This window comes from Mesorhizobium sp. WSM4833, assembly GCF_055811095.1.
In genome coordinates, this window is the sequence record NZ_JBVVQG010000009.1 from 279,975 (window position 1) to 335,685 (window position 55,711).

Below are 55,711 nucleotides of genomic sequence, written 5' to 3' on the forward strand. Positions count from 1 at the left end.
CAATGCCTTCGATGCGGCGCAGACGGGAGGTGCCGGTTCGGTCGACATCAACATCGCCGCAAGTGTCTCTGCGGCAACAGGCGAAGGCATCACCGTCCGCGACGTAGCGACCAGCACCGGCGTTTCGGTCAAGACCAACAATGTCAGCGCGCTGGCGTTTGGCAAGGACGCGATCGATGCGCAGAGCCAGTCGCTGACCGGCAACATCGCGGTGACCGCCAATGGCGACCTTCAGGCGGGTAACGCCGGTTTGGTGGCGGTGATCGTTCCAGGTGCGGCAACCGGCAATATCGAGGTGACCACCAATGGGTCGATTGACGCCCGGTTCGGCATCGACGCCGAGAATCTCGGCACGGGCAGGACGACGGTGGTCGCAGGGGGTCCAATTGCCGCGACCACCGGCAACGGCATCTTTGCCGCATCGGTCGGCAGCCATGTAATAGTGGCAGCGCGCGATGTCACCGCCACCGGCAACACGGCGATCGTAGCCTGGCACGCCGGAGCTGGCGCGGGCGCGGTTGACATGAGCGCGAACAATGTCTCCGGCACGACGGGCATCGTGGCCACCAACAATGGCACAGGCACGGTTGGCGTCACTGCCACCGGCACGATCACCGGCACCCTCGCCGAGGGTATTGTGGCGACCGGTAACAATGCAGTGAGCGTAAGCGTCCTCGAGGCAGTGACCGGGGCGACCAACGGCCTGACCCTGATCGGCGGGACCGGCGGCGGCGGCGACATCTCGGTGACCGGCGTCGGCGGCTTCGTCGGCGGGACCGGCGACGCGGCGAACATCCTCAACAACGGCGCCGGCACCCTCACGGTCGACATTGCGGGCGCGAGCAACTCCACCGGCGGCCATGGCATCTACGTTCGCGATACAGCCCTTGGCGGCGACATTGGCGTCACCACAGGTGCCGTGAGCGCGCTGGCCGGAACCGCAATCGACGTGCAGACCCGGTCGGAGACCAGCAATCTCGACGTGACGGCCAACGGCGCAATCGATGGCCGCAGCGGGATTTCCGCCGTAAACTTGGGCGGGGGCACGCTCACGGTGACGGCGGCTGGTCCGGTCACCGCGACTGGCGGCGGCAGTGGCGGCATCTTTGCGCAGGGCAGTGGCGGCAATATCAAGGTGACTGCGGGCGACGTCACCGCCACCGGGTTTGCAGGCATCACCGCCCAAATGGTCTTCGCAGCGACTGCGGCCACGGTCGATGTGACCACAGGCAATGTCTCTGGCACGAGGGGCATCGCCGCGACCACTGGCGGCACGGGCGCGATCACCGTCACCACGGCCGGCATGATCACCGGCACCCTCTCCGAGGGCATTCTGGCGGCCGGCGGCGGCGCAGTGACAGTGAATGCCGCCAACACGGTGACCGGCGCGACCGATGGCCTGGAGCTGATCGCCGGCACCGGCGGCGCTGGCGATATCTTGGTCACCGGCGCCGGCGGTTTCGCCGGCGGCAGCGGCGATGCAGCCAACATCCTCAACAATGGTTCCGGCACGGTCAGCGTCAACATCTCAGGCGCCAGCAGCTCGATGGCAGGCAAAGGCATTGTGGTGCGCGATACCGCCGCAGGCGGCGCCATCACTGTCACCACCGGCGCGGTAACGGCGCTGGCCGGCAGCAAGGACGCCATCGATATCCAGGCGCAGTCGACGACCGGCAATGTCACGGCGCTGGCGAACGGCGACATTAAGTCGGGCAATGCCGGCATCGTCACCGCGATCTTCCCAGCTGCCGCAACTGGCAACATCAACGTGACGGCCAATGGTGCCATCGGCGCACGATTCGGCGTCGACGCGGAGAACTTAGGCTCCGGCTCGACGACGGTGAAGACGGTCGGTCCGGTAACCGCGACGTCGGGCAATGGTGTCTACGCGCGCACCACCGGCGGCAGTGTGTTGGTGAACGCCGGCGCGGTGTCCTCAACGGGCAATACGGCGATCATCGCGCGTCAGACCAACGCGGCGGGCGCCGGCACAGTTGGTGTGACGACCACCGGCGCGGTGTCGGGCCTGACCGGCATCGAAGCGACTAATAGCGGCACCGGCACGGTCACGGTGACTGCCAACAGCGCGGTCACCGGCACTGCCGCCGAAGGCATCAAGGCAACCGGCGCCGGCGTGGTGAACGTCAATGTTGCCGGCACGGCCAGCGGCGTAGCGCGCGGTGTGACGGTGACGGGTTCCAGCGGCACCATCACCAATACGTCGGTTGGTACGATCCGCAACAGCTCCGGGCTGCTGACCGACTCAGCGCTCGTGGCCACCGGCGGGCCGTTCGTCCTTGCCAACGCAGGTTTCATCACCGGTACGGTGACCTTTGGCGCTGCTGCTGACACATTCAACAACAACGGCACTTGGCGCACGGCGGGCGGCACCAGCGATTTCGGCGGCGGCGGCGGCGGCGACACGATGACCAATGGTCCCGGGAGCATCGTCGATGCTGCCGGAGTGGGCGGTATCGCGACAACCAACTTCACCAACCTGGCGATGTTCGTGAATCAAGGCCGCACGACGGTGGTCAACGGCTTCGCCGGCGATGTGCTCAACACGAGCGGCAATGCGCAGTTCGATGGAAGCTCGATCTATGCGGTCGATATCGGGGGCCTCAATCAATCGGACAAGTTTGTCTCGACTGGCACGACGACGCTGGCTGCCGGTTCCACTCTTGAAGTCCATATGGTGGGCAACCTGCAAGTCGGCGCGCAATACAAGGTGCTCACCGCCGACGGCGGCTTGACCGGCGAATTCGGTTCGGTGACCGGCGTCACCAATACCGCATTCCTGTCGGTGACCGACACCTACGACGCCAACAACGCCTATCTCGACGTGGCCAAGGTGCGTGACTTCGCCGATGCCGGGCTGACGCCGAACCAGATCGCCACGGGCGAAGGGCTGGACAGGCTGACTAGCGGGGCTGTGTTCGGCGCCGTCGCCGGGTTGGCCACCGATGCCGAGGCACGCACTGTCTTCGACCAGCTGTCTGGCGAAATCCATGCCTCGGCCAAGGGCATGCTGGTCGAGGACAGCCGCTTCGTCCGCGATGCCGCGACCAGCCGTGTCCGCGCCGCCTTCGGCGATGTTGGCACCGCAGCACTTCCCGTCATGGCCTATGGCGAGGGTGGCCCCGAGATGGTCGCCGCCGACACCGATCGCTTTGCCGTCTGGGGCCAGGCTTTCGGGTCCTGGGGCAACACCGACAGCGACGGCAACGCCGCCGCTTTCGATCGTTCGACGGGGGGCCTGCTGGCGGGCGCCGACACGCTGGTGGGCGGCTGGCGTGTCGGTCTGCTTGGCGGTTACAGCCATGCGAACTTCGATGCCGATGATCGCAGCTCCAGGGGCGACGCCGACAACTCCCATCTCGGTCTCTATGGCGGCACCAACTGGGGCGCCATCGCTTTCCGAACCGGTGCGGCCTACAGCTGGAGCAGCCTGTCGACAAAACGCTCGGTCGCCTTCAACGGATTTGCCGATCAACTTTCGGCCGACTATGACGCCGGCACCGCGCAGATCTTCGGCGAACTTGCCTACAAGGTCGGTAGCAGCGGGCCCGATGCCGAGGGCTTCAAGTTCGAGCCCTTCGTCAATCTCGCCTATGTCAGCGTGCACACCGACGGCTTTACCGAAAAGGGCGGCGCGGCAGCGTTGACCAGCGCGGGTTCCACCACCGACGCCACCTTCACCACGCTCGGCCTGCGCGGCTCGACCGGTTTTGCGCTCGGCAACATCAATGCGACAGCGCGCGGCATGCTCGGCTGGCGGCACGCTTTCGGCGATACCACGCCGCTGTCGACGGTCGCCTTTGCCGGCAGCGATGCCTTCACCATCGCCGGCGTGCCGATCGCCACGGACAGCGCCGTGATCGAGGCCGGCATCGACCTCAAAATGTCGGCCAATGCGACGCTCGCCCTGTCCTATTCGGGACAGTTCGGCGGTGGCGCTGTCGACAATGGCGCTAAGCTCGATCTCGCGGTGAAATTCTGACGGCGAGAGGTGGCGATCATCAGGAAGCGCCGTCACCTTGGTTGCAAGATTAGCCAGAGACTGATGGAGGCAGCATGGTCAAGTCGATGGGCGATTTCCACACGAAGCATGAAAGCGGCTTTACGCCAACAGAGGGGTGTAAACTGCCGTTCGACGCGGACATTCTGGAAGGTGAGGCCAAGGCGCGAAAGCAATTGCTTGGCCATCAGAACGCTTTCCTTTCCAAGCCCAAACGGTCCGCCAAAGACGTCGACGATCTGATCGAACAGATGGTCGCGTTCGACAAGATCCGGTCCGGGCACTATTGGCGAGAATATCGAACGGATCTGATCGCGCGGAACGTGCGTTCGGCGGTTGGCGAAGCAGGATCCATGCTTGATCTGGGCAAGTTGTCGCCACGACCGGCGACCAGCACAGTCATGATACCGCGCCTCAAATTGCCGGACTTCGACCCCGTTCCTTTTGGTCCGGTCGAACGGGGGGAGCGACAGATCATCGACCTGAGCTCGGTGGCTCGAGGAACCTACTTCGACAAGTGGTTCAACTACAATGGGCGCTGGACGCTCACCCAACTCTTCGATCACGCCGTGACTGATCCGGTACCCCTGTCAATGGATTTCGTCAGCGCCAACAATTTGGACCCATACGATGCGGATGGCCTGTGGGCTGCGAGCGAAACCGGCGTCTGGTTCACCTATGTGCCTGATATCGACGGCTACGTAACGCTTTTCTGGCTATCGGACCCACTTACCTATCGCCTGTTCACACAATACTCTCCGCGCGACGCGGACGGTTGGGCGAATGGTTGGCTCTCGGTGGAAGGGGTTGTCGGCATCTGGACACAAAATTCATTCGCAGGGCGCGACTATGTCGAGATAGCGAGCAGCAACGGCAATGCGCATGACACGCTGCAGGCAACCGGCGTCCTTTTCATTCACAACAGCACATACCCCGTCCAAGCCGGGAAACCGGTCAATGTGCTGATCGGAACGCGGTCGAACATATTTGGTGTCTGCGACGGAACTGGGATTAATTTCGGAGCGGGCGTTGTCGCGCGGATTGACCAGCCCATCTCCGTCTTCACACGAGCGGACCGGGAGCCATATTCGCCGTTCTATTAAACCGCGCAGGCGAGCCGATCTTCGGGGACTGGAGATCGTCGGGAGTGCGTCGCTAATCGCCGATGGCGCGAGTGCGGCCCGGTCGTCGCTTGCCGTCCTAGCAAATTGCAGTGAGCGCGACCCTGTCCAGTCCAGACACCGCTACATGTTTTAGCCCTTCAACGACCCAAGCGCGGCGAAGCCGAGCGCCACCAGGGCACCTCCCAGGACGATATCCGCATGCTTTCGGAAACGTCTGTAGAACCGCTGTGTTACAGGTTGGGAAATGCAAAGGCCAAGAAGACCAAACCAGGCGATCGCAATGGCAAACACCAATGCGACCACGGTTAGGTAAGTCGCCCCGCGGAGATTTAAGTTCAGCGTTGAAGAGGCGAAAAATATTGCAGTTGCGGGATTTGCCACCGCAGTGACAAAACCCAGCCGGAAGTGCCGAACGTTTGCGACCGGTTTCGGCTCATCCGGTCCCGTCTTGATCGACCAAGCTCGCCGCATCGAGTTCCATCCAATGAGGACCAGCAGTGCGCCGTAGAGGCTGGCGGCTATCTGATGCGCGATGCCCTCGTGCGGCAATGAACCGACCCCCGTCGCGACGACGGCCGCCAGCGAACTTGCGCCAAGGGCGATACCGGCGGCAGCGGAAAGCGCCGTAGCACGCGACGCGGTCAGCCCGGCCTGCGCAACGACGGCAAAATTGGCACCCGGCAGCATTGCCACGAGCGTATAGGAAACGGCAAACGGAAATAATCCGGCCGCGACAACGTATCCGGTTTCCATCATTGATTGGCCCCGCATCATCAACGACCTGCCCTACTTCATGGCTGGCCACTGCAAACCTAGCCAAAATCTGGCCGAAAGACGCGGCCCCGAACAATCGGCAAATGCCGACTGTTAGATTTTTTGTTCGGGAATTACCGGCCACGGCCGCTGAGCGGCTCGGTACTTTTGAGCAGCGCGACCAGTTCGCTCTGCTGCCGGGTCCGGGTCTTGGAGAAAATCCGTTCGAGATAGGTGCGGCAGGTCTTCACGGTAATGTGGGAAAGGGCCGCGGCTTCCTTTAGAGACCGCCCCGATGCCAATGCCGTTGCAAGCCTCGCTTCGGCGGGTGTCAGGTCAAACAGGCTGCGAACATGTAGCTCGAAGCCATCGGGAGTGCGCCGGGCGACCTCCGTCACCATGATCACCGCGCAGCGCTCCGACGCCAGGCCATAGGCGCGGGCATCGACGAACGGTGCGACTGACAACACCAGCCGCGTCAGATCAGATCGCTTGTGATCCGATGGCACGATCAGCGTTCCTCCGGTGCCTGGCATGGCGCCGTTCCGCAACGAGCAGGCATCGGCAACCAGCCGTTGAAGCTCCTGCGCATCTCCGGCATTGGAGGCGACTACCACACCGTGCTTCAGCGCCAGCGGACTGTCGGGCCGCGCCAGCATCGCCTCGGCGGCCTCGTTCATCTGCACGATCCGCTGATGGCCGTTGATCAGAAACACGCCGAAGGGCAGATGCGAAAAAGCCGATGCCAGCGCTGACGTATTCTCCAGCCGCCGGCCGATCTGCCCGGCGCGCAGCATGTGCGGCACGATCTTTTGCAACAGCTGGACGTCGTCGCCACCGAACGCTTCCTGCCTCAAACCGCGATGAATATCAAAAAACCAATAGGAGCCGTTGGCGGCCAGAAGATTACAGGCAAGCCCGTGATACATGTCACGCGGCCTGTACCAGTCTTGCCAGAGTTCACGGCGGCGGAAGCCGGCGCCCCCTTCCGTTACCAGCGTGCGGTCATAGACTTTGCCCACAGGCAGGGCGGCCGCGACTACGCTGATGGGATCGCGCATGTGCGCAGCGGTTACTTCGGACGAAACGAACTCGGGATCATAAACTGTTGAAACTGCGTTGCTCGTCGTTGGATCGAGCCGCACAATGCAGGAGCGCGAGCCGCCAAGGAGATCGCGCAGACCAGTCACTGCCTCGAGCCAGCGTTCCTGATCGTAGGCAGCCTCGTAGATCTGGCCGACCACGGCGGACACCGCTTCCAGGTTTGCGTCAGCCATTGGCCTCGAAATCCTTAGCACGCTCGCTGTGCATGAGCCGGCTACCCGCCGCGCCCGCTAAGCGGTTCGGTGCTCTTGAGCAGCGCAACCAGTTCGCTCTGCTGCCGGGTGCGGGTCTTGGAGAAGATACGTTCGAGATAGGTGCGGCAGGTCTTCACGGTGATGCTCGAGCTTGCCGCGGCTTCCTTCAGCGTCCGCCCGGATGCCAATGTTGCTGCGAGCCGGGCTTCGGCCGGCGTCAGGTCGAACAGGCTGCGGACATGCGTCTCGAAGCCATCGGGGATGCGCCGGGCGACCTCGGTGACCATGATCACCGCGCACCGTTCCGAGGCCAAACCGTAGGCGCGGGCGTCGACGAAGGGCGCAACCGACAGCACCAGCGGCGTCAGGTCGGAGCGCTTGTGATCCGACGGCACCATCAGCGTTCCGCCGGGTCCGGGCATGGCTCCGTCCGGCAGCGAGCAGGCATCCGCGACCAATTGTTGAAGCTCCTGCGCATCCCGGGGATTGGAGGCGACGATCGTGCCGCCATTCAGCCTCAGCGGGCTGTCAGGCCGCGCCAGCATTGCCTCGGCGGCCTCGTTCATCTGAACGATCCGCTGGTGGCCGTTGACCAGGAACACGCCGAAGGGCAGGTGGGAGAAAGCCGATGCCAACGCCGAGGTGTTCTCCAGCCGCCGGCCGATCTGCCCGGCGCGCAACATATGCGGCACGATCTTCTGCAACAGGTCGATGTCGTCGGCACCGAACGCGTCCTGCCTGGAGCCGCGGTGAATATCGAAAAACCAATAGGAGCCGTTGGATGCGAGAAGATTCGAGGCGAGCCCATGATGCATGTCGCGCGGCCTCATCCAGTCCTGCCAAAGCTCACGGCGGCGGAAGTCGGCGCCGTCTTCCGCTATCCGTGCACGGTCATAGATGTTGCCAACCGGCAGCGCAGCCACGACGGTGCTGATGGGATCCCGCATGTGTGCTGCCGCCGCCTCGGGAGTACACAGTCCCGGATCATCGACAGTCCCCACCGCGTTGAACGCCCGCTGATCAAGCCGCGCGATACAGCTTCGCGATGCCTTGAACAGGTCGCGCAGGCCGGTTACCGCACCGAGCCAGCGTTCCTGGTCGTAGGCCGCCTCATAAATCTGGCCGACCACGGCGGAGACCGCTTCGATGGTGACGTCAGCCATGGGAACTTTCCGATCCTTGGGACCATCAGGTTTCGTGAAGAAGCCTAACACACGGAAGCTCTCGCGCAAGTTGCATTGTCGCTGAAGGCGATGATGTCGCCACCGGGTCCCCTCATCGATAATTAGCAAAAATGAATATGTGACCATGCGGCAACAACCCGACCCAACAAGGAGGTAGCGGCCTCACAAAGCGAGGAACAGTCGGCATATGACGACTGTTCGCTTCATCGCCTTGTCTGCACTCTCCCGACACATCGGCAATTTGATCGGGGGTTTTTGGGCGTGGTGGCAAGAATGATCAAGCAGGCGGGCGCGCCGCGCCAACTAGAGACAGCCGCACCGTCGGATGGGAGGCGGTTCCGTCTCGCATCGAGAGACGCGAAAGCGACTGAGCAAGACAGCTCGCGCGGCGGTCCGGTCCTCGTCACCGCTTTGGCCGGCGCGATGGTTTTGGCCATCTCGGTATTTCCAGGGCATGCGTTGGCAGGTGAGTGCGCTGGCGGCCACGACACTGGCCATTCCAACAGCCTCGCCTGCGGCAATGATACCAGTATCCCTATAGGACAGGCACAGACATCTGCTGCCTTCGCCACAGCCGTCGGTCCGCACGCGTATGTGGGAGAACTCGAAGGCTCGGCCGTGGGTTATAATGCGGAGGCAGGGGCGCAGGGCACTGCCCTGGGCGCCTATTCAAAAGCGGGACTTGATATCGGCTTTCTGAGCAGCGGTGGCACGGCCATCGGCATGGGCGCCGAGGCGGGCGTAGCGGCTGATGGGCAGAACGAAGCCACTGCATTGGGTCACAACTCAACCGCCAATGCCTTGAACGCCACCGCGCTGGGCGCTGGGGCAACCGCCAATTTCTTGGCTTCCACCGCGATCGGCCAAGGCGCATCGACAACGCGCGACAACCAGGTCGCCATCGGCACGGGCGGAAACACCTACACGCTGGCCGGCGTCAATTCGCAGGCGAGCAAGGACGCGCAAGGCGCCACGACCTATCTGATGACAACGGACGGCGACGGCAATCTGGCGGCTTCAACATTCGATGTCGCGACCCTCGAAGGCCTGCCGGCACAGGTCGCCCAGAACAGCACCGACATCACCAATCTGAGCACCACGGTAAACAGTCATACAACGCAGATCACCGCTAACACCGCCGAGCTCGTCGATCATGAGACGCGCATCACCAACAACACGACGCAGATCGCGGCCAACACCACCGAACTCGCCGATCACGAGACGCGCATCACCAGCAACACCAACACGCTCACCACGCACACCACGCAGATCGCGGATCTCGACACCAGGGTAACGACCAATGCCACCAATATTGCTGCGCTCGACGGCCGCGTTGGCGCGCTTGAATCCGGCTTCCAGGATATTGGCAAGCAGATCAGCGCAAACCGCACGGAAGCCCGTGGCGGTACGGCGCTAGCCCTGGCGACGGCGGGACTGCGTTACGATGACAGGCCTGAGAAACTGTCGATCGCTGGCGGCTTTGGTCATTTCAAGGGGCAATCGGGCCTGGCGCTGGGACTTGGCTACAACACCAGTGAGGATTTTCGCCTCAACGCCGCCGTGTCGGCGACAACCAGCCGTGGCGATGTCGGCGTCAGCGTCGGAGCCTCATGGACACTGAACTGACGCGGCCGGCATGAACGGGGTTTTGGGGCTTCAGCAGATCGTGTCTTTTCAGTGGCGGGCGCCCGGTTGGCGGACCCCGGGCGCCCGCGGTTTTTTCGCTGCGTTGGCCGTCGCGCTGATGGTCGTCTCGGTGCCTGTGCAGCCCGCGCATGCGCAAAGCAGAGACAAGCGGGTGATGCAAAAGGCAGCCCATCCCGCCAGCATCGACCGCAACGGCGTGCTGATCCTCACCAGGACAACGCTGCTGGCGCTCGACCAGGCCAACAAGACCGGCAACTACACCGTGCTGCGCGATCTCGGCTCACCGAATTTTCAAGCCAACAGTGCCGCGGGGCTCGGCGACATCTTCGCCAGTCAGCGCAAGCAGGCGCTCGATTTCAGCGCCGTCGCGGTGCTCGATCCGCAACTGACCTTGCTGCCGCAGATCGAGCCGAACGGTATGCTGCACATAGCGGGGTTTTTCCCATCGGTACCGCTGCAGGTCAATTTCGAGCTGCTGTTCGAACCGGTGAACCGGCAGTGGAAAGTCTACGGTGTGTCGGTCAACCTCACGTCCGGCGGGCCGCAGGCGCCCGACACACCCGCCGCCGAGCCGCCGAAGAGGGCCGTTACAGGCCCGCCGCCGGATGGGCCCTCGATCGCCGTGCAAGCGAAGAAGGGAACCAAAGCGGTCAAGCCGTAGGAACGTGGATGCAGGCGGAGCGCTGTTCATCAATGAAGGCGCAACCGTTACCATCAGCAATGTCGACCTTTCCGGCAACGAGGCCAAGGGCGGCGTGGCCAGCAACATCCATCTTTCGTTTGGCGGCGGGTCCGGCGGCGCAGGCAAGCTTCGGGTGGCAATGACTCGGCAAGCCAGGGCGGCATTGGCGGCTCGCCCAATGGCGGCAACGGCGGGACGATGCTCGCAACGGTCGTCATAACCAATACGGCTCGATCGGCGGTGGCTTCCGCCTTATTGTAGTGGAGGTAGGGCACACCCAGCAGATGCCTTCCCAGATTTGCCCTGCGTAAATCGTCAGTGTCGGCAAGGACTAGGGGACCACCTGCTGTAACTGCCCCGGACTGCGCGAGTTGGTGAGCTAGAAGTCCGCCGATCTTTACGCGGCCGATAAGAAGTATGGCTTTGCCACCAAAATTGCCGCGCGATCCCGTGTTTCGACTATAGATGTACCCACGGGGCAAATGTTCCCACCCCTGTGTCTCACAGGCGTGCCGATTTTCGTCAAGGGCTGGTGGGGCAGGGGACGGGTTTTGGCGAACAAGGCTGTTCACGTGAAAAGGATGGATGGCGACTGTCTGCCAAAAATTGGCGGAACGCGGACTTCACTGCCCTAACCGGACCGTCGGCTTTGCGCCTCATGTCGGCCATAGATGCAGCAGCAATCAAGGTGGCCCCACCGAGCTGCCCTGATCGCGGGGTCGACCGCACCGCCGACCGGGCTGTAGCTTCTTTAGACCTCGGATAGGTTTTGGCGCTATCTATCGGAAAAAAGGAGCCGAAGTCATGATCGAGATCTGGCAGTCACTCCTCGCCAATCTTGCACTGGTCTCCATCCTCGTGGTCGCCTGGGACCTTGTGGCGGACTTCACCGGGCGCCTTTCGAAGCGGATGCAGTCGCTGCTTCTTGGCGTGGTCATGTGCGTGGGCGCGATCATTTCGATGGCGACGGCGTTGTCCGTCTCCGGCTTCGTCGTCGATCTGCGCGCCGCCTTCATTGCTGCGGCCGCGTTCTTCGGCGGATGGCCGGCAATGCTGATCGCCACGGTCGGCTCCATTGCCTATCGCGTCCATCTCGGCGGGCAGGGCGCCAGCGCCGGGGTGATGGGTATCCTCATCACCGCAATCGTCGGTATCGCGTGGCATCACATCGTCGCGGCCCGTTCGCGCACCATGTACGACATATTCGGTCTGGGCGTAACGGTCGCTCTCGCCGGGCTGATCACGCTTCTGGTCATCCCCACGCAAGCCGTCGCCGGCCTGGTGCAGCAGAGCACGTTCCCGTCGCTCGTGTTCCGCTTCCTCAGCACAATCATCATCGGCGTCCTGCTCGATCGGCAGCAGCGCCGGCGGGAGCTCTTGATGTCCAACATGACCTACCGGGCCATGGTTCGCGAACTGCCCGATTGCCTGAACATAAAGGATGTCGACGGCCGCTTCATCGCCGCCAATCCGGCCACCGCCGAAATGGTTGGCGCCACTTCAGTCGACGATCTGATCGGCAAGACGGATTTCGATTTCTATCCGAAAGAAGTCGCGGAGCGGTTCCGGCAGGATGAGATGGGCGCGCTGGAGGCAGGGCAGACGCTGCGGATCGATCAGCCGGCGCTTTTGCCGGATGGCCGGCAAGGCTGGCTCTACACGCTCAAGGCACCGTTCCGCGACGAGTCCGGCAAGATCGTCGGTGTCATCACCTACAATCGCGACATCACCGAGCAGAAACGCACCGCCCAGCTCAAGAACGATTTCATTTCCACGGTCAGCCATGAGTTGCGCACACCGTTGACCTCTATCCGGGGTTCGCTCGGCCTGATCGCGGCCGGCGTGGCCGGCGAACTGCCGCCCAAGGCCGCCAATCTCGTCAACATCGCCCATACCAATAGCGAAAGGCTGGTTCTTCTCATCAACGACATTCTGGACATGGAGAAGATCGAATCGGGCGTGATCACCTTCAAGATCAAGCAGATGCCTGTCCGCCAGGTCCTGGAGCAGGCCATTGCCGCCAGCTCCAACTACATGGCCGACAGTCGGATCAGGATCGTTCTGGTCGACGATGCCCCGCGCGCCGAGGCCAACATCGATCCGGATCGCCTGCACCAGGTGATGGCGAACCTCCTGTCGAATGCGATCAAGTTCTCGCAAACCGATGGGACCGTCACTGTGAAATTCCAGCGTCGTGACCGCGACATGCTGCGCATTTCCGTGGTGGACCAGGGCGCCGGCATCCCGGAGGCTTTCCGCAGCCGTATATTTGGAAAGTTCGAGCAGGCGGACGCCTCCAGCACCCGTAAAATTGGCGGCACCGGCCTGGGCTTGAGCATCGTCAAGTCCATCACCGAAAAGCTCGGGGGCGCCGTTTCCTTCGAAACCGAGGAAGGCCAGGGAACCTCGTTTCACGTCGACCTTCCCGAGGCGCACAGGCAGGCCGACAAGCCGGTTTTGGTCGAGCGCCGGGCGCGCAAGCGCGATGGCCGCCTGCGTGTCCTCATCTGCGAGGACGAGCCCGACATCGCTGCGGTGATCGCGGCACTTCTTGATGCGGAAGGCTTTTCCAGCGACGTCGCGCCCGATATCGACACCGCCAAGGCGCTCCTGAGCTCCCGCGACTACGTAGCGCTGACGCTCGACATCAAGCTGGCGGGGGAATCCGGCATCAAGCTCTTTCACGACTTAAGGGCATCACCGGTGAATTCCGACATTGCGGTCATCGTCATCTCCGCCGTCGCCGACGAGGCCAGGCGCTCGCTGAACGGCAGCGCCGTCGGCATCATCGATTGGCTGGAGAAGCCGGTGGACTCGAAACGGCTTCACGCCGCTCTCGCCAAGATCGTCGGCCGCAGGGTCGAGCCGAGGCCACAGGTCCTGCATGTCGAAGACGACGAGGGCGTGCTCGCGGTGATGTCGGAGGGGCTGGGCTCGGGCGTCTCGATCACATCCGCAAAGACGCTGCAGGAAGCTCGGCAGGCGGTCGCGAAGCATCGCTTCGATCTGATCATCCTGGACATTGCACTCCCCGACGGATCTGGCCTGGATCTCCTCGTCGATCTGCCGCTGGAGACCGGCGTCATCGTGTTTTCGGCGGCGGAGCTCGACCAGAAACTCGGCGATCGCGTGCAGGCGATCATGACCAAGACCAAGGCGTCGGAGATCGATGTGGCAAAGCTGGTCAGGAGCATGTTGGTTACGTCCCGAACCCGGCTTGCCGCGAACGCCAAGGAGTGATGCTGATGCGCGCAAGGATCCTCTATGTGGATGACGAGGACGATATCCGCGAAATCGCCCAGATGTCGCTGGAGCTCGAGCCGGAATTCGAGGTGCGGTCCTGTTCTTCGGGCATGCAGGCACTGGCCGATGCCGCCGAATGGCAACCCGACCTCATTCTGCTCGACGTGATGATGCCGGACATGGATGGGCCGGAGACGCTGAGGCGTCTGGCCGAGGCTGGCGCGACGGCCTCGATACCCGTGGTGTTCATCACCGCGCGCACCCAGACGCATGAGGTCGAACGCTATCTGGCAATGGGCGCGGTAGGGGTGATCGCCAAACCGTTCGACCCGCTTGCGCTTGCCCGTGAAGTCAAAAGATTGCTTCTGTCGCGCGCCTGAGTCGACGATTGACTGGCCACCGAGCGCGTTCTGGCTGCAGACTGTGCGATGCCGTTCAGGGCTCCTATACCATGTCGCCTTATTCATCTACTGATTGTGCCGAGGGTGCAGGCGCAGCGAATCAGGTTGTCTATAATCGCGGTGGCATCGGCGGACGTCGATGAGAGAGCTGAGAAGAATATTTCTGTCTGCATGAACCGCATTGGCGGATGTCGGTTCATGGGTTGATCACTCCGGGGGGCGACGGAACCGGAGCAAGGCTGGTGAACGGATCGAAGGCAAGAGTTCTGATTTGCGACGACGATCCCTTGTTGATCGAGCTGATGGAATTCAGGCTCAGGGCAAAGGGATATGAGGTCATCAAGGCAGTAGACGGGGCGGAAGCGCTCTTGAAGGCGGAGCATGAGGCGCCGGACATCATCGTGCTCGACGCGATGATGCCCAAGGCCGACGGCCTGGAGGTGCTTGCCCGCATCAAAAACGATCCGGCTTTGTCCGAAACTCCGGTCGTCATGCTGACCGCCCGCAAGGGCGAAAGGGATATCGTCTCGGCCCTGGAGAAGGGAGCGGACGACTATCTTGTGAAACCATTCATTCCCGAGGAGCTGCTGGCCCGGCTTGCGCGTCTGCTCGCGCGAAAGAGCGGGAAGCGCTGATGCGGCGCGGCCGGCGCGCAGCCCTTGCCGCATGGCTGGTCCTGACGATCGCTGCGCCCCAGGGCGCGGCGTTGGCGCAGACGGTGGATGAACTTTACGAGTTCGGCGTCAAGGCCAGGCAAGCGCAGCGTTTCGAGGCGGCGGCGGGTCTTTTCCGGCGAGCCCTGGCGCTCAGGCCCGACAATGCCGACGCCCTGGTGCAACTCGGTTTCGCCGAGCTTGGCCGCAACAATCTGCCGGCGGCGCGCGAAGCCTTTTCCAAGGCACTGTCCCTTGCCCCAACCTATCGGGACGCCAGCTTCGGCATGGCCGAAGTCGAGTTCCGCTCGGGCAATCCGGACGCCGCCTTGCCGCTCGCCGAAGAGGTGTCGCGTGCCGAGCCCGACAATGCCGATGCAAGTACCCTTGTTGCCAACATCCGCAAAGCCCAGCGGGCCGGCAGCAGCAAGGCGAAACCTGCGACCGCGAGGAAGATACCGCGCCCGCCGCGGCCGGATCCCGTCGCCGGCCTGATGGAGGAGGGCCGACGATCGCGGGCTGCGGGACAATTGCCGGAGGCGGAGAATGCGTATCGCCGCGCCCTTCGGCTGGCGCCGAAAAACACTGATATCCTGGTCGCCATCGGTTTGGTGGCTGGCTCCCAGCAGAAATTCGACCAGGCCGGGCAGTTCTTCGACCAGGCGCTGGCCATTAGGCCCCGCCTTCTCGGTGCCCGCCTCGGCAAGGTGCGCCTGGCGATCTGGCAGGGCGACGTACCGCGCGCCCGCGCGATGATCGATGATGTGCTTGGCACCGCGCCTGACAATGTCGAGGCGATGGCTCTCGACGCGCGAATTTCCCTGCTCGAGCAGGATTACACGCGGGCCGAGCAGTCGTTTCAGCGGGTGCTGGCGGTAGATTCGCACAATGCCGAGGCGCTGGTGGGGATCGGCGACCTGCGCCGGGCGCGTGGCGACGACTTCGCCGCGCGGGAAGCCTACCGCCAAGCGCTCGCCATCGAGCCGGGCTCTGCCGATATCGTGCAAAGGCTGGCTGCGCCGCCGCCGCGCAAATGGCGACTCGATCTGGGCAGCGAAGTCAGCGATCTCACCGAGGGGCTTGGCGACTGGACCGACAGTTCGGTTGGCCTTGCCTATCAACTCACCCCGCAGACAACCATTTCAAGCCACACCCGGATGGCGACCCGCTACGGTCGCACCGATGTTCAGATCGACGGCCGCATCGACCAGGCCTTTTCGCCGACGGTTTCGGCCTATGTGCTGGCAGCGGCGACGCCGGATGCCGATTTCCTGGCCCGATATTCGATCGGCGCCGGCGCTTCGTGGCAGATCATGGCGCCCGCGAAAGCGCTCGGTCCGTTCTCGCTCAACATCGATGCTCGCTATGACAATTTCGTCACCGCCGAGGTCACCACAATCTCGCCCTGGGTGCAGGCCTATGTCCTGGACGGCCGGCTGGGGCTTTCGGCACGTTGGGTTCACGCAGCCGACGATATCGGCACACGCGCCGATGGCTATGTGCTGCGGGCCGATCTTGCAGTCACCCCGGCCGTCAACGTTTTTGGTGGTTATGCAGATGCCCCCGAGATCTCCGACGGCACGCTGGTGCCGACGCGTACCGTCTTTGGCGGCATCTCCTGGGACGTCACCGATCCGCTGACGCTGCGCGGCAGCCTCGCCCATGAGCAGCGCCCGACATTCGACCGAACCACATTCGGGCTCGGCCTAACCACGCGGTTCTGATCATGTTGTACATCTGGCACTTATCCATCCTGCTCAGTGCCCTTTCCCTGGCGATCATGCTTCTACTGATCGTGCGTCGGGTATTGCAGGAGCGCCGGGGGACGACGGGCGCCGATCAGCGGCGCCTTCTTCTGACGGCGCTGATCGCCTTCACCGAAAATCGCGATCGCGAGGCATTGAAGACGGCGCTGCTTGCGGTGCCGGCGAGGGTGGCGGTCGATGCCGGTTTCGAGTTTATTTCGCTGTTGCGCGGCGAGGAGCACGACGAGCTCCTCTCAGCCTTCAACGAATGTGGCCTGCCGGCGCTTGTCAGTACCCAACTGGAAAAAGGCAACGCCGCCGAACGCATCCACGCGACCGAGATGCTGGCGGCGCTGCGTTCGGAAAACGCAGTGGCAAGCCTGCTTTCGGCACTCGACCGCGACGGATCACGCGAGGTCAGGATCGCCGTCGCGATCGCGCTCTGCGATCTCGGCGCCTTGCCGCCGCTCGTCATAACGCTGCGCAAGATCGGCGTGGCGGGACAGCGCTCGCGACGCCTGATCGAGCTTTTCAGGCGCTTTCCGCCGAAGCGGCTCGACGAACTTGAGGATTACGCCAGACTTCAGGGCGCGGTGCCTTTCATTAGAGCGGCCGCAATCGATGCACTTGCCCGCAACGGCGGGTTCCGGTTTGGCGACTTCTTTGCCCGCGCGGCCGGCGATCCGTCATCGGAGGTTGCCGCAGCCGCATTGCGGGCACTCGGGCTGACCGGACATGCCAATGCGACGGCCATCCTGACCAAGGCGATGGAAATTGGCGGCTGGAATGTGCGTGCAGACGCTGCCAATGCGGCGGGCCGCCTCGGCCTGTCTGAACTCGCCGCGCCCCTCGCGCAGCTTATGGACGACGAGGCATGGACTGTGCGCTATGCCGCCGCCAACGCGCTCCGCTCGTTCGGCCAGAAGGGAGAGCAGGTGCTGCGCGAGATCGCCACCAGCGAGGTCTCGCGCCGCCAGCGCACCGCCTCGCTGATCCTTGCCGAGGGGCCGGCCGCCTGATGTTCGACTGGAGCCAAGAGATCGTCCTGGGTGCCTCCATCCTGTCCTGGTTCATCATTGGGGCAGGGCTGGCGCAGACGGCGGTATACCTGCTGCAGCTTATTATTGCCGCCTACGCGCTGTCCAAGCGCCCGCCAGTCGCGCGTTCGGCGCTGCTATGGCGCCGTTATGGGGACGTCGCGCCGCCAATCGCGCTCCTGGTACCCGCCTACAATGAGGAAGTGAACGTAGTCGAGAGCGTGCACTCGATGCTGGCGCTTGAATATCCGAATTTCGAGGTGATCGTCATAAACGACGGCTCGAAGGACCAGACTCTGCAGCGCCTTATCGAAGGCTTCAAGCTTGTGAAATTCCATCGGCCCTATGAGGAGGCCCTGACGCACAAGCCGATCCGCGGTGTCTATTCCTCGCCGATGACCGAACGGCTGTTTGTGGTTGATAAGGAAAATGGCGGCAAGGCCGATGCCCAGAATGCCGGCGTCAACGTCTGCCGCGCGCCGCTGTTTTGCGTGATCGACGGCGATTCCATCCTCGAGCCCGATGCGCTAATGCGTGCCGCGCAGCCCTTCATCGACGATCCAGAGCGCACCATCGCTGTGGGCGGCACGATCCGGATCGCCAACGGGTCCAGGATCGAAGGTGGCAGGGTGCGTGAGGTCCGGCTGCCGAACCGGCTGCTGCCCCTGTTTCAGGTGGTCGAATATCTGCGGGCCTTTCTCATGGCGCGGCTTGCCTGGAGCCGCATCAACACGCTGATGCTGGTGTCCGGCGCCTTCGGCATGTTCCGCCGCGCCGAAGTGGTAGCGGTTGGCGGCTTCACCGGTGGGTCGATGGGTGAGGACCTCGATCTTGTGATCAAGCTGCACCGTCACATGATGGACACCAAACGCAAATACCGCATCCAGTTCATTCCTGAGCCGGTGTGCTGGACCGAAGCGCCCGAGTCACTCCGCGTTCTTGCCAGACAACGCACGCGCTGGCAGCGCGGTGCGCTCGAATGCTTCTTCCGTTACCGCTCCATGCTCTTCAACCCCCGTTATGGGCGTGTTGGCTTCCTCGGCTTTGGTCACATACTGGTTGTTGATGTGCTGGGGCCGATTTCGGAAGTCCTGGGCTATGTGCTCATTCCGACCTTTTGGCTGCTCGGCATTCTTTCGACCGAGTATCTCTTGGCGTTCACATCGCTGGTTTTCACCTACGGCGTTTGCGTGAGCGTGTGTTCGCTGGTCCTCGAAGAAGCCGAGCTTCAGCGTTTTCCGCGCGCGCGGGACCTCGCCGTGCTCACGGCCGTGGCAGTGATCGAGAACTTCGGCTACCGCCAGCTCAACAATTTATGGCGCGTGAAGGGCTGGTGGCAGTATCTACGCGCCGACCAGAGCTGGGGCGAGATGACCAGGACCGGCCTGACTGGACCTAAGAAGTGAGCCCTTTCGGTTAAGTCACTTCAACGTATGCTCGAGTTGTTCGATAAGCCCGTCGAGTGCGGCATGCACGGCCCCGTCATCCGGCTGCTCGATCAGCAGTGTTTCCAGCGCCGATGCCTGTACGCTGATCTCCGCAAACCCGAACGTTCCCGCGGCTCCGGCGAGCGAGTGCGCGGTCGCAATCAGTGAGTCGTTGGAACCCTTGAAAAGGACTGTGTGCCGCGCCGCCTTCAACTCCGCCAGTTGAGCGGCGCACCTGGCCAGGAAACGTTGCCGTAGGGGGGCGAAGGGATCGTTCAAAGTGGGAGGCGCTCCGCGACCAGGTTTCAGAGACATTCAAGCATAAAATTCGGTGGAGTGAAACGAAGGCTCTCCCTTTGAGTCTGCCCTTGGCTGCGAAGAACTCCGCACCCTCAGCGAACGTTCTTGCTTGGGGCAGGCGGCCCGCAAAATAGTCCCCTCCCATCCGAAAGGCCTCCACGGGGCCTGTAGGGACCGGAATAGTGAGCGGCTCCCCGTCGAGCTCGTAGAGAACGATTCCCTCACGGCGGATGTCGACAAAGAAGTACTGACCTTCCCTGAGTGCAGTGTTCACCTCCCGGCGGGAGTGGACGGTGACGCTGACGGGTGTCTCCATTCACGCATCAGGCGGTCGGCCGCAGACTGCCAATAGCCGGCGGAATCGGTCAGCTTGCGATTGTTCACCATCACCAGCCTTCAGCGCGTCGTCGAACTCCTGAAGCAGCACCTCCACCGTTCTTGTCAGCTCGCGCTGCTTTGGCGGCGGGAGATGGTCTATGCTGGATTTCATAAACGAGGATCTGTCGTCCATCGGGTATGCTTAGCCGAGACTACGCCTCGAATCCACAGACTGCCTCCCCGGGCAGACGCAATTGAAGTATGTGGAGCTTGCTGGCTCATTCGTTCGCCGCTCAGCAGACCGAGGTTGCCGTCGGTTGCAGCGGTACTCAACCGCATGCTGGCGTGCGCACGCCCGGAGTCTGTCCGACATCAAGTCCGGCAGCTACAATCGGCAACTTCAAAGACCGAAATGCGTTCGATTTCATATCCGCGCACCAACGCCGCATCTATATGGCCGAGTTGGTGCGCTGCGCAGTATCGGCGGCGATATCTTTAGCAGCCGTTTACCGGAGCGCGATAGGTCCTGTGTATGCAATACTGTCGGATGACGTAAGGAACCGCCGTGCCGCACAGAGCAGCAGCCCTAGCCGGCCGTTCTACGCCCCGCCTGCATCGTTTCATGAGCGTGATGCTCGAACTGGCTCCGGGCGTTCTCGTGCCGCGTCAGGAAACGGAGTTGCTCGGACAGAGGGCGCTTGCGATTCTTGGCGATCGCGCGCCCGGCCCGATGGTGATCGACATGTGCTGCGGCTCCGGCAACCTTGCTCTGGCGATCGCCGCGGAAGTTCCGTCGGCCCGCGTCTGGGGGGTGGACGTGACTGACAGCACGGTCGCGCTCGCCCGGAGCAATGCCGAACGCTTGGCCCTTCAGGACCGGGTCACCATCCGGAAAGGGGATCTGTTCGGTGCGCTGGAGGGCGATGGGCTTATCGGCGCAGCGGACATGATTGTCTGCAATCCGCCCTATATCTCGACCGCGCGCCTCGAAGGCGAGAGCGCGCATCTGCTTGAGGGCGAGCCGCGCGAGGCCTTCGACGGGGGGCCTTACGGCATCTCGATCCAACAGCGGCTGATCCGGGACGCAACCGATTTCCTCAAGCCTGATGGCTGGCTGCTGTTCGAGTTCGGGCAGGGGCAGGACCGCCAGGTGGCTGCCCTGATAGCCAGAGCCAAGGCCTATGAACCCGTGACATTCGCCAAGGATGAGGTCGGAATGCCGCGTGTCGCACTCCTCCGCAAGCTTGGGAACGGTTCGCCCGCGATCTCATCCTCCGCGAGTTTGGCATGAGCCAGATTCGTCCCCTGCAGGCTGCGGATATTCCGGCCGTCGCCGGGCTCTTTCAAAGAACCTTCCGGGACGGTGGCAAGCCGCCGCCTCCGGCGCTCGAGACTTATCTGCGCTGGCACTATCTCGAAGGCCCGGTCTGCGATCCGGAGATCGCGTCTCTCGTCCATATTGCGAGCGAAGGCGACATTTCAGGCTTTGTCGGCGTAAATGTGCTGCCGATGAGGCATGGCCAGTGCAAGCTGCGCGCCGCCATCTGTGGTTCGCTCATGGTCGAACCGCGGGCGAACGACCCGATGGCCGGCGCAAGGCTGCTCAGGACATTCCTGGCCGGGCCGCAGGACATCTCCTTCAGCGAAACCGCAAATGCCCTCTCGACGCAGATGTGGACGAAACTGCGCGGGGTCGCCCTGCCGCAATACAGCCTGGACTGGATCCGGGTCATCCGGCCTTCGGCCTTCCTGCTCGATCTAGCCTCGCGGCGAGCCGGCGCCGTGCGCTTGCTTGACCCGCTCGCGCGCGGACTCGATCGCTATCTTCGCGGACGGATGCAGGAGAACGAGATGCGCTGGTCCGGGGTCCCGGAACTCTGGAATGGCAAGGGCGGCCTCAAGGTAGCCGAAATCGATCAAGCCGGTTTTGCGGCTCTTTTGGACCCGTTGACGCGGCAGTTCCCGCTCCGCCCCGACTGGAGCGCCGAGCAGCTTGCGCATATCCTCGCGGAGGCTTCCCAGAAGCCGGACTATGGTGATGCCGTGTTCGCGTCCGTCTCCTCCCCCAGCGGGGCGCTGGTCGGCGCCTTCCTCTATCACACCCGCCCGGGCAGGATGGCGCGCGTGCTGCAGGTTCTGGCCCTGCCGGGGCAAGCTGGTTCCGTCGTCGACTGCTTGATTGGCGATGCGGCGCGGCGCGGCGCCGCCGGCCTGCGCGGCCGGACGCAACCCGCTCTGCTCGCAGCGATGCTGGGCCGGCGGGTCGCCTTCACTCAACCGGCCTCGACCGTGGTGCATTCGCGCGACGAGGAGCTGGTGAACGCGTTTCTGAGCTCGCAAGGCTTCTTCAACGGGCTGGCCGGCGAGCGCTGGAATCGCTTGGCCGGGGAGCAGTTCGAATAGGCCGTCATTTGCCCGCGCGGCGACGTAATCCCGATGGTCGCGCCGATCTCAGCTGGCGATTTCCTCGACGGGGCGGACGAGCTGCGGGCCAAGGTGCAGATGGCGCGTCGCCCGGCGCTTGGCGGCGATATCGGCCCAGACGCGTTCGACCTCGACCGCAGTCAGCTTCGCGGCGGCGCCGACGTCCGCGGCTGAAAGGCCGTTATTCAGGCCGAAGAGGCAAATATCCATGCGGTCATAGGGCAGGGAGAAGTAGAACTCTTCCTGCGTCTGCTCGAGGGAATAGGTGTCGGTCGTCGGCGCCCTGCGGCAGATTTCCTCGGGAATGCCGAGATGGGCGGCAAGCGCATAGACTTGGCTCTTGTAGAGATGGGCGATCGGTTTGACGTCAGCCGCGCCGTCGCCATTCTTCACGAAGAAGCCTTGGTCGTATTCGAGCCGGTTCGGCGTGCCGAGCACGGCGAAATTCAGCCGGTCGGCGTGATAGTACTCGATCTGTTTGCGCGTGCGCTGCTTCATGTTGGTGGCGGCGACGATGCCGAGATAGACCGCCGCCGACATGCGCAGCTTCGTCTGCCGGCCTTCGGGGTCCTGCACCACCAGCGAGGAGATGTTGTAGCCCTCCCCGGCGAGTGAATTGGCGATGACGATCTTTGAGGCCCAGCCCGGCCCGTATTCCGGCACCAGCTCGCGGATGAAGGTATCCCGCCGCTGATAACAACCCATCGCGTGCAGCGTCGGGCCGATATCCTCCACGATCGCTTCGACGCCAAAGGTTTCGGCGGCCAGCCGGCCGAGGCGGAGGCTGTCGGGATCGGAGTCGCTTTCCGGCATGAACAGGCAGAAGACGTTCTTCGCGCCGACGGCGCGGGCGGCGAGCGCGACCGAGACGCTGGAATCGATGCCGCCAGAGAGGCCGAGCACGAGCCCGCGCTTGCGCATGCCGCGTAGCTGCTCGCGCAACCCGGCGACGATGCGATCGGTTTCCGCTGCGTTGTCGAGCGTCAGCGCGTCGGCCGAGAAGGCGGGACGGCTCGGGGCGAGGGAGAGATTCATTGTGCAGTCCCCAACGTTTCGGCCGCCAGCCTTCGGCTGACCTTTCCGGTATCGGTCTTCGGCAACTCGCGGCGGAACTCGATGAGCTTCGGCACCATGAAATCCTCGAGATGAACGGCGCAGTAGCGAATGATGTCCCGCTCGCTCAGGGTCTCGTCCGAGAGAACGACGAGAGCGGCAATGGCGTGGCCGAGCACCGGATCCGGCACGCCGGTCACCACGGCTTCCACGATGCCTGGATGGGCGTGCAGCACAGTTTCGACTTCCTTCGGGGCGACCTTTTCGCCGCGCGTCTTGATGATGTCGTCCTTGCGGCCAACGAAATAAAGGAAGCCGTCCTCGTCCGTCCGGAACAGGTCACCGGTGTGGAGCCGCTTTTCCCAGGGATGCGGCCCGGGACGCAGCATCTGCTCCGTGGCCACGTCGTTGCGCCAATAGCCCTGCATGACATGCGGGCCGCGGATGACCAACTCGCCCGCCACGCCCGGTGGCATGCGGTTGCCCTCATCGTCGACGACGATCGCTTCCGTGTTGGGAATAGCGATGCCGACGGAACCCGGCCGGCGGTCCAGCTCCTCCGGGGGCAGGTAGGTGCAGCGCTTGCATTCCGTCAGACCGTACATGGAAAAGAGCCGTACGCCGGGGAACAGCTCGCGCAGCCGGGCGATATGCACCGGCGGCAGGGCGGCGGCGGTGTTCGAGATATAGCGAAGGCTCGGCAGGAAACCCGGCGCCAAATCGCGCATCTGCAGGATCAGCGCCGCCATCGTCGGCACCAGCGGGAAACCGGTGACCTTCTCGGCGCGGATGCGCTCGAAAATGGCCTGCGGAAAGGCGAATGATTTTTCGAGGACGAGGGTCGCGCCGAGCTTCGTCGCCATCAGCAGCTGATAGAGGCCGTAGTCGAAAGCCAGGGGCAGGACATTGAGGATGATGTCGTCACGGGTGTTGCGCAGATAGGTCGTGATGGATTCGGCCGCGGCATCGATATTGCGATGCGTCATCATCACGCCCTTGGGGCGGCCGGTGGAGCCCGAGGTGTAGATCAGCATGGCGAGGTCGATATCGATCCCGCCATGGCGAATGGGCACGGGCGCGACCTTGAGACAATCCTCGAAGGAGGCAGCGCCATCCGGCGTATGGCTGGATGGCGCTTGCGTCGACGCGACGAAGAACGGCCGGTCCGACAGCGCACGCGCCTGGATCACGACAGGCATCAGCTTGGCCTGAGTCAGGATCGCCGCAGCCTCGCAATCGTCGATGACATAAGCGAGCTTGTCGGCCTTGGTGGAGGCGTTGATCGGGCTGAAGGTCGCGCCCGCCTTGAGAACCGCGAAGATCGAGACGGCGGCTTCCCAGCAATTGTCCATGAAGACGAGAACGCGGTCGCCGCGCTGCACGCCATTCTCGGCGAGAGCGGTCGCAAGCCGGTTCGACAGATCGTCGAGCTCGTCATAGCGCAACCGCTCCCGGTCGGTGACAAGCGCCGTCTTCGCGCCATGCGCGGCCGCGTTCGTGATGAGGAATTGCTCGACCCGCATGAGCTCGGGCCTTCCGCTGCCAGCCGTCACGCCGCGACGAGCGATGCGGTCTTCGCTGTGATGAAGGCCGTGATGCGCGCCAGTGAATCGAGGTTGGCCGGCACGATATCGGCGTCCGCAACTGTGATTCCGCAATGGTCCTCGATAAAGGCCACCAGTTCCAGAACGCCGGTCGAATCGATGATGCCGTTCTCGATCAGCGAGTCCGTATCGGCGAGGGCGTGGGTGGTGTCGCCGAACAGGAAGTTCTCGATGACAAAGGCCTTCACTGCGTCTTGGATCGTATCGGTCATGTCGTTCGCTTTCCTTGGTGGTGTCAGGCGGCCTTTGCGTTGCAAATGCCTGTGCCGGTGAAAGTCGTCAGCCACAGCTGCGTCGACAGGATGCCGACAAAGGCCGCGTTGTCGCGAAAGCCGGAGGCCGGCTGGCGGCTGCATTTCTCATGTAGTTTTGCCACTGCCTTCGGATTGAAGAGCCCGCCGGCGCTGACTGCGGCGTCGCCCAGGGCCGACTGGACATAGTCCCTCGTGCCCGGCCCAACGAAGGACTGGCTATCCGGTGCGCGATAGGGCTGCTTGGTCCGCCGGCCGATGGCGGCCGGCAGCAGGTCTTTGGTCGCCTCCCGCAGAATATGCTTCTCCACGAGCCCCTTCAGCTTCATCTCGGGAGGAAGGCCGGCGGCAAACTCGACCAGATGATGGTCGAGGAAGGGAAAGCGGCCCTCGATGCCGTGGGCCATCGCCATGCGGTCGCCCTGGCTGGACAGGATATAGCCAGGGAGAAGGAAGCGGGCTTCCAGATATTGCGCCTGATGCAAGGGATGCCAGCGGGCGAACGCCTCGGGCAGCCGCGCGGCGAGCTCCTCGGCGGCGTCATATCCGGACAATGTGGCACGCAGATCGCCCGAGTAGAACAGCTTCGTCGCCGCCGTGCCGTCGAACCTCGGCCGATGGGAGAACAGCGGATCGTCAAGCGTCGCGCCGCTAGCCCCGAAGAAGGAGAACAGGTACTCGGCCGATTGCTGCCTTAGGCCGGGAAGATAGGGGTAGAGCTTGCGGAACAGATGCGGCCGGATGCGGGAGCCGGGCTGTCTCCCGCAAAAGCGCCGAACCCTGGCCTCCTTGAAAATATCGTAGCCGGCAAAGACTTCGTCGGCGCCTTCGCCCGTCAGCACCACTTTCAAACCGGCCTCGCGCACGAGGCTCGAGAGCTTGTAGAGCGGGGCAGGGGCAGTGCGCAGGATCGGCCGCTCGGTGAAGCGGATAACGTCAGGGAAGACGGCGGCGATATCGCCTTCCCCGCAGGCGACGGCGCTGTGATGCGTGCCGAGCGCACGGGCCATCTCGATCTGGAAGGGGCTCTCGTCATGTTCGGCGCTATCGAATGTGACCGAGAAGGTCCTGAGGCCACCCGGCGCCATGCCCGCCGCCAGCGCCGATGTGATGGAGGAATCGAGGCCGCCAGACAGATAGGCGCCGACTGGCACATCGGCGCGCATGCGCATGCGGGTCGCCTCCGTCAGGAGGGCGCGCAGTTCCTCGGCCGCGGCACGCTCGTCCCCCTGCCGGGGCGGCGCGTCCCGGTCGGGATACTCCAGACTCCAGTAGGGCCGGGTCGAGACGCTGCCCTCTTGCACGATCATCAGGCTTGCGGGTTCGATCTCGTAGATGTTGCGGAAGGGCGTGCGCGGCGCGATCGGGGCCCAGAGCGTGAAGATCTGGTCGAGTGCGACCGGATCAATCTCGGCCGCGACGCCCGGGGCCTGGAGGAGCGCCTTGACCTCCGAGGCGAAGTAAAGCCGTTCGCCCTGCCTTGTATAGAAGAGCGGCCGGACCCCCATGCGGTCGCGGGTCAGAACCATGCGGCGGCGGCGGCCGTCCCAGAGCGCAAAGGCGAAATCGCCATTGAGCGCGGAGACGCAATCCTCCCCCATCTCGTCATAGAGATGCAGGATCACTTCGGTGTCGCTGGTTGTCCGGAAATGGCGGCCTTTCGCGCGAAGCTGCTCGCGCAATTCCACATAGTTGAAGATCTCGCCGTTGAAGGCGATCGTCAGATCGCCCGTCGCATCGGACATCGGCTGCTGGCCGTCCCCGAGACCGACGATGGACAGCCGCGCATGGCCGAGGCCGGCCGCCTTTGTGGTGAAGAACCCCTGCTCATCGGGGCCGCGATGCGCAATGGCAGCCGTCATCCTTTCAAGGAGCGCCCTCCCATCCCGGACAGTGCCGAAATAGCCGCTAAAACCGCACATGCCGAGATATTTCCAAGTCCACCAGCGCGGCCCGGACTATAGCCGCCAAGATATCGGTAGGTGTTAAATATTTGGGACTATTCATGAGAATGGTAAATTTTGAGCGGCCGCCGACGGCTGATTCCTTGCGTGAGCATTGGATCTGCCGCGAGATGAGGGCAATGAAGCTTTTGGCGTCGTGTTCGCATGATGTTCACGGGGTCTGAGGGGCAGGCCCTCATCGCCTTCTGTCGAGGGCTAGGTCTGGGACTTCTCAAGGTCTGTCGTTGTCGGGGAAAGTGGTCCGCGCGGCAGAATGAAATCTACGACGGTGCCATTGCCGGAATTGAGGCAGGCGTGGCCGCATGCCGCCTTGGCGTAACGGCAAGCGATCTGTACAAGGCAGTCCTCGATGTTCTTGACGGCCGCGGAATTTTTTGCGGCTACCCAATCCATGGCCATTCCTTCGGACTGGGCTGGGGCGGACCATGGTTAGTGCCAGATAACAGCTTCAAGGTTGGAGCCGGGATGGCCATCGCCGTCGAGTGCATGGCGGGCCGCGAAGACGTCGGCTATGTCAAGTTCGAGCACAATTGTCCATCCTGATCGCACCGAGCTCATTTCCACCTGTCCGGCGAGGCTCTGAAGACTTGCCCTCAAACGCATGCCCAAAACACAGCTGGTATTGGTAGCAATCCGAGCGGACCAGGCGAGGCTGCCTCACTGCCGGGTAGCGAGAGAACCCACTTGGTGAACTCACGCGTGCGCCTGACATTCCGGGCACCGTGGACACGCGTCAAGCCGAGAGGATACTGCGCGAGCGATATCGAGTCCATGTCAAGTACCGCAATGTAGAGAACGTCGCGACTGCGCGTTTCTTTCCAGTTTTACATGCACGAGGACGAACCAGATATTGTTGCCGAAGGTCGAAACCAGCCGTCGCTGACACTCATGGGAGTATGGCGGTCCCGAACAGGATGCCGTGACGCCCGACCGTGGTGATCGGGTCCGGCAGCTTCCACATGGCGGGTCTTTCTTCTCGATGCGAGCGACCTGGCGCCAGGCACAATCCCATTGTCCTTCCTCACCCTCGCAGCGGTTGCCGGCTGGCGGCAGCAATGCGCCTGATCTCGGAGTTCGGCAAACTTTACCTTCGCCCGAAAGCGGACGGTCTGCCAAAGGTAACATGACTGCGTTGCTGGACGACGGGCCTGATCCAGCAATGACCCCGTATGTCAGGTTCCAACAGTATGGGAGGTTGTCCTGTCGAATATCATTGCCGTCGTCCTTCTTACTGCTCACATGCACGCAACTGCGGCGATGAGTTGTCGGACCGGCTGGATCCTATAAAAAGCCGGCCTTTCTGAAGCCGGAGAGGAAGTGTTCGGAGGAAGATGGGTCTGCGAAGGGAAGGTGGGCAAGGTAGCCAAGCGAGAGGTCCGGTTGCAGCCTCAGTGTGGCTTCGACTGCGACATGCGCGTTTTCCATCTCGCCTAGATGGGCGTAGGCCGCCGCGAGAAAGGCATGGATGAAGAACTGGTCGCCGGCCTTCCGATAAGCGTCGATGGCGTCGGCATATCGGCCGAGCAGGAAGAGCGCGCTTCCCTTCACCTCCCAGAACCAGACCGGGGGCAACGGGTCGAGCAGTATGGCCCTTTCGAGGACCGCCAAGGACTGCTGAGGCTGGCCGCCGTAGTTGAGCCAGCTTGCATAGTCTCCGGCAATGTTGACGTCGTGCGGATTGAGCGTACGGGCCTGCTGGAAATGCAGTCCGGCATCCCCATGCTGGCGCATATGTACAAGCACGAGACCCATGCTCTGGTTGCAGATGCCGTCATTCCGGTCGAGCAGGAGCGCTGTGCGCGCAGACCGCAAGGCACTTTGCAGCGTACGAGGATCGCGGTCGTACCAGAATCGCGCAACCAGGCACTGCGCTAGATAGGCATGCCCTTGAGCAAAAGTCGGATCGAGTTCGGCGCTCCGGGTAAACATGGATTCGCCCTTGTCCATTTCATACTGATGGTAGTGCGCGCGACCCTGCAAGTAGTAGTCGTAGGCGGCCCAATCGGCCGGCGGCGTTCGCCGCGAGCGGCTAGTCGCATCTGCCTCGGCGGCGCCTTGGACGGTTGAAGCCACGAGGGCCGCCACCTCCTCCTGAACCGAAAAGATGTCCTCAAGCGCCCTGTCGTAGCGTTGAGCCCACAAATGGAAGCCGCTGGCGCCGTCGATCAGCTGCGCCGTGATCCGGATACGGCTCCCGAGCCGTCGCACGCTGCCCTCGACGAGGTAGCGCGCGCCGAGTTGCCGGTGGACTTCCGCGCCCTCCGGCGCTGGCCCACGAAACTGAAAAGATGAATTACGCGCGATCACCACGAGCGACCGGTAACGCGCCAGTTCAGTGATGATATCTTCGGTGATGCCGTCGCTCAGATAATGCTGGTCCTGATCGCCGCTCAAATTGGCGAAGGGCAGCACGGCAATGGTGGGTTTGCCGGACGGCGCGATTGGTCGCTGCACTGAACCTTCCACGCGCTCGACAGGCGCGGTGAAGCGGTAGCCGACGCGAGGCACGGTGGCGATCCAGTCGCCACCTTGGTCGGTGGGGCCGAGCGCCTTCCTCAGCGTCGCAATCTGGACGGTGAGATTGCTTTCCTCGACCGCCAGGCCCGGCCAGGCAGCTTCCATCAGCTCGGCCTTGGTCAGGATGTCGCCGGGCCGGGCCGCAAGCGTGGCGAGCAGCGTGATGCCGCGATGCCCGATGGAGATCGGTATTTCATGTCGCAGGAGCGTCCCCTTCTCAGGGTCGAGCACGAACGGACCAAAGGTGAGGTGAACCCGTTGCATCCCGCCATATTAAACGTTTCGGAATTTTTCGGAACAGTTTCGGCCGCGCTTTAGTACGCAGGTCCGCTCATCCGCCAAAGTAGCGTTATCGATTTTAGCAGCACCAAGAAAGGACGAGCCAAATGAGCACGCAGCTTTCTCTTACCTCAAGACTCTACCAGTCTCTCTGGAGCGAACAGCCGACGTGGACGACTGAACCGGTATCGGTCTGGGCGAGACTCTTCGCCCTGCGCGGCCTGGTCGCGGTCTGGCGCGAGCGCAAGTACTATCGCGAGGAACTGAAGCGACTGGCGGAAGATGGGCCTCAGCGGATCGACGACGTCGGTCTCACCCTGGCTGCCGTCGAGGCGGAACTTCAAAAGCCGTTCTGGAAGGCGTGATTTGCATCCATAGCTGTGAACGATTGTCTGCACAGGGCCAGCAAACTCCGCAAGTACTGTCTCATCGACGCCGCAAAGACACGACCGGCATGTTCTATCAGTAGCCGATCAAGGACCTGCCTGTAGGCCGGGGTAGGTGCAGCAATGCTCCGCTCATCCTGGCCTGCCGGCCGGACCTCGGCGGCCAATTCTGCCGCCAGAATTGTAATCATTCTTGGTCCGGCATTTGAGGGAAGGACCAACCTGTAACCGCGCGTCGGCACTGTCTGCACGACGGCCTGGCGACTGTCGTGAGCGCCGCACGGATCTCGTGAATGCATTGGACCAGGCTGTCATCGGTGACGGCTAGCCCGTCCAGACCGCCTTCATCAACTCGTCCTTGGTGATGACGCGATCAGCGTTCTCCAGAAGGTGGCGAAGTACCGCGAAGGTCTGGTGGCGAACTGCGATTGTCCTGTTGAATTGGTCGCGCAAGGTCTCCCTACTCACGTCGGCGGTCACGCCGTTGAGTACGAACGTTGCAGGCGGCGAGCTATTCAAGCCGGTTCCCCTCAAGCACGAAGCCGCAGTCCAATACTAGCACGGTTTCGCGCGGCGAAGACTGATCATCATCCAGCGCGTGCGGGGAGCTCGGATTTCGGCGAATGATCGTAAGCCGTTCGTGACTTGGCAAATGCCCAGGCGAGAGTCGCTACCGTACGCCGACTTGAATTGTGCGTTAGTGCATTGGCAGGATGTTCTGGTTGAGGCGGAACAGATTGTCCGGATCGTATCTGTGCTTGATCTTGGCGAGCCTCCCATAGGCTTCGGCTCCCAAGGCGTCGCGTACGAGGTCCGCTCCTTCGCCATGGCCGGGGAAGTTCAGATAGAGGCGGCCGGTCGAGTAGCGCTGCACGTCCTGCCAGAAGCTGCGAACCCAGCTGATGTTCGCGTCGTCCTCATCAGCGCCTGGCCAGATGGCGTCGAGGCTGAGCATGAAGGGCATGGACCGGTCACCGAAGGCAGTCTCATCGGCTGCAACGCGCTGGACGAAACCGCCGAACTTCCAGATCGAGGCGAAGGTCATTTCGGAGGGCCGCTTCGCCATCCGCGCGGTGATCTCCCCGATAACCTCGTCGTCGAGGCGCGAGAGGTAGGTGGATTTCCAGTAGCAACGGTCGCGGCCTTTCGGGAACAGGCCGTCATAGAGCGACTGGATGGTGCGATACGGCATGCGGCCGCTGAAATCGACAATCGGTGCTCCAAAACTGCGTAAGGGCGCCACGACCCGCTCGCCCTCGTCGGCCAGTCCGTCATAGACATGCGCAAGCGCCAGGACGCGCCGGCCCCTTGCACGCTCGGGAATCGAGGGATCGTTCGGCAGCGTGGAGAATTCCGCTAGGCCGCTCAGGCGATCGGGTGCGGTCTGCATGAAGTCGCGCCAGAGTGGAATGATCTCGTTGGCGCGCTCTTCGGGATAGGCCGGACCGCATAACATCAGCTCCGGCTCGATCGGATGCAGCTTGAACTCGAAGCTCGTCACCACGCCGAAATTGCCGCCGCCGCCGCGCAGCGCCCAGAAGAGATCCGGGTTCTGGGTCGCGTCGGCATGGATGAGGCGGCCATCGGCGGTCACCAGATCGGCCGCCAGCAGATTGTCGACGCTGAGGCCGTGGCTGCCGCGCAGCCAGCCGATGCCGCCGGAAAGAGTCAGGCCGGCAACGCCCGTCGCCGAAATCAGGCCGCCCGGCGTGGCGCGACCAAGCGGGGTGGTGGCCGCATCGACATCGGCCCAAATAGCGCCGCCCTCGACGAAGACACGATCGAGGCCGGGCGCGACCCGCACGCCATTCATCAGCGACATGTCGATCATCAGGCCGCCGTCGCAGACGGCGTAGCCTGCAACATTGTGGCCTCCGGAGCGGATCGCGATCGCCAGCCGCTCTTCGCGCGCGAAATTCACCGACGCCTCGACATCGGCAAAACTCCGGCAGCGCGCGATGAGAGCGGGACGTCGGTCGATCATGCCGTTCCAGACGATCCGCGTCGTGTCATAGGATGGGCTCGACGGCTCCAGCACCTCGCCGCGCATGATGGAACGGAAGCTTTCGATGCTCGATGCTGCAAGGGTAGCGGTGGCGGCCATGTGGCGGTCTCCTCGTTTCACACACGCTAGCGCGGCGCGGGCAGGGCCGCTAAAGTCGAAAATGCTGAAAGGCGGTCATTTCTGCCATGGTTGAACAGATCGGCCCATTGAATGTGGCGATCCTTGCCGTTCCGGAGGCTACCGCCTCCACGATCTACGGCATGTTCGACCTGTTTTCCTCGCCCGGCAGGGATTTCCTGTTCATAACCAGCGGTGCGGCGGGCACGCCGCGCATGCGGCCCTATGTGGTTGCTGGGGACGGCAGCCCGTTTCGCGCTGCAAACGGCATCTGGATGCGCCCAGATCACAGCCTTGCCGATTGCCCGCCACCCGACATCGTCTGTATTCCAGATTTCTTCGTCAATCCGGGAGAAAGCGTCGCCGGGCAGTATGACGCCGAAGCCGCATGGCTGAAGCGAGCGCATGACGACGGCGCCATGCTGGCCAGCGCTTGTTCGGGCGCGGTGCTGCTCGGCGAGGCCGGGCTACTCGACAATCGCGATGCCACCATTCACTGGGGCTATGTCGAGACGCTCACGAACAACTATCCCGGCGTTAAGGTGAAGCCGGGCCAGTCTCTCGTGCTGACCGGCGAGGCCCACCGCATCGTCATGGCCGGGGGCGGCTCGAGCTGGGAGGATCTCGCCCTCTATCTGATCGCGCGCTTCGTCAGCCTCAAGGAGGCGATGCAGGTCGCCAAGGTCTACATGCTGCAGTGGCACGACATGGGCCAACAGCCCTTCGCCGCGCTGATGCGCTTTCGCCAGACCGACGACGCGGTGATCAACCGCTGCCAGAAATGGGCCGAAGGCAACTACCGGACGCCCTCGCCCGTCGCCGCCATGACCAAGTTGTCAGGCCTGTCCGAGCGCTCCTTCGTGCGCCGCTTCGCCAAGGCCACGGAAATGAAGGCAATCGACTACATCCACGCGCTCAGGCTCGAGCAAGCCAAGCAGATGCTGGAGACCGGCGATCTCCCGGTCGAAGCGGTGGCGAGTGAAGTCGGCTATGAGGATGCGAGTTTTTTCGGGCGTCTCTTCCGCCGCAAGGTCGGGGTGACGCCGGCGCAATATCGCATTCGCTTCGGTGCTCTCCGGCGAGCATTGAGCCGCGATTGAATCTCAACCATCGCGGCGCGATGCTGATATTCCGCTTTGCGCCTCAAGTCAGCCGTTGAGCTGGCCCCAGCGGAATCCCAAAAGCAGAAATTCGAGCGATCAGGCGAACCGGCACGTTCCCACCCAGAACCGGACGCCCAGCGGTCATTAACGATGGGTTCGAGCTCCAGCCGCAAAGTAAGCGAGCTGGTCGGCATAGAGCTTCTTGAAGGCCCGGGCGAGCCCAGGCGCGTTCAACGTACGCTCAGAAAGTTCCATCTTAGCCTGAGAAGTACGTTCAGCTTGTCTAGCTGCGGGACATATGAACCGCGACACGATTTCGTCCTTCCGATTTGGCACGAAATAGGGCCAAATCGGCAGCATTGACGAAATCATTTGGCGTCTCGTCCGCGGTGGGCACCGCTGTTGCAACCCCGACGCTGATGGTCACACGATCCGGGCCGTGGGGTATGTTCAACTCCCGCACGCCCTGGACGAGCCGCTCTGCGATCGCACTGGATTGTTCCAGTAAAGTGTCGACCAGCACGACCACGAACTCTTCGCCTCCGTACCGCGCAGCTAGGTCGGTGGAGCGGCCGGAACCGCTCTGGATTACGCGGGCGATTTGCTTGAGCACCTCATCGCCGGCCATATGGCCATAGGTATCGTTGTATCGTTTGAAGTTGTCGGCATCAATCATCAACAGCGACAATGGGGACTGTGCGCGAAAAGCGCGCTTCCATTCGGCCGCCAGATATTCATCAAAATAGCGCCTGTTGCCGAGGCCCGTCAGGCCATCGATCCGCGTCAGACGTTCAAGCTCGAGATTTGCACCGATCAGCTGTCGCTGGCTTTCCCTCAGCGCTCGGTATGCCGCGTCTCGCTGGACGTGATCCAGATAAGCCCGCGTGTGATATCGAATACGTGCAATCAGCTCGATACGATCCGGCAGTTTGACGAGATAGTCGTTCGCTCCCGCAGCGAAGGCTTCGCCCTTGGTGGCTGGATCTTCCTTGCTCGACAGCACAATGACTGGGACCGCGCGCGTCGACGCATGCTTCCTGTATTCTCGCACCAGATGCAGCCCATCGACGCCGGGCATGACGAGATCCTGCAGGATAACGGTTGGCTTTACCTCATCCGCGACTGTCATTGCTCTCAACGGGTCGGTGCAGAAGTGTAAGGAAATATCGGGCTCGTTGGCTAAAGCACGCCTGACCGCCTCGCAAACCATGATCTGATCATCGATGAGCAGAACCATGGATGAATAGTTATCTGCGAGTGGCGGGACCAGCTCTGGTTCTTGCGTCATCTGACGAGCCCTTTCACGTGGAGCGTTCGCAGGCTTCGATTATACGTGAGCCGATCGCACTCAAAGGAAGAATATCAACAGCCGCGCCGATGTCGGCAGCGGCCTTCGGCATGCCATAGACGGCACTCGTTGCTCTATCCTGCGCGATTGTGAGATGCCCCTTGTCGCGGAGCTGTCTTAGCCCGCGCGCACCATCTCTGCCCATGCCTGTGAGCAGGACACCAATCACCGAGCCAGGCCACCATTGCGCCGCACTTTCGAAGAACACATCCACGGACGGCCGATAAACATTGTCCTTGGGGCTGGGCGTATAGCCAAGTTGCTGAGCCGATTTGAAAACCAGATGATCCGCAGAACTGGCTACGAGAACAGTGCCCGCTTGAGGACTATCCTTTTCCCGCGCCGGACGGATCGGGAGAGGCGTATGCTGTCCCAGCCAATCAGTAAGCCCCGGCACGAACTGAGCATCGAGATGCTGGACGAGCACGATCGCGCCGTCAAAATCAACGGGAAACGCACTCAGGACTGCGGCAACGGCGGCCGGCCCGCCCGCGGAGGCGCCGATTGCAATTAAGCGTCGAGGTGTCGGCTCAGCGTCACGTGACATCCGCCTTTTTGTCTTGGCCGGCGCATCACCGATCAGCTTGCCGATCGTCGCAATCTTGTTCGTTAGAAGCCGTGCGGATTGCGAGGACGCGTTACCTTCGATGCCTACTGACGGAATATCGACCGCGTCAAGCGCGCCATGACCCATTGCTTCGTAGACACCGGCGAGGTTGGCTTCGATACTGGCGGTCACCAGCAAGATTGAGCACGGGGTTTCCGCCATGATTCTGCGCGTCGCTTCCACGCCGTCCATCTCTGGCATCGCTAGATCCATGAGTATCAGATCCGGCAGATCACGTCTGCAGACCTCGACCGCCTCACGCCCATTGGTCGCGACCCATGCGACCTGATGTTCGCCGGTCGACAAGACCAGCCGGCGCAGAAGCTCAACCGCCATCGGCATGTCGTTGACTACGCCGATTCTCATTCGTTGGCTTCCAATTTCGATCTCATTCAGTCGCCTCGCCAATCATGTCCACGACCGCATGGATCAGCGCCTCGTCCTGAAAGGTACTCTTGGTCAGATAATAGTCCGCACCGGCGTCAAGCCCGCGCGAGCGATCTTCTTCCCGATCCTTGTATGAAACGATCATTATGGGTGTGTTCTTGAGATGGGCGTCCTTTCTGATCAAGCTCACCAACTCGATGCCATCCATGCGCGGCATATCTATGTCAGTGACGACAAGATCGAAAGGACCAGACCGGACGGCATTCCATCCGTCCATACCGTCGACCGCCACTTCGACATCATAACCGTGATTGCCCAACATCTTGCGCTGGAGTTCGCGGACCGTGAGTGAATCGTCAATCACGAGCACGCGCTTGCGTCTGCTCGGTTCGGGACCGCCCGCAGCGCGCCGAACAGCCCTAAATCCGCTAGACGATGCAAGTTTTTCCACCGATCGGATCAGATCATCGACGTCGAAGATCAGAACTGGCGAACCGTCTTCCATCAGGGCCGCTGCGCTGATGTCCTTGATCTTGGCAAACCGTGGATCGAGAGGTCTGATCACCAGCTCGCGTTCCCCGAGAAAACGGTCAACGATCAGGCCGTATGCATCGCCCCGACCTGCATCCACGACGACGACCGAGAGTTCGTCCGGTTCCGATCCGGACTCTCCTCGATCCAGCACTTCGCGCGCGGTCACCAGCCCGATCTGTCGATCGTTCAAGCGAAAATGCGGTCGGCCCTGCAGCAGGTTGATCTGCATCCGCTGCAATCTCATTGTCTTGGAGATGGCGGCGAGTGGAAACGCATAGGGCTCTCCATCGACTTCGACGAGTAGTGTGCGCAGGACTGACAACGTCAGCGGCAGCTGCAGTTGAAACCGGGTTCCACGACCAAATTCCGAGGAAACGCTCGTGATTCCGCGGACCTCCTTCGTCATCGCCTGCACCGCATCGAGGCCCACACCACGGCCGGACACGTCGGTAAGGCCCGCTTTCATCGAAAAGCCTGGCAGAAACAGGAATGCGAGCAATTCGGTTTCGCTGAGTGTGTCAGCACTTTCCCTGGTCGCAAGCTGTCGGGCGATGACAGCCTCGCGCAGCTTCGAGATCTCGATCCCCCTGCCGTCGTCCACCACGGCTATCTGCAGCAGCCCGGCATTGTGCCTCGCTTCGAGCCTGATCAGCCCCTCTTCGGGTTTCCCCATCGCGAGGCGCTCCTCAGGCGGTTCAAGCCCATGGTCTACAGCGTTGCGCAAAAGATGCCCCAAAGGGGCATCGAGCTGTTCGAGGATATCGCGGTCGATGCCGGTCGAGCCGCCTACGATCTCCAGTCGCGCCCGCTTGCCAAGGGTACGGCCGAGATCGCGGACCGTTCTTGCGTAGTGTCTCACGCCGTCCTCGAAAGGCCGCATCCGGCTCGCCAACGTTTCGTCGTACAATCTGTTGGCAAGATCGGTCGCTTTGCGATCCACTGAATCCAATTCATCGAGACGCTCCGCCAGGAACGCTTGGCTCAACCGAAGCTTTCGCTGGGCTTCAGCCAGCGCCTCCACTACGGCCGCATCATTTGAACCCGGCGGCAGCACTGCGTGAAGGTTGTCGAACGCACTTGCGAGGTCCGATTGAAGTCGCTTCAGTCGCAGTAGCCCGTCAGCGAATGGCCTGAGCCGCCGAGCTTCCATCAGCGACTCGCCAGCCAACCCGAGCAATCGGTTCAGGCTGTCTGCCGTCACCCGAACCATTCTATCTGAGCCAATGCTGCCGTGGGTTTGCGGTGGCGTCCCAACGAGGAGATTCGCTGAAGAGGTCGTCGCCAGCTGATCCTGGGCATGATCAGGAGTGGCGAAATCAGCTGCAAAATTTTGGGCCCCGGGCTTCGCCTCGGGGGGCGACAATTCCTCAAACTTCGCGAGAAAGCTTTCGATTTCTGAGTTGGCGCGCTCGCTCGATGATCCCGATGCGATCAATTTCAAAAGGTCACAGCCTTGCAGGAGCGCATCTATATGATCCCGTCCCACTCTCAGATGCCCACGTTGCGCGGCGACCAGGCAATCTTCCATCGCATTTGCAACTTTGACCGCGGGCATCAGGTCGATGATGCGGGCAGCTCCCTTCAGGGAATGTGCGGCACGCATGCATGCTTCCAGGGCATCGGCGGCGACAGGATTGCGTTCCAGTGCCAGAAGCCCAGACGTTAGTGCCTGTGACTGCGTCTCCAGTTCGGCCTGGAAGAGGCTGAGCATCGAAACCTGGCTGAAGTCCTCATCTGTCATGCCATGCTCCGATCCAGCATCGTGAGCAGTTGTTCTGGGTCGAGACAACCAACGGCCCGTCCCTGCCAGGGCAGAACGGCATTAGTAGCCGCAGACAGCGCCTTGTCGATCGTGGCTGGCACAGCGAGAGTGTCGCGCGCCCGATAGCGATGTAAGCCGTGGATCTCATCAACCGTAAAGGCAACCCGCTTGTCGCGCTCGCCCACAACAACCAGGCGGCGAAATACCTTGGTTCGCGTGCTTTGCTCCCCCTCCTTGCGCTCGTCTATCCCGAGCAATTCAGCCAGGGACAGGCAAACGAGCAATTCACCACGGACATTCGCAATACCGAGCAGTGCACGGTTTCTGCGATGTGGAAGTGAATGAACGCGGCGAGATTCAGCCACTTCATGAAAAATACCGACCGGAAGTGCCAGCCATTCTTCCCCCAAACGGAAGAGAACAGCCGTCTGCAGCGCCTCGTCGTTGGCCGGATCGATCCCTGCTCGGCCAGCGTTACCAGGCCATTCGTCGCGATATACCGAGGGAGCCGCACGGTCGAGGAGGTGTCGTGCAATCTTCTTATAGGTCGGGCAATTCCGGCAGTGGAGATGCTGCTCCAGCAGCGCACATGACTTGTCACCCCGTACGCCTATTTGCCGCCAGCAGTCGTCGATTTCAATCTGCTCCAACGGCTGAGCGATCCCTGTCGAAGCCGCCATCAGCTGCCGCTCCTTTTCTGGACCCGGCCTAGCCGGCCAGCCAGGGCCTCGGCGCCGTTATGGTCGCCTTGCTTGCGAAGCAGCAAAGCCAGATGGATGAGAGCTTCTCGATGATTTGGCGCCAGATAGAGCGCCTTGCGATAGCTTTGCGCGGCTTGGGGTGCTGCGCCATCCGCATCCTGGACGAGGCCCAGCAAGTAGAAGATTTGCGCGGAAGGACCGAATTCCTTGAGATGCGCCAGGGCGACCTCCTGTGCCTCCTTTACCCGTCCTGCATTGGCGATCCGTTCAACCGCGATGAGGCTTTCCGAGGCCTGTGCAAGCGGCTTGGCCGGCGCCTGTCCACGGGCTTCATTGCCAATTGTCGGTCGGGGCCGAAGAAGAGGCTTGCTCTTGTTGACCTTCGGGGTTGGCGTCGGCACCGGGATGGCGGCCGAAACTGTCGGCGCCGTGGTCTTGACGGGCTCCGATTTCAGGAAGGCAAAGGCCAATGGCCATTCAGCGGAAATAAAGCCATGCAACCTTGGAAGAGCTGCTTCCGCCGGACCGACCAGGAGGAGTCCGTCTTTGGCCAGTAGGTCCTTCAGGCAGATCAACGCGCGATCCTGCAGCTCTCGATTGAAATAGATCAGCAGATTGCGGAAAAGCACGATGTCATAGACTTCTTGCCCGAAAGACGCGCGAGAGCCGAACAGGTTTCCTACCCTGAACCGAACCTGTTTCAGCACCGCAGCTGTAGGACGCAACCCGCTCTCGGCCGCTTCGAAATAGCGATCCTTGAATTCGAGATGGCTGCCGCGAAACGAATTGCGCCCATAGATCGCGCGTTCAGCCGTCGCGATATTGCGGCTGCTGACGTCCACACCATCGATCTTGAACTCGTGCGCCTCAAAGCTGGCATCGAACATGGCCATGGCGACCGAATAGGCCTCTTCGCCGGTTGAACATGGCAGGCTCAGGACTTTAATCGGCTGAGCACGCTTGTGCACGCGCGCATGCCGCGCCAGCATGGTGAACGCTTCTCGGTCGCGAAAGAACCAGGTCTCCGGGATCACCACCGCATTGATCAACTCCTGCAACTCCTGCGAGGAACCGGTCAAGTGTTCCTTATAGGTCTGAGGGTTGGTTATCCGGCATGCTGCCATCCGATCTCTGACCGCCTGACGGACCACTGTCGGACCAACGCTGGCACTGTCCAGTCCGATGGTTTCCGTCAGGAGCTTTTCAATTGCGCCGGTCATTGATCACCCTTCGCGGCCTGGCGGAGCAATGCGGTACGTATCTCTTCCGAAAGCAGCGATGCCACTTTGACCCACTGAATGATCTCCGAACCATCGGAAGCCACCGGCCCAAGATAGGGCGGGGTTCCTGGTTCAAGTCCGAACGGCGCGAAGTCGGCAGGGTCTCGCTCAAGCGTATCCGTCACCCGTTCCGCGATCAGTCCCAGCAGGCGCTGCTCGCCATCATGCGCGTGATAGCGCGTCACAACGATCCGGGTGCTCAATAGGCGCTCCGACGGCCGGCCAAGCGCAAGAAGAGTAACATCGATCAGCGGGATGGGTATTCCGTTGTAGCTGACCAGACCCACCACACCGGTTGGCGCACCCGGCAGGACCTTCACATCGAGACGAGGCAGCACCTCTTCAATTTGGTGGACATCGATCAAGTAGCGATCCGGACCCATGCTGAAGGCGAGAAATAGCATTGTCACCCCCTACTGCCGGCTCGCTACGCTCTCAGCTTGAACCTCGAAATGCTACTTCGCATGCCGCCTGAGACTTGATTGAGCTCGTCGATCGCGAGCGTCGATTGCTGAAGGGATTCGACTGTTTGCTGAGCTGCCTCACTCAGCTGCGTTAGCGTGTCGCTGATCTGCCCCGCGCCGGTCGCCTGCGCTTGCATGCCTTCATTGGCGACTTCGAAACGTGGCACCAGCCCCTGAACCTGCTGAATGATCTCGAAGAGTTGCCCGCCGACCTGCTGGATTTCCTGCATACCCCGGCGGACCTGTTCGGAAAACTTGTCCATGCCCATCACCCCGGCCGCGACTGCCGACTGGATGTCCTTGACCATCTGCTCGATATCGTATGTGGAGACAGCCGTCTGGTCCGCGAGCCTTCGGATTTCCGTCGCCACCACTGCAAAGCCCCGGCCATATTGGCCGGCCTTCTCAGCCTCTATGGAAGCGTTGAGCGACAAAAGGTTCGTCTGATCGGCCACTTTGGTGATGGTCGTCACCACCTGATTGATGCTGCCGGCTTTCTCGCTCAGGATCGCGAGTTTGGAATTGATCGCGCCGGCCGCTTCCATGACCTGCTGCATGGTTTCTTCCATACGGGTTAGCCCCGCTTGCCCTCCGCCGGCGACGGCAGCAGTTTGCTCGGCAACTGTCGAGACCTCGTTCATCGTGCGGACGAGCTCGTTTGACGTGGCGGAGATCTCCTTGGCTGTCGCGCGGATTTCTGTTGTGGTCGCTGCGATTTCAGTCGCAGTTGCCTGCTGTTGCTTGGAGGTGGCGGCGATCTCAGTTATCGATGTGCCGACCTGTATGCTGGACCTTTGAACCTGACCAATGAGGGTTGTGAGATCGTCCGCCATTGCGTTGAAGCCGTCGGCAAGCACGCTGAATTCGTCTCGGCGCCTCAGATCGAGGCGTTCGCTGAAGTCGCCTTGCCGCATCAATTGAACCGCGTTGACCAAACGAGTGAGCGGACCTGTAATGGCGCGAAACAGCTGGTAACCCAAAAGAAGGGCTAGTCCGAGGGCTATCAACAAGCCAACGCTCAAACCGACTTCGGCCGTTCTAACGATCGAGCTGATCCGCTGCGTCGCGCTGTTTGCCTCGCCTCTGTGATCCTCAACCATGGCCTGCAGAGCGGACTGCAACTTTACAAAGATCGGCTCTACGGTGTTCTTGATGGCCAGGCTTTCATTGGGAGTTTCACCTTTCGACAAGGCAGCCCGGCTTGTGTCCAGCACAGCAGTTTCAGCCAGACGAAATTGGTTGGCGAGTTCTTTGACGACTGCATAATTCTGCTTGTCGATGTCGGAGACGATTGTTGCTTCATAGTCGCCCATCGACCGCTGCACTTGGTCGCGATTGGTCGTGATCGCGCTTTCAAGCGTGCTTCTATCCGATGGGTTGTCCTGAAGGGCATATTCCTGAAGCAGACTATGGGCCGTCATCTGGCCCATCATGATCGCGGTGCTGTGATAGAGGTCTGGAAGGATGCCCTTCTCGACCTCAGTCGCCTCCTGCCCCGCCTGAAGAAACCAGGCGTACGCGATGACGGCGATCACGGACATGACCACCAGAACGGCAGCGAAACTGACGAGGATGCGGTGGCGTATTGTCAGACTCTTCATGGATCCGATTCACCAATGGGGGCATCGTGGGCTGCGCGACAAGCGCTCGTTCCGACGTGTTCGAAAAAGGTGCGTCGAAAAGCGGTAGTCTGACGCTGAATGGTTTCTTTTCCGTTCCATCACTAATGATGGCGATGCCGCTCGCCAGAAGTGACGGTCGAGGACACGTCCTTCCGTCGGCGCACATCAGCCCGACATCCGCTGGGCGGCACGCCCGCGTCAAGGTGGCTGGATGACTGATTGTTACCGTCTCGTTGGACGTCGAGAAAGGTATTCAATGACGATGAAGCTCTTACCTCACGTCCAAGGCCCTGTCAGCGTTGGGCCTTTCAAGCAAACAACCTGGACAGCCCATAGGCAACAAGGCCCCTCAACCTGAAGGGGCACAAATATACGCTGGCCGCTGGTCGATCAGGAAGTCCGGTGCACCGCCGTCAGATTCGCCCAGCGTCGCATAACCCCGCCTACGTCATTGCATGGTCATGCTGGAGGCGCCCATTGGTCGCCGTCCGCCTATTCTGGAAGCCCGATGAACGGATTCTGATACCGAATGCCGAGCGGTCTGAAATCCTTCTCGTTGTCGGTGAGCACGATCAGATCGTGTTGCATGCCTGTTGCAGCAATAGCGATGTCCTCGAAACCAGGTGAGATGCCAGCACCCCGAGCGACTGTTATGAGTTGCCCAGTTATTGTTGCCGTTTCGAGGTCAAGAGGGAGGATTCGGCTACTGTAGTAGTGACGGATTTCTCCCCACCATTCAGCGAGCGCGCCCGCCTTCTTGGTGGCACCGGTTCGCTTGGCGTTCGCGATGCCGTCCTCGATCTCGGCCGAGGTGATTACGGAGAGCCAAAGGTCGGACGATCGCTCGACTATCCAGGCCGCTAGTTTCTCATCGGAGGGCGTCCTGCGTTTCGAAGGGGCGAGCAAGCTGACGACATTCGTGTCCAAAAGGTACAATGTCAGAACGCCGGATCGCGCAGAGCCCGTGCGGGCTTTCGCCTTCGCGCTGGCAGGTCAGCTTCCTCCAGGGGCGAGTTTGTGAGCAGCCAACCCAGCGACGGCACACGGGAAAGGCGTTCGTAGTCCGAATAGCTGATTACGACAGCCTCTCTTCTGCCGTGACGGGTGACGACCGTCGGTGCGCCCGCAACCGCTTCGTCGACCACATGTGAGAACGTAGCCTTGACGTCTTTGAGCTGAATCTCTTTCATCATGATTGCTCCCGTGACTAAAGTGGTCATATAAATTATGGAGCGAGTTTTCGCAAGCAGTCAGGACGGATCGGTGGGCCTACGGCGCTCGAACTGCCGCCAGCTGGCAGGCTGACATCTCCCATCACGTCTAATCCGGAAAACCACGTCTTCCCGTTGATCTGGAAAGTACGGCGATCGACCGGGACACAATCGCGATTAGCCAGCAACACGCAGCAGCTGACACCGCCGACGGCAGATAGAGAGGCCTTCCCGCCCTGGGCGTAGATTTCCGCGCCTGCGGGATAGAAGCTGAGTGGTTGCAGCAGTGCGGGCTCAAAAGCCTCCGGCAAGTTGGGCTGGGCAGACCGTGACGGCAGCGAAATTCTGGAGGAGGTGTAGGCGTGCATGGCTGTTTTCCCGGTTCATCCGTGACACAGCAATCGCGCGAATCCGCGGGTCGCGAAATTCGGTTATGTCCCTACGGGAAACTACCTAGAGCCGCTCCACCTGAATCGGTCCAGCGCTGGTCGCCACAGTGAAGAAAGCTATTCACTTGCTTCACGGCCCGTCACCTGTTGGATCATGATACGGAAGAAAACGTGGGGTGCGCTGTCCGACACCGGAGGCATGACTGGCTTGAGGGCGCCGGGCTCCTGTCGTCCATTGCGTACATAGCCGAGACAAGCCTCGAATCTACAGACTGACGCGTTTGCCCGCGTGACGCAACGTGGCTAGTTCCCACGCCTTCGATCCTGTCGTTTCCAAGTACCTGCTCGTGCAGATTGTATGGAGATCCAAACACAATATTCCCGCTCGGTGGCAAAAGTAATGCGCGACGCCACGTGGTCCGAAGAATGACTACAAATTTCAGACAAAGGGGGCGAAGTCTGGAGCAGCCAGAATCGGACGGCATTTCAAGTCTCAACTCGGGCTAGCAAGTTCTATCCATGCAGGCGCATGATCGCTCGGCTTCTCCCATCCTCGCGTCTCTGCATCCACCCCCGCATCGCGAAGCCGGGACGACAACGAGGGACTGACCAGCAGATGGTCCATTCGCAGGCCAGAACTCCTGTCGTAACCGCCCCCATAGGAGTGATTCCAATAGGTGTAGACACCCTTGTCCGGATGGATGCACCTGAGCGCATCGGTCCAGCCGTCCTCAAGCATATCGGCATAGGATTGGCGACTCTCGGGAAAGTAAACCGCATCGCCAATCCATCGTCGCGGCACCACCGCATCAATCGGAGTTGGGACGACATTATAGTCGCCGCACAGCACGGTCGGCGCGCCCTCTTGGAGAAGAGCTCGGCCGTAGCGCATCAGACGGTCGAACCAGCGCAGCTTGTAGTCAAACTTGTGACCAGGCGCGGGATTTCCGTTTGGCAGGTAAAGACAGCCGACAACCAGCCCGCCGATCTCCGCCTCAATATAGCGGCTATGGCTGTCGTCAGGGTCGCCGGGAAGCCCGCGTCGGCGCTCGATCGGGTCTACTCCGCGAGCCAGGATAGCGACGCCGTTGTAGGATTTCTGGCCATGCCAGATCGCGCGGTATCCCGTCTCGCGGATCGCCCCAATTGGAAACTTCTCGTCGGACGTTTTCAGTTCCTGCAGGCAGACGATGTCGTAATTCGTAGTCGTCAGCCACCTAAGGAGCACGGGCAGCCGGCCATTAACGCCGTTCACATTGAAGGTGGCTAAGCGGATCATTTGCGCACGCGAACGGTGGCCTATTCTTTCAGCTTGTCCTCAATCTTCTTGCGGCTGTTGCCGACCGATTTCACGTCAGCCTTCCTCGCGCCGGTCTTTCCTGCCTCGTATTTCACTTCATTATCCTGCCCGCCAGCAACCTTCGCGCGGTCCTGATTGCGTCCACGGGTTGTTCCAGTACTGGCCATTTCGTCCTCCAAAGGATTGCCATTCCAGACCCAATAACGCCGCCAGACTCTTCCGGTTCAATCTGTCGACTACCGCTTGGAACCGAATTCCACGCACACGATTGAATCGAGCCATGAATTCGAGTTCGACAAGTTCGATGGGTATCGCGCTCAGGTCGCGATTCCGGCCCATGTTGCATGTCGCGCGGCCTGACCAGTCCTGCCAAAGCTCACGATGGCGGACTCGGCGCCGAAAAGCGCCGCGAGCCGAGATGCCATATCATAGCGCCAATGTGCGTGTGAGCCCGCGAGCAAGGAAACGACCACATGTCCTTGACCGGACGCACGTTCATCGCGCTGGCTAAGCCAGTCCGTTGCCTACCGCCCTAAGCGCTCTTCACTTGGCCCGCTGTTGAACATGCAGCAGATCACGCAGGCGGATCGGCAATCTGGGCGAAGCGCGCAATTCGACACAACTCGCCTCCCAGTGTCCGAGGTACTCGGCGATCGGCATGCTGGTGCGGCCGGGCCAGCGATTGAGTGCCCCCAAAGCCTCTACGCAGTCCGGCGCGCGGCCGTATTCGGCGAGGATGGTCAGCGACATTGCCTGGGCGAACGGATTAAGAGCGGGCATTTCGATCTCGCCGCGGTGGTCGGCGAACCACGCAGCGGCGTCGCGCGTGAGCCCCTGGCTTTCAGCCAGCGCTGCATAACGATCGATGATGTCCTGGCGGTACCGGGCGATGGCATCGCCGAAGGCATTGTCGCCTGCGAAGGGTGGCGCCTCCTTCCAGTTTTTCGCCAGACGTGCGAGCCCACGCAGCGAGTGAGCCTCCACCATGGTTTCCTCGATCCATTGGCAAGGCGGCGCCGGCTTGGCGTCCGGCTGCCAGCTGTTGCACAGCACATGTCCGAGTTCGTGCCCGAACTGGTAGGCGAGCTTCGACCAGTCACGTTCGCCGATATCGACGATGATCCAGGCCATACTGCTGCCGTCTGGATGTAGCCAGATTGCCGGCGCGCCGGAAGTGTGCTCGTCGACACGAAGGCGCGTTGGCTGGCGGTCGGACAGCAGGCGGACACCGTCGAGGCATGCATGCCGCATGCGTTCGACGACCTGATCAGCGGCTCCCTCAAGCATGTGGCCCCAGTCGCCGGCAAGCTCGATGGGCACGGTGAGGAGGGACGAAGGCAAGGTGGTCGGTGGCGCCATGGCTGCATAGCTCTCCGCGAGGGCGTCGCGACCGGTCAATGCGGGAGGAAAAAAGCTCCCAGCCGCTGCGCGCCCCAAGAGCGTAACGAAATCCCGTCGTCGCACTTTGATTCCCGTGTCCGACCGCCGGAGTCTAACTACCACGAAAATCCACCGTGGCGAAGATCCGGGAAGCTGTTATGGCATTAGCTGGGGAAGCTGTCTTTTCGCAAACGATGGCGAAAGCTATCTGCTACGGTGACAGCGTAGCCGTTCAACGAGCCGCACTCGCGTCATCCGAATTCGGCGCGGAAGCGTTGGTTCGTGTCAAGCTCCCAAAAGGAGACGAGCGTTGAATGACAGTCATGACTTCATGATCGCCGCAATGAAGATGCGGAATAGATACCTAAATCTCCTGGAAGCATCGCTGACCGGAACCTTATATGGCGACGCGCCCATTGATCCGTGGACGGGTGGAAAATACGATCCGAACAAGCGTGCTCTTGGGCGGGACTGGCCGGGACTAGCGCAAACCATGATTGGCTCAGCGAGGATGCGCAATCTACGGCATTTATGCGAAACTGTAATCTTAGATGATGTTCCAGGCGACTTAATCGAGACCGGAGTTTGGCGCGGCGGGGCGTGTATTTTTATGAGAGGTATTCTTGCCTCCTACGCCGATACTCAACGTCGCGTCTTCGTCGCTGACAGTTTCGCTGGCCTTCCTTCCCCAAGTCCGGAAATCTATGCGGCGGACGCTGGGGACACCCACCACACACATTCGCAACTGGCGATCTCACGGAAGGACGTAGAAGAAAACTTTCGCAGATATGACTTGCTTGATGAGCAAGTCGTCTTCCTTGAAGGCTGGTTCAAGGACACACTCCCTGATGCTCCGATACAAAAATTGGCGCTTCTCAGGCTCGACGGCGACATGTATGAATCAACAATTCAAGCTCTTGACTCGCTTTATCGCAAGCTTTCGTATGGTGGATTCGTAATCGTTGACGACTACTTTCTCGCCCCGTGCGCTCAAGCTGTAAACGAATTTCGGACTAGAGAAGGTATTACCTCGCCATTAATTCCAATCGACGGCTGTGCGGTGTGGTGGAGGGCTTCCGAGGCTGCAACTCACGATTGACAAGGTCGTTCATCAGACGAAACCGGCGCCGTAATCAATACCGGCGCGGAGTTCAGCTTCCAGCGAACAAGAACCGAAAGCCCAAACAATCACTACTTTGATTTAGCGACACGGCTTTGCTGTCGCTTCCTTTGTGAAGGAACGCTCCGCACTGCTGCGTCTAGTTGCGGGCTCTTGGCGGACCCATCAAGGCATGCATGCTCCCCATGAGCTCGATGACCTGATTAGCCGCGCTCTCAGGCATGCGGCCTCTGTACAAGCTCGACGGGACGGTAAAGAGGGTTGGCGATGGGCGGCCAAGGGAGATTTCGAGACATGACCGCGTAGCCTTTCCGCGAATGATCCCCGCGTAGCCAAACTCGTAGCCAATGAGACGGCAGCTGGTATGCCAAGCTATAGCCTATTCGTCAGACGATGCTCCATAATCGTTCTCATGCACCGATTTGCGTCATGTCCCACAGACACATCGCCTTCGATGGGTAGTGTTCCTCCGGCATGACTAGGAGTGGTACGGGAAACGAGAATGGCGGTTGCTGTAAGTTGAGAAATCCGAATCCGCCCGGTTCCGACGCAATGTCCTGAGCTGAGGTCGAATGGCTTGAGGTGAGCAGCCAGCGTGCGCCGCATTTCTTGAAGTTGCGCAGCGCGCGCCAGATGTCGGGCTCGGTCAGATGCTGCAGGCAGTCGCGCGAAAAAACAAGGTCGACATTCGGAAGCGGTTCGGCAGCCAGATCGAGCACGTGGAATTCGCGATCCGCGTATCGCAAGCGATTCATGTCGATGACTTCCGGCACGATATCGCAGCCGATGTAGTGCGTCTTGCCCAAGTCGACGAAACGCATCCAGTTGAAGTCGCCGCAGGGCGCATCAAGCATGGATGTCACATCCAGTGCGCGCAAAAGCATCGGCAATACGGTTCGCACGCGATGGGTCGTCGCGTACGCTGAACCGAGTCCGGAGCGCGATTCCGTGGAACCCCACTCGTTGCCTTGGTAGATGCGCGCGAAGGCTTCGCGGGAACCATCCGGCGTGCTTTGCGTCATCGAATGCACCTCATCGACAGCTTGCATCGAATTTCACGCACGGATGTCGCCTCGCAGTTGGCCCCCATGGGTACGCTCAGCCTCAGTTAGTTGCCGCTTGCGCAGCACCACATGTATCTCGTCTACCGCCCGCGGGCTACGCAAAATCTCGTCATGTGAAACGCCCCGTGCTGCCAACTCGTGCCCCAAGGAACTATAGTGAAAGCTCTGCTCAATCAAATCGAATCGAGCGTCGGTCCAGCCGAGATACCAGTACCATTCACAATAGTAGAGCCAACTCCGTTCATTGAAGCCATGCGCGTTGGTAGGGTCTTGCCAGGCGCCGTAGGACAGATCGTGCGGAACAGATATCTTTAGAAGTCCGCCGTCTGCCAGTAAGTTCAGGCAGTTGGTCATAGCGACAACCAGATTGGAAGCTTTCTCAAGCGTGTTCGCAGAAGTTATACTTGTAAATAGTCCGCGTCGGAGGCGGACGGCACCAAAGCGCGTTGATGTAAATTCACGGGTCAATAGCTGCGGATCTGATATATCGGCGACAATGTCGGGGTTCCATTGGCTTCTAATGTCTATATTGAGCAGGTGCGGATCGTACATCTTGCCACTGCCAATCACCATATCGCCCGGGAGGCGTGGCGAATCACTCCAGGCTAGCGCTTCAGGAAGTATTTTTTTGGCGCTGCGTTGGCTAAATGCCTCGAAGCCTGCTGCTGCTACTTTATGACGTCGATCTGGGTCCTTAACTAGCGCCTCGGTCACATCGACAAGGTTCTCGTAGTTCGCTGCAACAAAGGCGCTGGCCAAATCGGCGTCCACCAGTTCGCCTGAATTTACTTCGCTTACTACAGTACGCTTGTTCGCCAAAAGATCGAAAACTCTAATAATTTCAAACTGTCCGCTGTCATAGAAGTGCAAATTCAGTATCACTTTCGAGCGCGCGATAAGTCGGTCAAGCTGGTCGCCGAATACGCTATACACGGCTTCAACGCGCAGCCCTCGTGCGCGCATTTCATCAAGCACTTTGGACCGCCGGTCATTAAAAGAGCCATAGAACAGAACGTCAATATCCTCGTTTTCGTCAAGAATTCTGGAAAGACTTCTCACGTAGAACAATCTAAGATAATGTACTTGCCGAGATATCGAATTCGATAAAAAAAGTGAGTTTGACTCACTATAATCCCAAACGGGAAATCGGCGAAGAATGTTTTTGTATTCGTTCGACATCCAGTTAGACGTATGATTCTCGACATTAAATATGACAGAATTAATTGGCAGATGGGCTAAGCCGGCCTCTCCATACAGGTTGGCACCTAGTACGATTGCCTGCCCGGTAAATCCTTGAGGCAGTTCATGGACAATGTCAGTTTCGATGGAAATCTCATGCAGCCCATCGGCGAGCATCTGAATCAAGCTTGCGAGCACCTTCACCATCCCTGGGTGAACGAGAAGTGTGATGTGATTTGCAATTTTCACGCCGTTCTCCCGAGGGCTGGTTTACATGACCCTTAGAATTTCTGTGGCCCCAGGCGAGTAGGCCCCTTAGCAACTGATGGACTATGACGCGTCGGCGTGCGACAGCATCAAGACCCCAGTGCCGCCCAGGCGGTCTTTGTCAGTATCTTCCCTCGCGCCATGCGCGCCACACCATTGGTGGTCTGTTGTGCTTCCAATGACAAACTAGCTCGGCTCTCGGTGATCTGCCTCTGCCCGGTCTGACGGCAGTTCGTCATCATGGATGACCAGCGGCGGCATGCAAACGAACGCTTGCATTGATCCATATGCCGCACACATCGCGCAATCGATACCCGTATCGTCGAGGACGACGGCAGTTCCAGGAAAGGGGATTTGTCTACTTCGTAGCGGCAGACATTTTTCAAGAAGCATTCGTGCACCTCTTGGTGTTACTGTGTAGGCTTGAATCCCAAAAGAGTGCTCCACTTTTATGAGGGAGTGTGAGAATTTCTCGGCCTGGAACAAAGCAGTTTTATTGATGTATCGATGGTCGTAAAATTCAAGCTTGGCTTTGGAGAAGCCGAAATTTAACCAAAGAAACAATGGACTATATATATACCCCCACTGTATAATGTCCCATTCTGTTAATTCTTGAGATATACGATCTGATTCCTCCAAGAACCGAAATGATGACCGAACGTCGTCTTCGAAAATCGTTATTGTCTTGTTTTCTGAAGCCGACAGCTGCCACAAGCTGATATGGGATAGAGCGCACCCCAACGTGCCCGGGGGATACGGACAATCACTGGTAATCAGACCTTCCTTGATGAGCGCCTCCCTGTCGAGAGAAGTGCCGTCAACGGCTGATACGCGAACGGTATTGTGCAATAAATGCCAGTTGTTACTTTGGTACCTGCTCCAGCGCTCGACGCTGCGGTCTAGGTTTATCAGGTGAATTTTCGGGGAACCCGTCGGCTCGACAGGCCGGGCTGGCATCGTCCCGGAGACAGAGGGCGTGGCGGCAGTGAATGCGGAGGTATCGCCCGCACCATGCAACAGCGCTCGAGCCCGCTCGATGCCATCACTCACATGGTATTGGCCATCGCCAAAGGTGATGTAGCCATAGACTTGTCGGTTATCCATATACTGGACGATTCCGGCCTTCCTGGCGCTGGCAGCAAAGACAACGTACTCGTACCGCGATGTGCCGTCCTCGTATGTCAGTTCGGTCAGCACGTCAGCCCGGACAAGATATGTGCAATGCACGAGCGGCACCTCGATGGCGCCGCGCACGTGGCGGTTGAGCACCCAACCATACTGATCGCACTGCAGATAATACCCGTTGGCATCGATCTCGGCATGATAGTTCGAATAATATTGGCCCGGCGAGATAGAGCGAAGCAGAGGCGCGACGATTGGCAAATCAAGCGCGACAAGTTCTCGCAGCGTGGCCGATCGTACGAAATTGTCGACGTCGGCCACGAAATAGAAATCGCAGCCGTGCTCGAGCGTTTTCCGCAGACTTATGTTGCGGATTCGGCCAAGCACCCTGAAGCGCGTCTCATTCCATTCGTGCTCGCCAAACTGCTCAACACGATCGACGACGTCCGAGGCGTCGATTTCGACCGCCGCATAGAGGTGACCCACGCGCTCTACCCATTCGCGCAGTATATGCTCGGTCCTGTCGGTATTGTTGTTTGTCCTGATGTATAGGACGATCGATGCCTTCGGGTAGTCGAGCGCCTCGATGCACTCGAGGTAAAGCGGCAGTGCCGGCTCCTTCTGCTTTGCCAGGATTGCAATCAGGATGCGCGGCGAACCCTTCAGGCGCGACCGCAGCGAACGCTGCCGGATAAGCTTGTGCTGATCGATCAAGCTCTCTGTCCCGAACGCCCCGAGATTCGGCGGTTCATGCACCGGAAGCTTGTCCGTGGCGAAACGCGCGTTGGCCACCACGCGCTTCGCCATTTCCGCCGGCAATTTTTCGCTGGCGAGCAATTTCAGACAGGCGTCGAGTGATTCCCGGTAAGCGCCTGTCCAGTAGGCATTGACGGCAAACTCGTCGAGCAATCCGTAATCGTAGACCCAAGGCTGTATGAAAAGTCCGGGGGGTTGCGCAAGGTCGAGCCCTCGACGCGCAAATTCCGCTCCCTCCGCGTTCCGGCCCTGGGTGCGGCAATAGAGGCTCGCGGCGTGAAGAGCTTCAGCGCGGGCGGGAACGGCTTGGGTCGCACGCTCAAAGATTGCAACGACCTCGTCGAATGGCCGTCCCAGCGCTGTCATGAGATTGCCCGCTTCGAGCAGGCTGACATAGACTTCCTCGTCCCAGAAGCCCAGCTCGGCGCGCTTCAGATAGGTTGCCAGCGATTTTTCACGTTCTCCGGAATCCCTATAGCTCTGCGCCAAATAGAAGGTGTATCGCGAAATAAGGAACGGGTCGGTCTCCGTAGCAAGCGCGTTTTCAAGAACCGCCGCGTCGTCCTGGTACTTTCGCGGGTTTTGACTGCGTGCTCCGCCACGCCCCGTCGCCACGCGAAAACCCTTGGCGGTCTCGCGTGTGAGATGGCCGGGAGGGGCCTCGAGATATTCGTGCAGCACGCCCTTGAAGGAGAAGGGAAGCCGGTTGCGGCAAATCTGCGGGCGATAAAACGAAATGCCCCCATGGGACACCTCGACGTCGTAGAGATCGTGTTCCATGTTCGACTTGAACGCGATCGGATCGAAGTCAGCGTCTTGGACCACGACGTCGTCGGCGTCGATGATCATGGCGTAGTCGACCGTCTCGACTTCACGCAGGCGGTCAAGGGCAAAGGTACGGTTGTACGCAAAGTCCCGCCAAGGCTCGTCGATGACTGTGCCTTTGACATTGTGAAGGGTCAGGAAGGTACGGATGACGTCCTGCGTGCCGTCCTCGGAACCCGTGTCGATGACGAGCACGTAGTCAACGAGAGGAAGGGCGCTGGCGAGGCATTGCAAGATGACCTTTGCCTCGTTCTTGACGATCATGCACAGGCCGATGGTGCTCATGCTAATCCCTTGGCGGAGCGACGTTCGTTACACGCTGCTGGAAATTGTTGAAGGGAATTCCTGCGCCTTTGTCCGGCTTTATATCTCATGCATCACCCCGCCGCCTTGGCCATTTGCATGACCTTTGTTGCAAAGAACGATTGCTCCTTCACAGCCAAGTGCTGCCTCAACCCGTCCATTGTTTAGCCAGCGCTTTCCGTCGCAGCAAGGGTCTTGCGGTCGCTCGGGACCAGAGGGTTAAGAACAGAATTTCCCGTCGACCCAATCGCTGAGGCGCAAATTCCGCCGCGACATCGAGGGTTCGACGCGGACCAGAGGGCACCCTTAAGCCTCGGATTTTTCGATGCGTTTGGCCCATGCGCGCCATTTGATGTCGACCGAAAGTAGTTACTCATGGTCCACAATTAATAAATTGTTAACTTGGTTATTTACAAGTTGCTAATTTTAGATTTTACTAATGTCTTGTGTTGAGAGGGTTCCCGCGAACCGGGCAGAGGGCCTGTTGGGCTGCGTCTGCGAAGCCAGGAGAGTGTCTGGAGCAAGTCACTTCGTGCGTGAGGGCGTGGCAAGTGTGTGGTGACGTGCAAGAGAAGACGTTGTACGGCCTTGAACTCAAGGCCGGCGTTTTCCCAAATCTGATGTTCCCCCCGCAAGCAGTTGGTTCCCTCGTTAGTCGTCGTCGAGAAATCGGCGACACGCGTGACGGGAGTGACCATGGTTGGGGTGATACCGTGTACGAGTCGATGGGGCCGTGACGCAGGCTTAGGCGTAGAACAACGCCTGAATTACCCGCAGTTGGCCAACAGCACGGATTACCCAGCGATTGATGGGTATTCCTCGGTGTCCTTTGGACGCCTCACTCACCTGGGCGAAGACAACTGGGGCGCCATCCGATCGAGCGGCACGCAGAGGCTGCCAAGCCTTGCGCACCCGTCTCTTAGACCTGCCCGCAATGCGGCAATGCGCGCGACCGGCCTCACCGGGCGCCCGCGCTCTGCAGCCATTGAACCAGCGATTGAAATCTAAGGTACGACCAAGAGAAGCTGCGGCCCGGCCGCCGGCGACCAAGGAGAAGATGATGAGCTTCACGGCAGGATTTGCGGCTATGGAAGTCACCGTTCGAGGCATTTTGCCGATCGGCGACACGATTGAAAATGTAAATTATTTCATTCTGGACACGGCCAAGAGCGCTATTGTCGGTCAGGTCGTTCTTCCCAGAGCCGCCAAGCGAAGCCTCGCTGTCGCCCTCACCGTCAAAGTCCCAAGCACCGCCGGCTCGCTTGCCATTGGGACGTTTGATGAAGGCGGGAACTTCCAGGTCGCCAACTTCCTCCGCGTGGAGACGCCAGTCGTGGAACGTCCCCACGGCGCCGTCGGGCCGTCCGGGAGGTAAATCTCTTTGGTCGCAGCACTTGCCGGCTAGGCCAGTGAGTGGCTGCCGGTGAATTGAGTTCGAAGCCAACAGGAGCCAGTCATGGCCCGTGCCTCTGAAGTTCTTTTTGTCGATCCTTCAGTTTCCGACCTCCAGGCGATTCTCGGCAGCGTGCGACCCGAGGTTCAAGCGATTGTGCTCAACGGCCGCCGACCGGCGGCGCGGCAGATCGCTGCCGCGCTCGCAGGGCACGCAGGGCTCGATGCGGTGCACGTTATCGCACATGGTGGGTCTGGGCGTGTCGGCTTCACAGCAGGGGAGTGGTCATCAACTACATTGCAGGAAGAGGCCGAGGATCTTGCCGCAATCGGCCGTGCGCTTGCCAAGGACGGCGAGCTGCGGCTGTGGAGCTGCGAAACGGCATCGGGGGATACGGGCGAAGCCTTCATAGAGGCGCTGGAAGAGGCAGTAGGCGCGGACGTTCTCGCGTCCGGGTCGCTGATTGGCGCGGCCGCCCTGGGCGGCTCCTGGGAGATATCCTCACGCGTAGGCTCGTCCACGCCCTTGCCTCCAATGACTTCGGCTGGCGTGGCCAGCTACTCGGGGGTGCTTGCGGCTGATCTCACACTCAGTGGGGACATAACTGCCGGCGGCAGCTCTTCGGCTGTTAACACGTATTATGTAGTGGATACTCACGTGGCTCCGCCGACTAATCCGGCGCTTAATCGTGCGGATGATACAGTCGTTGGTAGCTTTCAGCTACCATCTGCAAACCAGGGCGGTTTAATAAATGACTTCTCTGCGACCATAACGATCCCCAACACTACTGATATTTATTTCGTTTATGACAGCAATTTCAAATTATACGGCACGCTTTCCCCGGTTGTAGGAGGTTATAGTTTTACACCCGTGCTTGCTAATAATGGCGATAATGGCAATTTCTTTGATACCGCTTCTTTTATCGCCACCACAGGTCAAGTAGGCGCGACCGGACCCGCCGGAGCGACCGGCGCGACCGGCGCCACGGGTGCGGGCTCGACAGGTGCCACGGGCGCGACCGGTGCCACCGGCTCTACTGGAGCAACCGGCTCGACTGGCTCGACTGGAGCAACAGGCTCTACTGGTGCGACCGGATCGACCGGAGCAACCGGCTCGACCGGCGCCACAGGTGCAACCGGTGATACCGGAGCAACTGGCTCGACC

46 protein-coding genes (1 of these 46 running past the window's edge) are annotated in these 55,711 nt (G+C 60.9%); 18 read left to right on the forward strand and 28 right to left on the reverse strand.

The window, feature by feature from the left end:
• On the forward strand, positions 1-4,000 hold the 3' portion of the coding sequence (locus AC0L2D_RS20495; RefSeq protein WP_164920107.1) for an autotransporter domain-containing protein. It extends 413 nt beyond the left edge of the window; the window shows 4,000 of its 4,413 coding nt (coding positions 414-4,413); the start codon falls outside the window, past its left edge; the stop codon is at positions 3,998-4,000.
• A 74-nt stretch (positions 4,001-4,074) separates the two neighbouring features.
• A complete protein-coding gene (locus tag AC0L2D_RS20500; RefSeq protein WP_013525339.1) occupies positions 4,075-5,121 on the forward strand; it encodes a hypothetical protein in 1,047 nt (348 codons plus the stop codon).
• Positions 5,122-5,271: 150 nt separating this feature from the next.
• Here AC0L2D_RS20500 and AC0L2D_RS20505 read toward each other — a convergent pair whose 3' ends face one another.
• The 3 genes from AC0L2D_RS20505 to AC0L2D_RS20515 all read right to left on the reverse strand — a co-directional run bounded on the left by AC0L2D_RS20505 (position 5,272) and on the right by AC0L2D_RS20515 (position 8,356).
• Positions 5,272-5,898: a LysE family transporter gene (locus AC0L2D_RS20505; protein WP_164778385.1), complete on the reverse strand. Its 627-nt coding sequence runs from the start codon at positions 5,896-5,898 to the stop codon at positions 5,272-5,274.
• Between the two features lie 131 nt (positions 5,899-6,029).
• The gene (locus tag AC0L2D_RS20510) at positions 6,030-7,139 is read right to left on the reverse strand and encodes a helix-turn-helix transcriptional regulator (RefSeq protein ID WP_244507013.1); all 1,110 of its coding nucleotides are present in this window, start codon (positions 7,137-7,139) and stop codon (positions 6,030-6,032) included.
• A gap of 74 nt (positions 7,140-7,213) precedes the next feature.
• Entirely contained in the window at positions 7,214-8,356 is a 1,143-nt protein-coding gene (locus AC0L2D_RS20515) for a helix-turn-helix transcriptional regulator (protein ID WP_013525342.1), read from the reverse strand.
• A 294-nt stretch (positions 8,357-8,650) separates the two neighbouring features.
• Between AC0L2D_RS20515 and AC0L2D_RS20520 the strand changes: the two genes are divergently transcribed.
• From AC0L2D_RS20520 to AC0L2D_RS20555, 8 genes are all read left to right on the forward strand, one after another.
• Positions 8,651-10,003 (forward strand): YadA-like family protein, encoded by a 1,353-nt coding sequence (locus AC0L2D_RS20520; RefSeq protein ID WP_013525343.1) that lies wholly within the window; start codon positions 8,651-8,653, stop codon positions 10,001-10,003.
• A 175-nt stretch (positions 10,004-10,178) separates the two neighbouring features.
• On the forward strand, positions 10,179-10,685 hold the full coding sequence (locus AC0L2D_RS20525; RefSeq protein WP_245268661.1) for a hypothetical protein: 507 nt from the start codon (positions 10,179-10,181) through the stop codon (positions 10,683-10,685).
• An 825-nt stretch (positions 10,686-11,510) separates the two neighbouring features.
• On the forward strand, positions 11,511-13,946 hold the full coding sequence (locus AC0L2D_RS20530) for a hybrid sensor histidine kinase/response regulator (RefSeq protein ID WP_013525345.1): 2,436 nt from the start codon (positions 11,511-11,513) through the stop codon (positions 13,944-13,946).
• Between the two features lie 5 nt (positions 13,947-13,951).
• On the forward strand, positions 13,952-14,329 hold the full coding sequence (locus AC0L2D_RS20535) for a response regulator (protein WP_013525346.1): 378 nt from the start codon (positions 13,952-13,954) through the stop codon (positions 14,327-14,329).
• 263 nt (positions 14,330-14,592) lie between these two features.
• Positions 14,593-14,985 carry a response regulator transcription factor gene (locus tag AC0L2D_RS20540; RefSeq protein ID WP_013525347.1) on the forward strand — a complete coding sequence of 131 codons (393 nt, stop codon included), beginning with the start codon at positions 14,593-14,595 and terminating at the stop codon, positions 14,983-14,985.
• Positions 14,985-16,727 (forward strand): YaiO family outer membrane beta-barrel protein, encoded by a 1,743-nt coding sequence (locus tag AC0L2D_RS20545; RefSeq protein ID WP_013525348.1) that lies wholly within the window; start codon positions 14,985-14,987, stop codon positions 16,725-16,727. Before AC0L2D_RS20540 ends, AC0L2D_RS20545 begins: the two co-directional genes overlap by 1 nt.
• A 2-nt stretch (positions 16,728-16,729) precedes the next feature.
• Entirely contained in the window at positions 16,730-17,767 is a 1,038-nt protein-coding gene (locus AC0L2D_RS20550) for a HEAT repeat domain-containing protein (protein WP_013525349.1), read from the forward strand.
• Complete coding sequence (locus AC0L2D_RS20555; RefSeq protein ID WP_473542178.1) at positions 17,767-19,191, forward strand: glycosyltransferase family 2 protein; 1,425 nt, start codon at positions 17,767-17,769, stop codon at positions 19,189-19,191. Before AC0L2D_RS20550 ends, AC0L2D_RS20555 begins: the two co-directional genes overlap by 1 nt.
• Before the next feature lie 15 nt (positions 19,192-19,206).
• On the opposite strand, the gene AC0L2D_RS20560 is transcribed toward AC0L2D_RS20555, so the two are convergent.
• Positions 19,207-19,491 (reverse strand): Hpt domain-containing protein, encoded by a 285-nt coding sequence (locus AC0L2D_RS20560; RefSeq protein WP_013525351.1) that lies wholly within the window; start codon positions 19,489-19,491, stop codon positions 19,207-19,209.
• Between the two features lie 337 nt (positions 19,492-19,828).
• On the reverse strand, positions 19,829-20,023 hold the full coding sequence (locus AC0L2D_RS20565) for a hypothetical protein (protein ID WP_050596363.1): 195 nt from the start codon (positions 20,021-20,023) through the stop codon (positions 19,829-19,831).
• Between the two features lie 429 nt (positions 20,024-20,452).
• Between AC0L2D_RS20565 and AC0L2D_RS20570 the strand changes: the two genes are divergently transcribed.
• Both AC0L2D_RS20570 and AC0L2D_RS20575 read left to right on the forward strand, forming a co-directional pair.
• Entirely contained in the window at positions 20,453-21,121 is a 669-nt protein-coding gene (locus tag AC0L2D_RS20570) for a N5-glutamine methyltransferase family protein (RefSeq protein WP_164752012.1), read from the forward strand.
• Positions 21,118-22,233 carry a hypothetical protein gene (locus AC0L2D_RS20575; RefSeq protein WP_013525353.1) on the forward strand — a complete coding sequence of 372 codons (1,116 nt, stop codon included), beginning with the start codon at positions 21,118-21,120 and terminating at the stop codon, positions 22,231-22,233. The genes AC0L2D_RS20570 and AC0L2D_RS20575 overlap by 4 nt, the downstream gene beginning before the upstream one ends.
• A gap of 48 nt (positions 22,234-22,281) precedes the next feature.
• Here the strand turns inward: AC0L2D_RS20575 and nadE are convergent, their stop codons facing one another.
• From nadE to asnB, 4 genes are read right to left on the reverse strand one after another with little or no spacing between them, the layout of a single operon-like run.
• A complete protein-coding gene (gene nadE, locus AC0L2D_RS20580) occupies positions 22,282-23,289 on the reverse strand; it encodes an NAD(+) synthase (protein WP_013525354.1) in 1,008 nt (335 codons plus the stop codon).
• On the reverse strand, positions 23,286-24,830 hold the full coding sequence (locus tag AC0L2D_RS20585; RefSeq protein ID WP_013525355.1) for a class I adenylate-forming enzyme family protein: 1,545 nt from the start codon (positions 24,828-24,830) through the stop codon (positions 23,286-23,288). The genes nadE and AC0L2D_RS20585 overlap by 4 nt, the downstream gene beginning before the upstream one ends.
• Before the next feature lie 26 nt (positions 24,831-24,856).
• The gene (locus AC0L2D_RS20590; RefSeq protein WP_013525356.1) at positions 24,857-25,123 is read right to left on the reverse strand and encodes an acyl carrier protein; all 267 of its coding nucleotides are present in this window, start codon (positions 25,121-25,123) and stop codon (positions 24,857-24,859) included.
• Between the two features lie 23 nt (positions 25,124-25,146).
• Positions 25,147-27,084: an asparagine synthase (glutamine-hydrolyzing) gene (gene asnB, locus AC0L2D_RS20595; protein WP_013525357.1), complete on the reverse strand. Its 1,938-nt coding sequence runs from the start codon at positions 27,082-27,084 to the stop codon at positions 25,147-25,149.
• A gap of 186 nt (positions 27,085-27,270) precedes the next feature.
• Between asnB and AC0L2D_RS20600 the strand changes: the two genes are divergently transcribed.
• Complete coding sequence (locus tag AC0L2D_RS20600; protein ID WP_027163535.1) at positions 27,271-27,669, forward strand: M24 family metallopeptidase; 399 nt, start codon at positions 27,271-27,273, stop codon at positions 27,667-27,669.
• Positions 27,670-28,407: 738 nt separating this feature from the next.
• On the opposite strand, the gene AC0L2D_RS20605 is transcribed toward AC0L2D_RS20600, so the two are convergent.
• Positions 28,408-29,907 carry a winged helix-turn-helix domain-containing tetratricopeptide repeat protein gene (locus AC0L2D_RS20605; protein WP_013525359.1) on the reverse strand — a complete coding sequence of 500 codons (1,500 nt, stop codon included), beginning with the start codon at positions 29,905-29,907 and terminating at the stop codon, positions 28,408-28,410.
• 122 nt (positions 29,908-30,029) lie between these two features.
• On the opposite strand from AC0L2D_RS20605, the gene AC0L2D_RS20610 reads away from it, so the two are divergent.
• Positions 30,030-30,287, forward strand: a complete 258-nt coding sequence (locus tag AC0L2D_RS20610) for a DUF1127 domain-containing protein (protein ID WP_013525360.1) — start codon at positions 30,030-30,032, stop codon at positions 30,285-30,287.
• 345 nt (positions 30,288-30,632) lie between these two features.
• Here AC0L2D_RS20610 and AC0L2D_RS20615 read toward each other — a convergent pair whose 3' ends face one another.
• Positions 30,633-30,827, reverse strand: coding sequence for a winged helix-turn-helix domain-containing protein (locus AC0L2D_RS20615; RefSeq protein ID WP_027163536.1), 195 nt, complete (start codon positions 30,825-30,827; stop codon positions 30,633-30,635).
• Positions 30,828-31,005: 178 nt separating this feature from the next.
• Positions 31,006-32,412, reverse strand: coding sequence for an FAD-binding oxidoreductase (locus AC0L2D_RS20620; protein ID WP_013525361.1), 1,407 nt, complete (start codon positions 32,410-32,412; stop codon positions 31,006-31,008).
• Positions 32,413-32,498: 86 nt separating this feature from the next.
• On the opposite strand from AC0L2D_RS20620, the gene AC0L2D_RS20625 reads away from it, so the two are divergent.
• Entirely contained in the window at positions 32,499-33,530 is a 1,032-nt protein-coding gene (locus AC0L2D_RS20625; protein WP_024505318.1) for a GlxA family transcriptional regulator, read from the forward strand.
• Between the two features lie 286 nt (positions 33,531-33,816).
• On the opposite strand, the gene AC0L2D_RS20630 is transcribed toward AC0L2D_RS20625, so the two are convergent.
• The 13 genes from AC0L2D_RS20630 to AC0L2D_RS20690 all read right to left on the reverse strand — a co-directional run bounded on the left by AC0L2D_RS20630 (position 33,817) and on the right by AC0L2D_RS20690 (position 46,497).
• Positions 33,817-34,770: a response regulator gene (locus AC0L2D_RS20630; RefSeq protein WP_275954888.1), complete on the reverse strand. Its 954-nt coding sequence runs from the start codon at positions 34,768-34,770 to the stop codon at positions 33,817-33,819.
• A gap of 64 nt (positions 34,771-34,834) precedes the next feature.
• The gene (gene cheB, locus AC0L2D_RS20635; RefSeq protein ID WP_013525364.1) at positions 34,835-35,854 is read right to left on the reverse strand and encodes a chemotaxis response regulator protein-glutamate methylesterase; all 1,020 of its coding nucleotides are present in this window, start codon (positions 35,852-35,854) and stop codon (positions 34,835-34,837) included.
• A 22-nt stretch (positions 35,855-35,876) separates the two neighbouring features.
• On the reverse strand, positions 35,877-38,150 hold the full coding sequence (locus AC0L2D_RS20640; RefSeq protein WP_027163539.1) for a hybrid sensor histidine kinase/response regulator: 2,274 nt from the start codon (positions 38,148-38,150) through the stop codon (positions 35,877-35,879).
• Positions 38,147-38,851, reverse strand: a complete 705-nt coding sequence (locus AC0L2D_RS20645; protein WP_027163540.1) for a chemotaxis protein CheW — start codon at positions 38,849-38,851, stop codon at positions 38,147-38,149. The genes AC0L2D_RS20640 and AC0L2D_RS20645 overlap by 4 nt, the downstream gene beginning before the upstream one ends.
• Positions 38,851-40,092, reverse strand: a complete 1,242-nt coding sequence (locus tag AC0L2D_RS20650) for a CheR family methyltransferase (protein WP_013525367.1) — start codon at positions 40,090-40,092, stop codon at positions 38,851-38,853. Before AC0L2D_RS20650 ends, AC0L2D_RS20645 begins: the two co-directional genes overlap by 1 nt.
• Positions 40,089-40,556 carry a chemotaxis protein CheW gene (locus AC0L2D_RS20655; protein WP_032809478.1) on the reverse strand — a complete coding sequence of 156 codons (468 nt, stop codon included), beginning with the start codon at positions 40,554-40,556 and terminating at the stop codon, positions 40,089-40,091. The genes AC0L2D_RS20650 and AC0L2D_RS20655 overlap by 4 nt, the downstream gene beginning before the upstream one ends.
• Before the next feature lie 23 nt (positions 40,557-40,579).
• Positions 40,580-42,217, reverse strand: a complete 1,638-nt coding sequence (locus AC0L2D_RS20660; RefSeq protein WP_027163542.1) for a methyl-accepting chemotaxis protein — start codon at positions 42,215-42,217, stop codon at positions 40,580-40,582.
• A 513-nt stretch (positions 42,218-42,730) separates the two neighbouring features.
• Positions 42,731-43,174 carry a type II toxin-antitoxin system VapC family toxin gene (locus AC0L2D_RS20665; RefSeq protein WP_027163543.1) on the reverse strand — a complete coding sequence of 148 codons (444 nt, stop codon included), beginning with the start codon at positions 43,172-43,174 and terminating at the stop codon, positions 42,731-42,733.
• A gap of 2 nt (positions 43,175-43,176) precedes the next feature.
• The gene (locus AC0L2D_RS20670) at positions 43,177-43,428 is read right to left on the reverse strand and encodes a type II toxin-antitoxin system Phd/YefM family antitoxin (RefSeq protein WP_027163544.1); all 252 of its coding nucleotides are present in this window, start codon (positions 43,426-43,428) and stop codon (positions 43,177-43,179) included.
• A 35-nt stretch (positions 43,429-43,463) separates the two neighbouring features.
• Positions 43,464-43,817 carry a hypothetical protein gene (locus AC0L2D_RS20675; RefSeq protein ID WP_245267643.1) on the reverse strand — a complete coding sequence of 118 codons (354 nt, stop codon included), beginning with the start codon at positions 43,815-43,817 and terminating at the stop codon, positions 43,464-43,466.
• Between the two features lie 514 nt (positions 43,818-44,331).
• Positions 44,332-45,117, reverse strand: a complete 786-nt coding sequence (xth, locus tag AC0L2D_RS20680) for an exodeoxyribonuclease III (RefSeq protein WP_063173843.1) — start codon at positions 45,115-45,117, stop codon at positions 44,332-44,334.
• A gap of 20 nt (positions 45,118-45,137) precedes the next feature.
• On the reverse strand, positions 45,138-45,305 hold the full coding sequence (locus AC0L2D_RS20685; protein ID WP_082827599.1) for a DUF3606 domain-containing protein: 168 nt from the start codon (positions 45,303-45,305) through the stop codon (positions 45,138-45,140).
• Between the two features lie 376 nt (positions 45,306-45,681).
• On the reverse strand, positions 45,682-46,497 hold the full coding sequence (locus tag AC0L2D_RS20690) for a hypothetical protein (protein ID WP_032809479.1): 816 nt from the start codon (positions 46,495-46,497) through the stop codon (positions 45,682-45,684).
• Positions 46,498-46,828: 331 nt separating this feature from the next.
• On the opposite strand from AC0L2D_RS20690, the gene AC0L2D_RS20695 reads away from it, so the two are divergent.
• Complete coding sequence (locus AC0L2D_RS20695; protein WP_473542160.1) at positions 46,829-47,617, forward strand: TylF/MycF/NovP-related O-methyltransferase; 789 nt, start codon at positions 46,829-46,831, stop codon at positions 47,615-47,617.
• Positions 47,618-48,048: 431 nt separating this feature from the next.
• On the opposite strand, the gene AC0L2D_RS20700 is transcribed toward AC0L2D_RS20695, so the two are convergent.
• The 3 genes from AC0L2D_RS20700 to AC0L2D_RS20710 all read right to left on the reverse strand — a co-directional run bounded on the left by AC0L2D_RS20700 (position 48,049) and on the right by AC0L2D_RS20710 (position 53,136).
• Positions 48,049-48,687: a class I SAM-dependent methyltransferase gene (locus tag AC0L2D_RS20700; RefSeq protein ID WP_050596364.1), complete on the reverse strand. Its 639-nt coding sequence runs from the start codon at positions 48,685-48,687 to the stop codon at positions 48,049-48,051.
• 6 nt (positions 48,688-48,693) lie between these two features.
• The gene (locus tag AC0L2D_RS20705; protein WP_473542162.1) at positions 48,694-50,130 is read right to left on the reverse strand and encodes a glycosyltransferase family protein; all 1,437 of its coding nucleotides are present in this window, start codon (positions 50,128-50,130) and stop codon (positions 48,694-48,696) included.
• A 204-nt stretch (positions 50,131-50,334) separates the two neighbouring features.
• Entirely contained in the window at positions 50,335-53,136 is a 2,802-nt protein-coding gene (locus tag AC0L2D_RS20710; RefSeq protein ID WP_027163547.1) for a glycosyltransferase family 25 protein, read from the reverse strand.
• Positions 53,137-54,214: 1,078 nt separating this feature from the next.
• Here AC0L2D_RS20710 and AC0L2D_RS20715 point away from each other — a divergent pair.
• Positions 54,215-54,529, forward strand: coding sequence for a hypothetical protein (locus AC0L2D_RS20715; protein WP_024505825.1), 315 nt, complete (start codon positions 54,215-54,217; stop codon positions 54,527-54,529).
• A gap of 81 nt (positions 54,530-54,610) precedes the next feature.
• On the forward strand, positions 54,611-55,711 hold a 1,101-nt coding region (locus AC0L2D_RS20720; RefSeq protein WP_127223524.1), incomplete at its 3' end, for a DUF4347 domain-containing protein.

What these genes read in the sequence shown, in the direction of transcription:
- asnB (WP_013525357.1), bottom strand. Translation starts at nt 27,084, where the DNA reads ATGTGCGGTTTTAGCGGCTATTTCGGCACTGTCCGGGATGGGAGGGCG.
- AC0L2D_RS20525 (WP_245268661.1), top strand. Translation starts at nt 10,179, where the DNA reads ATGCAAAAGGCAGCCCATCCCGCCAGCATCGACCGCAACGGCGTGCTG.
- AC0L2D_RS20500 (WP_013525339.1), top strand. Translation starts at nt 4,075, where the DNA reads ATGGTCAAGTCGATGGGCGATTTCCACACGAAGCATGAAAGCGGCTTT.
- AC0L2D_RS20600 (WP_027163535.1), top strand. Translation starts at nt 27,271, where the DNA reads ATGATGTTCACGGGGTCTGAGGGGCAGGCCCTCATCGCCTTCTGTCGA.
- AC0L2D_RS20550 (WP_013525349.1), top strand. Translation starts at nt 16,730, where the DNA reads ATGTTGTACATCTGGCACTTATCCATCCTGCTCAGTGCCCTTTCCCTG.
- AC0L2D_RS20605 (WP_013525359.1), bottom strand. Translation starts at nt 29,907, where the DNA reads ATGCAACGGGTTCACCTCACCTTTGGTCCGTTCGTGCTCGACCCTGAG.
- AC0L2D_RS20505 (WP_164778385.1), bottom strand. Translation starts at nt 5,898, where the DNA reads ATGATGGAAACCGGATACGTTGTCGCGGCCGGATTATTTCCGTTTGCC.
- AC0L2D_RS20590 (WP_013525356.1), bottom strand. Translation starts at nt 25,123, where the DNA reads ATGACCGATACGATCCAAGACGCAGTGAAGGCCTTTGTCATCGAGAAC.
- AC0L2D_RS20685 (WP_082827599.1), bottom strand. Translation starts at nt 45,305, where the DNA reads ATGGCCAGTACTGGAACAACCCGTGGACGCAATCAGGACCGCGCGAAG.
- AC0L2D_RS20515 (WP_013525342.1), bottom strand. Translation starts at nt 8,356, where the DNA reads ATGGCTGACGTCACCATCGAAGCGGTCTCCGCCGTGGTCGGCCAGATT.
- AC0L2D_RS20520 (WP_013525343.1), top strand. Translation starts at nt 8,651, where the DNA reads ATGATCAAGCAGGCGGGCGCGCCGCGCCAACTAGAGACAGCCGCACCG.
- AC0L2D_RS20715 (WP_024505825.1), top strand. Translation starts at nt 54,215, where the DNA reads ATGAGCTTCACGGCAGGATTTGCGGCTATGGAAGTCACCGTTCGAGGC.
- AC0L2D_RS20625 (WP_024505318.1), top strand. Translation starts at nt 32,499, where the DNA reads ATGGTTGAACAGATCGGCCCATTGAATGTGGCGATCCTTGCCGTTCCG.
- AC0L2D_RS20670 (WP_027163544.1), bottom strand. Translation starts at nt 43,428, where the DNA reads ATGAAAGAGATTCAGCTCAAAGACGTCAAGGCTACGTTCTCACATGTG.
- AC0L2D_RS20675 (WP_245267643.1), bottom strand. Translation starts at nt 43,817, where the DNA reads ATGCACGCCTACACCTCCTCCAGAATTTCGCTGCCGTCACGGTCTGCC.
- AC0L2D_RS20650 (WP_013525367.1), bottom strand. Translation starts at nt 40,092, where the DNA reads ATGACCGGCGCAATTGAAAAGCTCCTGACGGAAACCATCGGACTGGAC.
- xth (WP_063173843.1), bottom strand. Translation starts at nt 45,117, where the DNA reads ATGATCCGCTTAGCCACCTTCAATGTGAACGGCGTTAATGGCCGGCTG.
- AC0L2D_RS20565 (WP_050596363.1), bottom strand. Translation starts at nt 20,023, where the DNA reads ATGGACGACAGATCCTCGTTTATGAAATCCAGCATAGACCATCTCCCG.
- AC0L2D_RS20645 (WP_027163540.1), bottom strand. Translation starts at nt 38,851, where the DNA reads ATGGCGGCTTCGACAGGGATCGCTCAGCCGTTGGAGCAGATTGAAATC.
- AC0L2D_RS20530 (WP_013525345.1), top strand. Translation starts at nt 11,511, where the DNA reads ATGATCGAGATCTGGCAGTCACTCCTCGCCAATCTTGCACTGGTCTCC.
- AC0L2D_RS20570 (WP_164752012.1), top strand. Translation starts at nt 20,453, where the DNA reads ATGAGCGTGATGCTCGAACTGGCTCCGGGCGTTCTCGTGCCGCGTCAG.
- AC0L2D_RS20710 (WP_027163547.1), bottom strand. Translation starts at nt 53,136, where the DNA reads ATGAGCACCATCGGCCTGTGCATGATCGTCAAGAACGAGGCAAAGGTC.
- AC0L2D_RS20555 (WP_473542178.1), top strand. Translation starts at nt 17,767, where the DNA reads ATGTTCGACTGGAGCCAAGAGATCGTCCTGGGTGCCTCCATCCTGTCC.
- AC0L2D_RS20640 (WP_027163539.1), bottom strand. Translation starts at nt 38,150, where the DNA reads ATGACAGATGAGGACTTCAGCCAGGTTTCGATGCTCAGCCTCTTCCAG.
- AC0L2D_RS20535 (WP_013525346.1), top strand. Translation starts at nt 13,952, where the DNA reads ATGCGCGCAAGGATCCTCTATGTGGATGACGAGGACGATATCCGCGAA.
- AC0L2D_RS20690 (WP_032809479.1), bottom strand. Translation starts at nt 46,497, where the DNA reads ATGGCGCCACCGACCACCTTGCCTTCGTCCCTCCTCACCGTGCCCATC.
- AC0L2D_RS20620 (WP_013525361.1), bottom strand. Translation starts at nt 32,412, where the DNA reads ATGGCCGCCACCGCTACCCTTGCAGCATCGAGCATCGAAAGCTTCCGT.
- cheB (WP_013525364.1), bottom strand. Translation starts at nt 35,854, where the DNA reads ATGAGAATCGGCGTAGTCAACGACATGCCGATGGCGGTTGAGCTTCTG.
- AC0L2D_RS20655 (WP_032809478.1), bottom strand. Translation starts at nt 40,556, where the DNA reads ATGCTATTTCTCGCCTTCAGCATGGGTCCGGATCGCTACTTGATCGAT.
- AC0L2D_RS20585 (WP_013525355.1), bottom strand. Translation starts at nt 24,830, where the DNA reads ATGCGGGTCGAGCAATTCCTCATCACGAACGCGGCCGCGCATGGCGCG.
- nadE (WP_013525354.1), bottom strand. Translation starts at nt 23,289, where the DNA reads ATGAATCTCTCCCTCGCCCCGAGCCGTCCCGCCTTCTCGGCCGACGCG.
- AC0L2D_RS20660 (WP_027163542.1), bottom strand. Translation starts at nt 42,217, where the DNA reads ATGAAGAGTCTGACAATACGCCACCGCATCCTCGTCAGTTTCGCTGCC.
- AC0L2D_RS20545 (WP_013525348.1), top strand. Translation starts at nt 14,985, where the DNA reads ATGCGGCGCGGCCGGCGCGCAGCCCTTGCCGCATGGCTGGTCCTGACG.
- AC0L2D_RS20630 (WP_275954888.1), bottom strand. Translation starts at nt 34,770, where the DNA reads ATGGTTCTGCTCATCGATGATCAGATCATGGTTTGCGAGGCGGTCAGG.
- AC0L2D_RS20700 (WP_050596364.1), bottom strand. Translation starts at nt 48,687, where the DNA reads ATGCAAGCTGTCGATGAGGTGCATTCGATGACGCAAAGCACGCCGGAT.
- AC0L2D_RS20575 (WP_013525353.1), top strand. Translation starts at nt 21,118, where the DNA reads ATGAGCCAGATTCGTCCCCTGCAGGCTGCGGATATTCCGGCCGTCGCC.
- AC0L2D_RS20610 (WP_013525360.1), top strand. Translation starts at nt 30,030, where the DNA reads ATGAGCACGCAGCTTTCTCTTACCTCAAGACTCTACCAGTCTCTCTGG.